This window comes from Acidobacteriota bacterium, from assembly GCA_022340665.1.
Lineage (GTDB): Bacteria > Acidobacteriota > Thermoanaerobaculia > Thermoanaerobaculales > Sulfomarinibacteraceae > Sulfomarinibacter.
Genome location: JAJDNM010000005.1, coordinates 1 through 40,698, shown reverse-complemented (window position 1 = coordinate 40,698; position 40,698 = coordinate 1). Strand labels below are relative to the sequence as shown.

Below are 40,698 nucleotides of genomic sequence, written 5' to 3'. Positions count from 1 at the left end.
GCGCCGGTGGAGACCCTTCACCAGTTGAGCGTCGTTGATACGCCGGGAACGAATGCGCTCGATCGTGCGCACGAGGCCTTGACGAAAGATTACGTGCCGCGAGCTGACCTCGTGGTCTTCGTGACCTCGGCCGATCGCCCGCTGTCGGAAAGCGAGCGGGTATTCCTCGAGACCATCCGCCAGTGGGGCAAAAAGGTGGCGATGGTAGTCAACAAGATTGACATCCTGCGGAGCGAGGACGAGGTGGTCGAGGTCGTTGACTATGTGACCGAGAACGCCACGCGATTGCTCGGCGTCAAGCCCGAGGTCTTTCCGGTCTCCTCCAAGCTCGCTGTCGAGGCGGAGGATGAGGCGGAGAGGGAGGCAAGCGGCCTGCCGAAGGTGGAGAGATACCTCCGCGACACCTTGGACAGTGGAGAGCTTCTGAGGCTCAAGCTCGGGAACCCCCTCGGCGTTGCCTCCCACCTTCTCGATGCTGCACTGCAGCGGGTGGAGGGTCAACTCGAGATGTTGGCAGCTGATCTGAAGACGATAGATGATATCGAGAGCCAGACCCGCGTGTGGACCGAGGATATCCGCAGAGAGTTCGATCTTCGACTGGCGGACATCGACAACGTTCTCCACGCGATGGAGCAGCGTGGTACCGAATTCTTCGATGACACGGTTCGACTCAATCGACTGCCGAAGCTGTTCGACAAATCCGAACTCAAGAGCCAGTTTGACAGCCTGGTTGTTGCGGACGCACCGGAAGTGGTGGACGCCAAGGTCGATTCACTGATCGACTGGCTGGTGGATTCGGAGCTTGGGCATTGGCAGAACGTTGTCAACCACGTCAACCGTCGAGTTGCAGCCCATGCAGATCGCATGGTCGGAGAGGTCAGTGGGCGATTCGAGGCGGATCGGGCACGTCTCCTCGAAACGGTCGGGCGAGCGGCGCGCGAAGGGCTCGCCTCGTACGACCGATCCGGTGAAGCACAGCGCATGGCTGAAGATCTTCAGAAAGCAGTGACGTCTGCCGCCGTTATCGAGGTCGGTGCTCTCGGACTCGGAGCGGCGGTGGCGCTGGCTGCGAGCTCTACCGCGGCCGACGTTACGGGGCTGACGGCAGCCGGCCTGCTGGCGGCGTTGGGTCTTTTCATCCTGCCCCACCGCCGCCGCCAGGCGAAGGTGGAGCTCAAGCAAAAGATCGAGGCCCTTCGACGTGACCTGATGTCCGCTCTCTCGGCGCATTTCGAGAGTGAGGCGGAACGAGGTCGTCGACGCCTCGAAGAGACGATTGCGCCGTACACACGTTTCGTGCGTTCAGAATCGGAACGCCTGGCCGGTAAACGGGATCAGCTCAGAGCCCTGTCTGAACGAGTCGCCGAAACGACGGCGCGAGTCGAGGGTCTGGAGTAGGCTCGCAGAGTTTCAACAAAGAACGGTGCTCAATCAATGGATTGTCGGTAGCGACCTCCCCGGGGTCCACGGCACACCGGCCGCCTCCATCCTTGCCTCGACAGCGGGAATATCCACCTCGAGGACCTGGCGCAGCTGAGGCTCGATGGTCGCATACTCGTCGCGCGCGATCTCGAAGGCCCGCTGGTGAGTCATGGTCGGACCATAGTCTGACTGGCCGTCGGTCATCGCTGCCACCCGCAGCCGCCCGGAAACCGTGGGTGGCCGAGGTTCTCCGATCGATCGCCGCGACCGGTTGCCGGACAGCATCTCGTCGAGTTCGAAGAGTCGCTGTCGAAGACTCGCGAGCTCGATATCGAGGGCACCCGGATCGACCTTTGATCTCGCCAGTGCCTGCTCGAGGAGATCAACTTTTTCGAAGGCCTGCCTCAGGGACGCGTTGGCAGCGGTCACACTGCGCTGCAGCTCGGCCACCCGTTGCATGAATTCGGCGGTCGCGGACGGCGTCATCCCATCGAGGACTCCCTCGAAATAGCGGACAACTTCAAAGCTCATAGGCTCCGAAAGGTTCGTGATCTGGCCGTCAGCTCTCTTCGACAGGGTTACCGTATAAATGCCTGGCGGCGCCATGAAGCCCGAGTCGCGGCCTTCCGACTCCTCTTCCTCGCTGATGTTCCGCCCTCGCTGGATGGCGGCGGTGGTCGGGTAGGTGAGGTCCCAGGCCACGCGGTGAAAACCCGCCTTGATGGGGCCGCTGAGAGTGCGGACAACGTTGCCGTTTGCATCGCGTATGGTCAGTAGAATGGCGGGTTTCGGTTGCCGCCGTTCCTTCTCGAGGGCTTCGAACCCGACGTACGGAGTGTCCTTCCAGTCTTTTTCCAGCTTCTTCTCACCGTCGCGGCGCTGATCCTCGAGAGATTTCAAACCGTCAGCGAGGTGGTAGGTGAAGACTGCGCCGAAGGGAGGATTGTCGGCGACGAAATAGGATGCTCCCTGCGATGCCCTGCCGCTGTCTCCGAGTGGCCGCCGTTGGATGTACCAGGGGGTCTTTCTGACCGGGAAGAGCGTTGCCTCCTTCCTCATCGATTCTTCGCTGACATCACGAAGCGCTGTGTAATCGTCCAGCACATAGAATCCGCGTCCGAAGGACGCGCCGACAAGGTCGTTTTCTCGCCTCTGGATTGCCAGATCACGGAAGGAAATGGTCGGTACCCCACCGGAAAGTCCAATCCAGTTCGAGCCACCGTTGACGGTGAAGAAGAGCCCGAATTCGGTGGCGGCGAACAGGAGGTCCGGTTTGACGTGATCCTGAACCAGCCGCCACACGAGGTGCCGATCGGGCAGGTCGCCGGCGATCGATGACCAGCTCCGGCCACGATTGGTGCTCTTCATCAGGTAGGGTTTGAAGTCTCCGTACTTGTGATTGTCCAGACAGACGTACACGGTGTCGGCATCGAAGAGATCGGCCTTGATGTCGTTGACGAATGCGGTGTCCGGGATTCCCGGGAGGTCTCCGACCGGGATCGCTTGCCAGCTTTCGCCGCCATTCGCGCTGAGCTGTAGCAGCCCGTCGTCTGTTCCGGCCCACAACAGGCCCTCCTCGACCGGTGATTCGGCGAGAGAGGTGATTGTGTTGTAGTTCGACATGGCGGAAAGGTCCCAGGGCGCGGTCGAACTCCATTGACGGCCCATCACGGGCAACAGGATGCGGTCCTGGTTCTTCGTCAGGTCGGGGCTCACCGGAACCCAGCTGTCTCCCCGGTTATCCGATCGCCACACCCGCTGCGAGGCGTAGTAGAGCCTGGTCGGGGAGTGCGGGCTGATCAGAATCGGCGCGTCCCAGTTGAAGCGCTCGGGCGGGTCGCCAGGTTCGGGCTGGGGCTGGATGTAGACGATGCCACCGGTGGTTCGATCTGTGCGCACCAGATTGCCCTGTTGCCATTCCGAGTAGACGATGTCGGGATTTCCCGGCTCGACCGCCGGTTGATGGCCGTCCGCGAAGAGGGTGATGAACCAGTCGGCATTGGTGATGCCGTTGACGCTGGCGGTCCGTGTCGGTCCCCCTTGGGAGTTGTTATCCTGCGTGCCGCCGTAGACGTTGTAAAAGGGTTCCGAGTCGTCGAGGGCCAGCTTGTAGAACTGGGTCACCGGCAGATTGGCGATGAATCGCCAGCTCTCGGCGAGATCGAAACTCTCGTAGAGCCCTCCATCCGTGCCGGCCAGCAGCCAGTCGGGATCGTCTGGCCGGAAGGCCAGAGCGTGGTTGTCCGAGTGCTTCGCCACCTCTTTGACTCGGCGGAATGTCCTGCCGCCGTCGTCTGACACCTGCATACGCACGTCGATGATGTAGATACGGTCAAATGCGTGTGGGCTTGCCTCGAGCTCCTGGTAGTAGTGCGGGCCTGTGCCGCCCGAAACGGCGTCGGAGCGCTTCTCCCAGCTCGCGCCGCGGTCGGACGACCGCCAGGTGCCCCCCTTGCGATTGTCGAGCTCGATGACGGCATAGATGACATCCGGCTTCTGCGGTGAGATGGCAAGGCCGATCTTGCCCATGTTGCCCTTGGGCAGACCCTTGGTGAGTTTCGTCCATGCGGTGCCGCCATCATCGGTGCGATAGATTCCCGACTCCGGGCCACCGTCGATCACGGCCGCCACCGTCCGGTGGTGTTGCCAAGTGGCCGCATACAGCACCTGCGGGTCGCGCGGGTCCATCACGACATCCGTGACTCCCGTCCACTCACCGTCCGACAGGACGTTTTCCCAGGTATTCCCGCCGTCGCTGGTCTTGAAGAGCCCGCGTTCCCCCCCGGCTGACCACAGGGGTCCCTGGGAGGCGACGTAGACCGTGTTCGAGTCCTCTGGATCGACGATGATCTCGGAGATGTGCTGGGAGTCGGCAAGTCCCATATTCTTCCAGCTCTTGCCGCCGTCCATGCTTCTGTAAACGCCGTCACCGAACCCGACGTGGCGGCCGCCGACGTTTTCGCCGGTTCCGACCCAAACGGTTTCCGGGTTCGTCGGATCGAGGGCCACGCAACCGATCGAGTACGATGCCTCACCGTCGAATATCGCCTCCCAGGTCGTACCGGCGTTGTTCGTCTTCCAGACTCCGCCCGAGCCGACAGCCACGTACCAGGTGCTGAAGTCGGTCGGGTGGACGGCGATGTCCGCGATCCGACCCGACATCAAAGCCGGACCGATACTGCGGAGCTCCAGGCCCTTGAAAGCCTTGGCGGTCATACCGGTGCCGGGCTCCTCGTCCTCAGCCGCGACGAACGGGACGATCAACGAACATACGACGAACAGGGCAAACAGCCGTTTCATGGGACCCCCCAGACGATCAGACATTCTTTCCCGGCAGTAAGGTAGCAGGACCTCGCGCCGAAATGCGAAGGATCTGGGACGCGTCTAGCGATTCTTCGAGATGTACTCGGATAGGCTCCTAGGTCACCAGGAACGAGACTGCGAAAATCAGAAGGAATGCGACCGGAAAAATCCAACGTGAAAACCGGTTGACCCTCGCACCTCGCCCCTCTTCCATGCTGCTGGTCAAAGCCACCTGTATCAGAGCGATGAAGACGAGAATCGTCGAAGCGAGAAGGAAGTAGTCGAGCCGCGTGAGATAGGAAACGGGTGGAAGCGATTGCCCGAGGAGAAAGCGGTAGGCGATCAGGGTGAGCATGGAGGTCACCGAGACGCTGAGGCGGGGCCCGACTTGGGTCGGCGACACCCAGAAGACGACCCACGACATGAAGACGATGATGGCCACTGACACGAGTGCCTTGCCGATGTAGAAGCCGAGATATCTGCGCGCTTCGAATGTGCCCCTGAGCGCTGCGAGCTCCCGACCCCCCGGCACCGCCGAATACGGCTCGGAGCGAACCTCGAACGAGCCGATCGACCAGTCTGGGATCGTCATATCGGGCGATCGACCGGTGCCGAGGTCGTGGGTGGTTGGCACGAAATGGATCTCGTCTGGGCCGTATCCGGGAATCACGACCTGTATCTCGAGTTGCTGACGGTCGATCGGGAAATCCCGGAGGTCGAGAGGCGCGGCGAACCTGCCGAAATAGCGTTGCCGGTGAATGACCGTGCCGTCCGCCGAAATGTCGGCGGTATCGGGAAAGGTCTTCCAGATCCGCCGCTGGTTGAGAACCTGGACCTGCGGGCTCCAGATGCTCGAGAGCGATTTCCGGCGTATCCCCTCGGCTTCCGAGGCCAGCCGCTCGTCCTTCCAGCTCAGCATCAGGAACACGTCAGCGGTGAAGCTGCTGTCGGCTCCGTCGATCTTCGAAACATCGAGCAGGAAGAGGGTGCCGTTGATGGTCAACGGCTGACCCGGGGGACCCGGACGCGTACCGGTGAGGTCCTCCGAAGCGGCGGAGGAGAGCGCCCCGAGGAGGAGAAGAACGAGCGCGACGACGAATCGAGTGGCAATTCTGTTTTTCATTCGCCACATTTTACAGTTTGCGCTGGATTGGGGGGAAGACCCGAAAATGTTTGAGATATCATTCCGCATCTCAATCGGGAGGCCTGAAATGGTTACAGCGAAGGACACGACAGGCGTCCGCAGTTGGTTCGAGTGGTTCGTTCGTTCAGAGGTGGCGGGCAGCCTCCTCTTGTTGGCATGCACCGTTGTCGCGTTGCTGTGGGCCAACTCTCCATGGGCGGATACCTACTTCGATCTCCTGCACACCTACATCGGTGTGACGTGGGGCGACGCGTCGTTCAAGCTCTCCCTGCACCACTGGATCAACGATGGCTTGATGGTGGTCTTCTTCTTTGTCGTTGGTCTCGAGATCAAGCGGGAGCTGGTGGTCGGCGAGCTCTCCTCGTTCGACAAGGCGGTGCTGCCGGTGGCAGCGGCGGTCGGTGGCATGGTCGTGCCGGCGGCCTTCTTCATGCTGCTCAACCTGGGAACGGAGAGTGCCCGTGGATGGGGCATTCCGATGGCCACGGATATCGCGTTCGCCCTCGGGGTCCTTGCCATATTCGGCACCCGTGCGCCGCTGGCTCTCAAGATCTTCCTCACGGCACTTGCCATTGCCGACGACCTCGGTGCGGTGGCGGTGATCGCGATCTTCTATACCGATGAGATCCAGGTCGGCGCCCTCGGAGCGGCCGCAGTTCTGCTGGCGCTGCTGTTTGTCGCCGTAAAAGCCCGGTGGCGCCGGGGAATTCTCTATCTTTTGATCATCGGGGTGTGGCTCGCCGTGTTCTCCTCGGGGGTTCATGCAACGGTGGCCGGAATACTCGTAGCTTTGGTCATTCCGGTGCGGCCGCGGGTCGATCCGCAAGTGTTCATCGACGAAACCGAAGAACGGCTCGAACGCATCAAGCACCTGAAGCCCTCCGTGCACTCGATGATCGATGATCGCGAGCAACTCGATATCGTCGAGTCCATCCGCTCCAGGGCCGAGGATGCGCTCCCCACCGGCCTGGTGCTCGAACACCACCTGCACCCCATCCAGATCTGGTTGATACTGCCCCTCTTCGCCCTGGCCAATGCGGGTGTTGCGGTCGGTGGGAATGTGACAGAGGTGCTCGCGAGGCCACTCTCCCTCGGCATCATCGTAGGACTGGTGGTGGGCAAGCCCGTTGGCATCGGCCTCATGAGCTGGCTGGCAGTCAAGAGCGGACACGGTGCGCTGCCCGCAGGCGTAACGTGGGCTCAGGTATTCGGCGCCGGGTGCCTGGCGGGCATCGGATTCACGATGTCTCTCTTCATCACCGATCTCGCTTTCGACAACGAGGCACTGATTGCAACCGCCAAGATCGGAATTCTCGCGGCATCGCTGAGCTCTGGAATCCTTGGATACGGAGTTTTGGCGCGAGCTTTGCCGAAGGGTTAGACTTTCCTCTTCGGGCCAGAGGGTGGTGTCGCTTAGAATCATCGCGTCACGATAGCTCTGAGTACAGTCGGGCGCTGGGTCTTGGATTGGATCATGAAATGAGACGGAAAGTGGGTACGGGCGTGTTGCGGCAGGTGTCGTGTGGTGCCCTGGTGACGTGTCTGTTGGTAGCAACGACGAGTTTCGCTCAAACAGGCCAGGAGCCGACGGAGACTCCGGCCATACTGCCGACGCCGGTGCCGACAGCGATTCCTGCGTCCGAGATTCCGAATGAAGCCGCAGAGATCAGCGTCACGCTTCGCGATGCGGTCGCCGCTACAGACGTCAGTGAAGACCTCGAGAAACTCGCGGAAGATTTCGATCGCGAGAGGCAACAGCTTGATCAACTGAGAGAGGAAACGCTGCGCCGGGTCGAAGCCGGAGGGCCGGGGTCGATTGTGAAGGAGGTCGAACCCGATTGGTTGAGCTCGGCAGGCCTGCTCGATGGTTGGATGGGCACATTGAAGAGCGCTTCCACCGAGATTGAAGAAGAGAGACGAAGACTCGAGAAGGAGCGTCGGCTCTGGGAGCTGACACTGGAATCGGCCGACGAAGTCAGCCTCCCAGGGGTCCTTCGCCAGCAGGTCGAAGACACGCTTGCAGCGATTGGCGAGGCAGAGACGGCCGTTCTCAGCAGTCGTGACGCGGTGCTCACGCTGCAGTCCGAGGTGGCGCGCGAAAAGGTTGCGACAGACGAAATGCTGGTGCACCTCTCGGAAGAAATGGATCGCCGCGGACGAGGCATTTTCGGCTCTGACAGCTTGCCCATATGGAAGGTGTTTGCGGCTCCCGGACTCACCGCCTCGCCAGTTGATTATTTCGAGGAAATCTGGACAAAAAACAGGGAATCCATCCAGGCGTATGCCACCGCGAGCAAGGACAGGTTGTCCAAGCAAGGCGGGTTCTTTGTTCTGCTCACCGTCTTTCTGTTGTTTTTGCGCAGGCACGCTTCGCTTTGGGTGCAACAGGACCGTTCCCTTCAGTCAGTAGTAGATCTCCTCGCTCGTCCGGTGGCAGCCGCTTTCATCATTACCTTTCTTCTCAGTGAGGTCTTCAATCCAAGCGCGCCGCGTGCCTGGGAAAGTCTTCTCGGTTTTCTCCTGCTGCTTGCCCTCTTGAGGATGTTCCCGATTTTGCTCCCCGAGTCGCTTCGACTCGGCGCCTACCTGCTGCCCCTGGTGTATTTCCTCCAGAAAATCGCCGATTTGGCACCTGACGGCAACATCATCAACCGATTCGCACTCCTTGCCCTGTCGCTCACCGCTGCCGGTTCGGGCTACTGGTTTCTCAAAAAGGTCCGCAACCGGGCTCTCGACGTCTCGCAAGGATGGACGCACACCATCGTCTTTTTCGCATGGTTGGTGTTCCTCGCGTTTGTAGCAGGGACCATCGCCAACCTTTTCGGCTCTGTTGGCTTGGCAACCCTGATCATCGACGGAACCCTCACCAGCGTCTACGCGGCGATCATGGCCCGGGTCGGCACCATCCTGATGAAGGCGGTCGTGCGGGTCGCGTTGCTGACGAAATTTGCGCGTCGATTCGGTCTTGTCCGTTTGCACGGAGACACTCTCCGCCAAAGTCTCTTCGCGCTGATCGACTTCCTCGCGCTGGTGGGATGGGCTGCGATGACCTTGCGCGGGTTCGGAGTCTTCGATGATGTGATGTCCGGCCTCAAGAGAATCCTGAATCGGCCGATTTCCATCGGGGATTTCTCGATTGTCCCTGCGCACGTCCTGATCTTCGTTTTCATTGTCTGGCTGACGTTCAAGATCTCGAGGATCATTCGATTCGGACTCGAGACGGACGTCATGCCGAAGATGGATCTTCCGCGCGGCGTACCAGCGACCATCTCCCGCCTGACCCACTACGTGATCATCGTCATTGGCGTCATCATCGCCGGCTCGGCTGCGGGTCTCGATTTTTCGAACATCAGTCTGATCATCGGTGCTCTCGGCGTCGGCATCGGCTTCGGTCTCCAGAATGTGGTCAACAACTTCGTATCGGGCCTGATCTTGCTGTTCGAGCGGCCAATCCGAGTTGGCGACAAGATCGAGGTCAACGACCTGTTCGGAACGGTCAAGAGTATTGGCATGCGGGCGAGCGTGGTCGGCACTATCGAGGGTGCCGAAGTCATCGTCCCCAACGCCAACCTCATATCTACCGAGGTCATCAACTGGACCCTGAGCGATAATTGGCGCCGTGCAAAGGTGCCGGTCGGAGTTGCATACGGCACCGATCCGCGCGTGGTCATCGAGATCCTCAACCGGGTTGCGGGTGACCACCCCGAGGTGTTGGCTGATCCCGAACCGGAGGCGCTCTTCCTCGGATTCGGTGACAGCGCCCTCGATTTCGAGCTACGTGCCTGGACCAGGGAGAACTTCGTAGCCGTCTCGAGTGATCTGCGAGTCAGCATCGATGACGCGTTCCGCGAGGCCGGCATAGAGATACCGTTTCCGCAACGTGACATCCACCTCCGGTCGGTTGACTCGGATGCAGCGATCTCGCTCTCGCAGCGAGACGAGAAGGACGCTGACAGCGGTTCGGAATAGAAGTTGCTGGCTTTTGGCCGTAATTGTGCGATAATGTCTCGACTTTTCCACGCTCGGCGCGGGTTCGCCCGCCGCGAGAGCCCGAAGGGACTGACATGGATATCACCAATCGCAAGGTGGGTGACGTCGCGATACTCGATCTCGACGGCAAGCTCACCATCGGCACCGGCGACGTGGCGCTTCGAGAAGCGCTCGTCAAAGAACTTGATGGCGGCGGCAAGAAACTGTTGATCAATCTGGAAACCGTGAGCACGATTGATTCCTCGGGTCTCGGCGAGCTCATCCGAAGCAAGGTGACGGCCACATCACACGACGCCGAGGTCAAGCTGTTGAACGCCAACATCAAGGCGCGCAAGCTGTTGACCATGGCCCAGCTGGTCGGCGTTTTCGAGATGTTCGATGACGAGGAGTTGGCGGTCGCGTCGTTCGGCGCCTGAACATCACCTGCGATCCCGCAACGTTTAGGACTCGCTTGAGGGGCAATCAAGGCGAAGCTGCAGGATCCTCGCCACGGCGACGGGGCTGGTGACGGCTCATGCGGAGCCGGGGAGGCTATGAATGATCAAGAGAGCCGTGCTCGTGGCGATGGTGGTGGCGATCGCGATCGCAGCGGTCCCTCGAACAGTCGTCGCCGAAAACGATGATACAACCAAGATGTGGCCGCAGGTCATGAGAGGCGATCTGTTCACCGTGACCATGTTCGAGCCGCAGATCGATTCCTGGACGAACAACACATTTGACGCGCGGGCGGCGGTGTCCATCGCCAAGGGCGAAGACGCGCCGATTTATGGTGCGGTCTGGCTGAGCGGCCGATTTGACGTCAATCGCGACACCCGCATGGTGAGCTTTTTCGATATCGAGGTCCCGTCCGTGGCCTTCCCCGAGACGTCAGAGGGAGATCGAGAGAGGCTGGCATCGTTTCTCGAGCAAAAGATCCCCACCTGGGACCTGGAGATCGAACTCGACCGCCTCGTGCCGCTGCTCGAAGACGCCGAAATCGTTCAGCGTTCCGAGGCTGACCTGAAACACGCGCCGCCGGAGATCATCGTCAAATACGAACCTGCGGTGCTGATTCTGATCGACGGCGAGCCGAAGCTGGAAGACGTCGATGGCTCGTCGCTCGAACGGGTGGTCAACACCCCGTACGTGATCCTGAAACACAAAAACTCCTATTACCTGGCGTCGGACACGCGCTGGTTCGAATCCCCCTCGATCAAGGGCCCCTGGAAGCTGGCCGGTGATCTGCCGAAGGATGTCCAGAGGGTCGACGACGAGCTCAAGAAACAGCAGCAGGAACAGGACGCGTCCAAGGCCGAAGCAACCGACAAGCGCATTCCGGAGATCGTGGTGTCGACGGTGCCAGCGGAGCTGATCTTTATCGATGGCCAACCGAAGCTCGAACCGTTCTCGGCGAGCGAGGTGATGATGGTGTCGAATACCGACTCCGACGTGCTCTTCGAGATCGCGAGCCAGGACTACTATGCGTTGCTCTCGGGTCGTTGGTACCGTACGAAAGACCTCGATCTGGGTCCGTGGATCTGGGTGGCGAACGACGAACTGTCGGTGGAGTTCTCGGAGATTCCGGCCGAGTCGGACGTCGGTTATCTCCGCGCATCGGTGGCCGGCACCGACGAGGCGCAGGAGGCGCTGCTCGAACAGGCCGTACCGCAGACCGCGGCAGTCAAAACGAACGCCGGAGCATCATTCAGCGTTGAGTACGACGGCACACCACAGTTTCAACCTGTCGAGGGTACCCGCATGACCTATGCGGTCAACACCTCGGCTGCGGTCATCAAGTCGGGTAGTAGATATTACTGCTGTGACCAGGGCATCTGGTATGAATCCACGTCGGCCACCGGACCCTGGATGGTCTGCAAGAACGTACCGGACGAGATCTACACCATCCCTCCGTCGAACCCTCATTACAACGTTACCTATGTGAAGGTCTATGAGTCGACGCCGGAAGTCGTCTATGTGGGCTACACACCGGGCTATACGTCGAGCTATATCGCGCACGGCTGTGTGGTTTATGGCACCGGCTGGTACTACCGACCCTACTGGGGACCACGCTACTACTATCCCCACCATTCGACCTGGGGCTTTCACGTGCGGTGGAACCCGTGGTACGGCTGGGGCTTCGGCCTCAGTTGGTCGACCGGTCCGTTCAACTTTTCGGTCGGATTCGGCGGATGGGGATGGGGTGGCCACTGGCATGGCGGCTGGTGGGGCCCGGGTTGGTACCGACCCTATCCGTGGTACGGCTACGGCGCCGGCTACCGGGCGGGCTACCGCCACGGTTACCTTCACGGGTCGGCTGCTGCGAGCCGTCCCCATCCCACTCCCTACGGACGGACCCGACCGAACAACAACATCTACGCGCGACCCGCGAACTCGGACCGGGTGGCCACCACCCGAGATCGCGTGACACCGGATCGCCGCCCTGCAGTGGCGCGCGATCGCGACAACAACATCTATACCGACCGCAGTGGAAACGTCTACCGGCGCAATGATGACGGCAGCTGGGACCGACGCGGCCAGGGAGGGTGGTCGACGGTTGACGTCCCCGGCAGAGAAACCCTGCCGGGGCCGAGCACACGACCTTCGACCCGTCCATCGGCCGACACGCGACCCTCAACTCGTCCCTCGGTCGACACGCGACCCTCGACCCGGCCGTCCACGGGATCGCGGCCAACCACCGGGCAACGCCCGGCGACCCGACCGGCGACGACGCCCGGTTCTCTCAACAGGGCTTATGGCGGACGGCAGCGTGGAGACATCCGGACGCAACAGCTCCAAAGAAGCGGTGGACCGACGAAGCGTCCAGTCCCCACACGTCGGCGATAGGTCGCGAACGGAAACCACCGAGCATCGCAAAGGGAAAGGGGGCGGTTCAAGCCGCCCCCTTGTGCTATTGCTCGATCAAGTCACCGCAGGTCGAGTGAAACTCCTTCGCCCTCGCGGACCTGAACCTGGCCCTGCCGTGGTCCGAGCTCGGTGGTGACCGTGACGATGTAGTCGTCGGGCTGCAGCGGTCCGATACGGACGCCACCGCTCATTTGTTGCGGCGGGCTCGCCATGAACAGAAGGCTCGAAAGATCGACGCCGTCGGCAGTCGTGACCCGAATCCTCGGCCCCCGCTTCGCGGCCGCCACTACGACGTTCTTCGAAGATGCGAAACCGGCCGCGTCATCATCCAGGTAGACATCGATGTATCCACCCTGGCCGAGATCGAGCTGAGCCTGAAGCTGCTCGCCATTGTCGACCATCAAATTCGGACCGCAACCGGTGGCTCCGCCATACGCGATGCCGCATGGACGATAGCTGCCGGCAGGGATGCCGGTAAAGGTCGCCAAGCCGCCCCCATCCGTGAAACCGGTCGAGGTTTCGGGCCCCACGAGATAGACTGGTGCGCCACCGGCCGAGCCGGCGAGGGTGTTGACTGCGAGCAACACGCTGGCGCCGTCGTGCGGTTGGAGCTCGAGCACAACCGGTCCCTCGACGGAACCGTCGCGGATCTCGAGCTCCGACGGGTCGGATGGCGCGAAGTCGGTGTGGCTGGCCGTCAGCACCAGGTGGCCTGGCTCGAGACCGCGCACGGAGAAGCGGCCTTCCCCGTCGGTATAGGCCGTGACGTCCTGAGCGTTCTCGCCGACGCTGGCGAGGACCATCGCCCCGGCTACCGGATTGTGGTCGTCGTCGACGACGTATCCCTCGACGGCTGCATCCGCATACTGGATCGCACACCGATAAGTCTCGACCTGCGGAACGACGAGAGACTTGGTGATCGGCGCGGCGCCCGAGCCTGGAGGGGTGTAGGACGCCCAGTACTGACCTGCCTGGAGGCCCGAGCCAAAGAACCGCCCGTCGGTGCCGACCGTGAACTGTACCGGCTGTTGGTCGATGCCGAAGATCTGTCGATCATCGGTGACCCGCTGCATCATCACGACGACACCGGGAGCCTGCGCTCCTTCGGTGGTCAGGACCAGAGTGCCTCCCGGCGCCCGATCGTCGCCAAGCCAGATCTCGCCTTCGATGCGGATGCCACCGAGCATGAGATCCGCCACCACCGTTTCCCGGGAGTCGCCCTCGACCGTTTCGGATGCGGTTTCCTGGCCGTGCGTGGCAGTCACCTTCCATCGGCCGACCGGCACGCGATCGGCGCGGAAATAGCCGTCGTGATCGGTGCGAACCTTGGTTTCGGCGAAGTATGCGTAGGCGGCAGCCTCGGTGATTTCCACCACCGCGCCGGTGACGGGACGATCCATCCGGTCGTAGACCTGACCGACGATCGTCATGCCGGCGTCGAGCTCCACGTCTCCGATGTCGTAACCAACGTCGTCAGGCTCGACGCCGTCGAGCCGCCACGTAGCGTAACCCGAGGCGCTGACGATTGCACGGCAGGTGCCCGGGTCGAGACCCTCCAGGAGAAACATGCCGTCGGCGTCGGTCAGAGTTCTCGGCACGTCGCCGAGCAATTCCGGTGCCCGGAAGACTGCCGGCGAGCCAGGTTCGCATTTGACCCGGGCTCCGGGGACGGGTTGCAGAGTCTCCGCATCGAGCACCCGCCCGGCCAGCGCGAGGCCGCGGTCCGGAACGATCGGGGCAAGCGCCAACTCCTCGCCGAGAGCCACCGTGACACGCTCGGAAGTGATCGTGGCCGAGCCGGGAAGCCTGACCGAAAGCGAGTACGTACCGGCCTCGAGGCCCGATGCGCGGGCGATACCGTGCTCGGCATCCCAGCTTCCCTTGCCGGACTTCCCCTCGCGACCGGTGGAGGTGTAGGCCTGCCAGCGAACGATGACCTCGTCGGCTGCGAATCGGCTCGGTGAAAGAACCTGACGTTCGATGATCGCTCCGCCCGGGACGGTGATGACGACACGCTCGCGGTCGGTCGCGAAGCTGCCCTCCCAGAACCCGAATCCGGTACCGAAGATCTTGATCGGTATGGTCGTGCCGCGCGACAAACCCGGCACACGCAGCTCGCCGTTGCTGTCGGTCTGATACACCCGGTCTTTGAAGTAGAGGATCGCGTCGGCGGCAGGTTCGCCAATCTCGTTCTCGACAACCAGCACGATGTCGCGACCGGGAATCAGCTGCAGGGTGACCGGCTCGCTCGCGGCGTCTTCGCTCAGCTCGACGATGGCCTCTGCGCAGGCAAGGCCGTCTGCACACGCGCGGACACGGACCGCGCCCGGAAGGAGCCCTGCCAATGCGAACTCGCCATTTGGCGAGCTCCGGCCACGTTGGTTGTAGCGAAAGCTGTCGAGTTCCGAAATCTGCCCGAGGACGTCGATCTTTGCCCCGGCAAATGGTTCACCCTCCTCGTCGAGTACCCTGCCGGTGACTTCGAGACCATCCGCCAGCTGCACCGTCAGCGGTTCGGAGACATCACGGAACATCGTGACCGCCGGTGCCTTGCCATGCGCGACGACAACGCCTAAATATCTTGCATCGAGATCGAGATCCGGCACGTCAATCCGGCCATCCTCGGGGACATCGTGCTTGGCGGCGACGTTCGCGAACAGGGTCAGGACGTCGATCTGATCTTCACGAGCAAGCCACATCTGAGCCGCAGTCGCCGGCTCGAGCTCGATCGTGACCGTGGATCGGGGCTGCAACAGAACCGTGTGACGTCGACCGTCGGTCACAACCCGGGTAGTCACCGGTGCATGACCCCGTGCGGCAACGACGACGCGATCACCGTTGCGACAATGAAGGTCGAGGTGCCCGCGGCTCGATTCCCACTCCGCGGTGGTGAGAGTCTCTGGAGCTTCGGGAACCAGCCAGGTCAACGAACCGATCGTGACTGGTTCGCCGCTGACCGCGTCCTGAACGAGGTAGGAGGCGACGGCAAGTTGCGGCAGGGCGAGTTGTCCCTCCGCCGTAGCAACCGTTGCTACCGGAACACCCGCGCCGACCCGGACCCACGTCGTGCTGTCATTCGCCTGCGCCGCCACGATATCCGTGACAACCGTTCCGTCCGGAGCAACAACCTCGGATCCGAAGGCTACGACGCCCAGTGCCATCGCCAACCCTGTGATGATGATGACCGTGGTGCGATTCATGAAATCCCCATAATCCTGCTACTGCGTGACCGAAAGATGCGGTACTTCGACCTGCCAGACCGTGGTGGCGGCCGACGGCTCCCAGGTTTCTTGTCCCACGAGAACCAGGCGACCTGCGCCCGCGTCCGCGATGATGAGCCGTCCGGATCGGACGCCGTCGATCGACAGGCCCACTGCGACCGGCTCGCCGCTCGTCTTGTAGATGTCCAGCTCGTGGCGTTGCCGCATCGGCCCGTCGGGCACCCCGACGACGAATGCCAGGAGATCTTCGCCGAGCGGGACCGGACGCTTCACCTGCGGTTGCGCGAGCTGCCATCGCGAGTACGCCTGACGTCCCGAATCATCGGAGACGGGAGGCGAGGCCCCCCAATTTGGCGCCCGAAAGAGGGGGTTGGTTCCTCGCCACGCCCTGGTGAGGCGATCGTTGGCATCGAAGACGAAGACCGAATAGCTGCGCGGATCGACGAAGACCCAGCCTCCGTCCGGCAGCTCCGCCAGACCTCCGGTCGTAACGCCCTGGAAGTGGATCCGCTTGACGATCTCCGGAATCGGCATCGAGGCCGGGTACTCCTGGAGTGGCAGAATCTCCCCGTCGTCGTACTGGACGAAGAGATACGCTGGAACCCCGCCGCCCGATACCTCCGGGCTGGCGACCCCGTAGACGATCATACGATCTGGGAAGACCAGCGGCTGGCCGCTGGCGGCGCTGTTCATACCCGGGTACTCGTGCAGGAATCGCCACCTGGAGTCATAGTAGACCCAGAAGTAACGGTCACCCCAGACCACGCAACGTTCCGAACCACAACCCAGGTGTTGCGGTCCGGTGACCTCGCCCCGTTGGGTGCCCATGGGGAGGACCGAACGGAGGTCCTTGCCCGTCTGAAGGTCGACTTCGCGGAGCCCTTTCGTGTAGTCGGGCAGGAGCAGACGCTCCCCGCGCACGACTGCATCGACGACCATGTAGGCAGGGTTTTCGAGGCTGAGGGACTGGACGCTGCAGGTGGGTCCGGCCTTGTCGGCCGGCGACGCCAGCACTCCGGCGCACAGGAGAACTACGCCGGCACAGGGCAACACGACTCTCAGGACGTGCCGCATAGGCTCACCTGATGGGATTCGTCAGATTGGAGCTGACGAACCTCGATCAGGGGTTGTCCGGGTAAACCCAGATGACGTAGCAGTCGTACGGCAGCGGTGCGCAGCCATTGGGGTGGTTTGGCGTGTAGACCATCCAACCCACCTTTTGAACCGCAGCCTCGGAGAGGCTGGGGGCGATCAAAGCCGGCACGATCGCACCGACAATCATGACCGCAATGATCAGGAAGCCCAATTTTCTCTTTGACATGATCCGCCCTCCATCATGTATTTGGAGCTAACGTATCGGCCGTTTTCTCGATTGTCAAGGGGTAATCTCAGCTTTTTATCATTCCCTGGCGAGGGTCCTCAGGAGGGTCGGAAAGCACGCGACAAGCCGGATGGTGTCCAAGATGATTTGGGGGGTCGGGATCATCTGCTCCTATCCGAGGGAATGCGGTTGCTTTCGACGCAGGTACAGAATGGGGATGCGGTGCCACGTGGAATATGACCGCGGTCACGAACACAGAAGCCGATCATTCGCACTGGATGCCGGTTTACGTGGTACGGTGCTGCCGGTTAACGGGAGGGATTGATGCCTCGTCGAAACATATTCCTCGCCCTGTTGGTTGTCCTCGCGGCCGTCGCCCCGGCGCGGGCATTCGACCTCAATCTGGCCGTTGGAGCCGATTTCGGCGGCGACTTCGATCTCGGCAATATCAGTTTCAGCTCGGACACGGGCTATAGCCTGGGTCTCGAAATCGCGGTCAAGATTCCCTTTGTCGAGGTTGGCGCAGGAGTCGAGTACGGGTTTTCGCGCGGCGCCACCTTCGAGAACTTTGACGCCAGCTACTACCAGATCTATGCGATCGGCCGGTTCTTCCTCGGACCCGCCTATTTCGCAGGGCGACTCGGGTACGCCGACATGTCGATCTCTACAATTCTCGACGGGGATTTCGGCGGCGGCGGTACCTGGGGATTCGGCGGTGGCATCGAGCTCTTCGGTAAGCTCAAGGCCGAGCTTCTCTTCAACAACATCGACGGCGACCTGACGTATCAAAGTTGGACGATCAGGCTGCTCTACACCTTCTGATGAGCTCGCAAAAGCCCGAGATCTGAGGCTCGAGGCTTGCCCGGATCTTGATACCCTCGACCTCGGTTCTCGAGCCCCGAGCCTCAGAACGGAAATCCGAAGTTCAGACGAATGCCCCGGACATTAGGGCCCCAGCGGTAGCCGAGACCGATGCGCGGGAGCTGGAAGAACCACAGCTTGACCTTCGGTGTCGTGCCGAAGGTGAAGCCTACCTCGTTGGCGTAGTTGATTTCCAGGGGGTCGGACTGTTCGCGACCGATGAAAGCATCGATGTACTGGCGACGGATGAAAAAACCACTGAGGTCGGCCTGACTGCGACCGATGGTGAAGGGCAGTGGATGGCGGGCGTCGAAGCCGAGTCGGATTTCGCCGAACCTGTCCGACAGTTCGAGGTCGTTGGTGAGTGTCGAGAGGTACTGAAATTTGGTGCCGAAACTGAGGTCGAACTTCTTGACCGGCCAGGTGGCGAGGGTCCGCATGCCCATTGACCACACGCCGAAACCGAGTTGGTTATCGAAGTCCCGGCCATAGCCGATTTCAGCGAACGGTTTGAGAACCCAGGATTCTCCGACTGGAACCAGGAACTCAACCCCGGGGGTGACCGCCAAAGATTGGAATCTGAGGTCGAGATCAATCGCCTCGTCGAGGGTGAAGTCATAGACTCCGGCGTAGGTGACGAGGCGCAAACGAAGTCCCCACCTCCGATCGTCGGGTCTGAGAAGGGTGAAACTCAAGGGAATGCGGAGGTCGTAGACCTTGGTCTCCAGTGCGGAAGACTCCCCCCACACCCCGAAGACTGATGGGTGGCTGCTGGACGCCGGTGAGGGTTGGCCGCCGTCCTGCGCGAAGCAGGTTGGAGCGAAAGACGGAAGTGTTGCCAACAAAAGCAGGAGGCTGAATCGGGCTACAGTTTGCGACCACTCGGCGGGGGCAGATTTCATGTCGCCTGAATATATACCTGAAAAAACGACCCGGCGATTGCCGGGTCGTTCGAGTTCACAGCCGTCGGATGTCAGCGTGTGCTGGGTTTGAAATCGACCCGTCGGTTCATGGCCCGGCCTTCGGCCGTATTGTTGGGTGCGATCGGTTCGTTGGGGCCGAGCCCCCTGGTGGTCAGCCGACCAGCGGCAACGCCGTTCCTGACCAGAAATGCCTTGACCGCTTCGGCTCGCATCTCGGAGAGCTTCATGTTCCAGGCGAGAGCCCCCGTGCTGTCCGTGTTGCCCTGGATTTCGACCACGTATCGCTCGTTCTTTTTGAGGAAGTCGGCGACCTGAAGCAGAATTTCGGCGGCCTCCGGCTTGATCGTGTCGCGGTTGAGATCGAAGAGCACCTTACCGCGCACGAACCACTCGCCACCCGACACCTCGATGCCCTCGATCGGGCATCCCGAGGTATCGACCGGGACCCCGCGCGGTGTGCCTGGGCATTTGTCCATGTAATCAGGCACGCCGTCGCCGTCAGAATCGACCGGACAGCCGGTGGCGTCGACCTTGGCGCCGCGCGGTGTGCCCGGGCATTTGTCCATGTAATCGGGCACGCCGTCGCCGTCGGTGTCTATCGGACAGCCCGTCCCGTCAACTGCAACCCCCGCCGGAGTACCCGGACACTTGTCCATATGATCGGGTACGCCGTCGCCATCGGAATCGAGCGGACAACCCACCGCATCGACTTCGGCGCCTGCCGGAGTGTCCGGACATTTGTCGAGGTGATCTGGCACTCCGTCGCCGTCGGCGTCCGGCCACAGGAAGGCGTCGGTGACGAATCCGGCCATCGCCTGAGGCGAGGTGAGCTCGCTGGCACTCTTCACGTAGCCGGAACCACCTGCCGCGACCACCTCTTCGAGCATCCGGTGGCCCTTGCGGCTGTCGCCGATCTGAATCGCGTAGATGTCGATGTCGTCACCGAAAGCAGTGCTCAGGTTCTCGGCAGAGGCAATCTCTTTCTTTCCCATGTCCTGGCCGTCGCTAATGATCACGATCGCCGTTCGTGCGTTCTTGTCTTCGAGGTCCGCTCCTGCGGCGTCAAGTGCGAGGTTGAGCGGACTCGTACCGTTCGCGCAGTTGAACCGGGCAACACCGTCGGTGAATGAGGAGCTCAAATAATCGCTGACCTCGATAATGGAGACCGTTTTGCCATCGCTGCCGCAGAGTCCACGCCCGAAGGTCCGCAATCCGCCGTCATAGCCGAGGTCGGGAATCGTGCTGTTGAGGCTGAGAAGGAGGTCCTCGGCGATGCCGAGCTTCATCTGACCATTCGAACGTTGGGCCATCGACAGCGAGCCGTCGGCGATGATGACGAACTGATCGACCTTACGAACATATTGGCTGGTGTCGATCGAGCCGGGCTCGAAGCTCAGGTTCGATTGCGATGACGCGCAGGCGATGGAGAGGATCGCCACAGCGAAGATCGGAACTGCGTACAAGACGTACTTTTTCATGTCTCCTCCTCATGTATCGTTTCAACCACTGGACTCTCGGTGAAGCCGTCGTCAGACTCTCGATCCGGCGGATTCATCCCATTCGATCGCCGTGGAATCGCGTGCGATGAGTGTGTCACAACCTTGGTGGCACCGCAATATATGTGGCTCGTTTATCGATGGTATGCGGTTTTCAGGTGGGACGCCTTTCAGGTTCTGGCAGCCCGAGGTCATCTGTATGCTTGGCTCCATGAGTCAGCCAAGTTACCGCTCAGTACCATTGGACTTTCAACGACTTCCGCCGGATGAAATGGCGGTGCGCGGTCAGGATCTCCTGACAGATTTGCGAGGTCGGCGCTCGGTGCGTGAGTTCGCTTCCGACCCGGTGCCTCGCGAGCTCGTCGAGACGGCCATCGCGACCGCCAACACCGCCCCATCGGGAGCCAATCGCCAGCCCTGGCATTTCGTCGCAGTATCCGATCCGGAAGTCAAGACGGAGATCCGCCGGGGCGCAGAGGCCGAGGAGAGGGAGTTTTATGAGGGTGGTCGAGCGACCGAGGAATGGCTCGAGGCGCTCGCACCACTCGGCACTGACTGGCGGAAACCGTTTCTCGAGCAAGCCCCGTGGCTCGTCGTGGTCTTCAAGCAGATACACCCGATCGCCACCGACGGATCTCGACTCAAGAATTACTACGTCAACGAAAGTGTCGGAATCGCCTGCGGGCTGTTCATCGCATCGATTCACCGCATGGGCCTTGCCACCCTCACCCATACGCCGCAGCCGATGAGGTTCCTGAGCCGCATCCTCGAGCGGCCTGCAAACGAGCGACCCTACATTCTCTTTCCCGTCGGTTTTCCGGCCGCGGAATGCCGGGTTCCGGCGATATCGAAGAAACACCCTTCGGACGTGACGACTTGGCTCGAAGGCAGGTAAGCTCGTCTGCCCGTTCTCGCCCATCGAATCTGGCTGCCTAGTCCTTCTTGACGAAACTGCCCACGAAGGCCGATACGAGACTGACAACCAGAGCTCCGAGCACGGCCCACCAGTAGCTCGAAACGGCAAAGCCCGGCACGACCTTTGTCGCCAGGAAGAAGGTGAATCCGTTGACCAGCAGGTAAAAGAGACCGAGGGTCAGGATGGTGATCGGGAACGTCAGGATCGTCAGGATCGGACGAACGAGTGCGTTGACCAGCCCCAAAACGATGGCGGCGATGGCCAGCGCCGTGGTCGACTCGATGGTGACTCCGGGCACGATGAAGGCGGTCACCCACAGCGCGAGGGCGATGACCAGCCAGTGGATCAGAAAACGCGTCATGAGATACCTCCGTCGATGCTCAGTTCCCAGATTGGGCTTGTATGATCAAGCGCATTCTACACCGACCGGCGTTGCGTCACGTCGTTCGACGGCCCACTGATGAAGTACATATCACTCGTGTGCCGCGAATCTCAGGGCGATCGGCCCGTCGCCGGTCTGACAGGTCAGCACGAGGTGACCGGCCAGGAAATCGTAAGTGGCGGCGGTGGCGAGAATCTTGAGATATTGCCGCTCGAATTCCATTGTCGGCTCGGCGCACGCCGCTCGAGTGGCACCCATGCCGTTGAAATGAAGCTCACCTGGGGTCGGGCCTGAAACCCCTGCGAAGTAGGTGTTGCAGCCGCTGTGTCCCGAAGCTCGTTCATCGCGAACGACGAAAGTGACGGTCACGCCGTCTGGTGGGGTCGTCTGGCGACCGAGCTCGAGCAGGACCCATTCCGTGCCTTCCAGATCGGTGAGTGAGAGAGTGCCGGTGACCCGATCCTCAACGGGATTCAGGCCATTCCCATCGAACTCCCAACTCACCAGGGCCGTCTCGGTCGGACAGCACGCGGCGTCCTCCGGGCCCGCGCGCACGACTGAAAGAACGATCAGTTTGCCGTCGATCGAACCCTTGCGAACCTGGACACGGTCTCCGATCAGAACGGTCCCGACGTTCTTGATGTCGCCTTCGCGTCGATCCATCGCCGCGAGATAGAGTCGTGTCCCGGAACCTCCGGAAGACTCCCACAGCAAAGCCGCCATTTCATCGGTTCCATCACCGTCGAGATCACCGGTCATGGTGCCGTTTTCGAGCAGGCCGACGGAAGGTCGGGAAACGCCGCCTTCGACATATGGCGCACCCTCCCAACGTCCATCGATCAGTGTCACCGGATCTTCAGCTATGCCGGCATAGGTCGCATCGGCCAACTCGGCCACGGACGGTGCACCGCTGTTTTCGGTCGACGTCGTCGTCGCATCCCCGCGGCTGCAGGCTGCAGTTGAAGTCAGCAGGACGAGGAGTGCAAGCGCGACTCCTGCACTCATCCTCTTGGGCTTGATTGAAACAGTTCTCATCATCGAACACCGGCGGTTGATCTTCGGCCTCGCCGAGCGGCCGCGAATAGATTGTAGCAACCGGTATCGCCCAGCTCATGGAAGGGCGCTCTGTGAGCTTGCTATATTCAAATCGATGCCCGAACCGAAACCCGCCGTTCAGGGAGAAGGCAAAAAAAGCTGGACTCTCGTGACTGAGGTCTGGCGCTCGGTCTTCCCGCGTCCGATCGTGCCGCGGACCGAACGCGAGCAGCGGCGCACGATCATCGAGTACTTCTTCCTCCACATGCGACCGGTGCGGGTGCGAAAGAGCACCCTCCGGTACACGCACACCTTCGGCCTCGGCGGGAGTTCGCTCACCCTGATCGGGTTGATGGTCTTCACAGGTGTGCTGTTGATGCTCGCCTACGAGCCGAGTCCCGAACGAGCGTACGACTCGGTCGCGGGTCTCCAGGATCAGTTCGCCTTCGGCGGGTTGGTGCGGAACATCCATCACTGGAGCGCCAACATCCTGGTGGCGGTGGTCCTCCTGCACATGCTGCGGGTCTTCTTCACGGGTGGCTTCCACGGCCCGCGCCGCTTCAACTGGGTCATCGGCCTGGGGTTACTCGCCGGCGTGCTGGCATCCAACTTCACGGGCTACCTCCTGCCGTGGGACCAGCTCGCATATTGGGCGGTCACGATCTGCACCGGGATGTTGGGATACGTTCCGTGGATCGGCGAATGGTTGCAGGGCGTGGCACGTGGTGGTGCAGAAATCGGGCCCACCACCCTGGTTATTTTCTTCGCCTTTCACACCACCCTCGTGCCGGTTGCCCTGGTGGTGATGATGGGCTTCCACTTCTGGCGGGTGCGCAAGGCCGGAGGCGTGGTGGATCCTCGACCGTCTTCAGAGGTCGCCGAACAGAAACCTGAGCTGGTTTCGACCCTGCCCGAGCTCCTGACACGCGAGCTCGCGGTTGCCCTGGTTCTGATTGCCTGCGTGGTTGCACTATCGGTGTTCGTCGATGCGCCGCTCGGCGCTCCGGCAAACCCTGGGATGAGCACCAATCCGGCCAAGGCGCCGTGGTACTTCGTCGGCTTCCAGGAACTGCAGCTCCACTTCCATCCTTTGATTGCCGTGGTTGTCATTCCCGGCCTGGTTGCGCTGGCATTGCTCGGAATCCCGTACCTGCGATATCCGGAAGAACTCTCCGGGCCGTGGTTCCTGACCGAAATCGGCAGAAAAAGCTCAGTCCTCGCGGCAGTGGTTGGATTCCTTTCCGCCGCAGTACTGGTTGTCCTCGACGAGTTCGTTCTCCAGCCCGGCGCGGGATTGCCGTCGCTGGTCAGCAGAGGGCTGGTGCCGTTGGCGTTGATGGCCTTTGGGTTGATTGGATTTCGATGGTTGCTGATCAGGCGGTTCGGCGCTGTCAAGGCGGAGGTCGTGCAGGCGGTTTTCGTCCTCATCCTGGCTGCGCTTGCAGCGTTGACTGTGACCGGCGTTTGGTTCCGAGGTCCCGGTATGGCATTGGTTTGGCCATGGGGATGAGGCAATGATTAGGCAACACCAAAACCTTGCGCAGAGGAGAAAAGGAGAAGAGGAGCAGTGGGACTCTGCACATTCTCTTCGTTCCCCTTTTCCCCTTTTCCCCTTTTCTCCTCCGCATGAGTTCACGGGGCACGTCACCGTCGGAAGGTCCCTATGACAGAGGGTCAAAGGGGATCGCGACGGAGCTTTCTCTGGAAGGCGTGGTTGCTGCTCGGGGGAGTGGCCTTTGCCGAGGCAGTGTGGATCGTCACCGATTTCTTCAAACCCCGCCGGAACCGAAAAACGGCTGACGAAGGCGGTTCGGTCGTGGTTGCGGGGCCGGTGGACCGCTTCGAACCGGGATCGGTGACTGCTTTTCCCGAGGGCAAGTTTTATCTCGCGCGGCTCGACGACGGTGGTTTCCTCGCACTCCATCGCGAGTGCACCCACCTCGGCTGCACCGTTCCATGGATCGACGCCGAACACCGCTTCGTTTGCCCCTGTCACGCGTCGTCATTCGACATCACGGGCAACGTCCTGAGCCCGCCGGCGCCGCGGCCGCTGGACACCTTTCCGGTGCGCATCGAGAACGACATCGTGAAGGTCGATGTCCGGCAGGCTGTGAGGCGCCGGGCCTTCTCGGAATCGCAGGTGGTGCGGTCGTGAATTACTCACCGCTCGAGCGCTGGCAGCTGATCGGCGTGGTCGCTTCCGCGGTGATCGTGCTCAGCGTTCCGGCATGGCTGATCCGCGTGGGGTCGGCGGCAAACCGTGAGGAGGTGGCGGACGCCGGGCCCGGATTTGTCGGGCGCGAAGCCTGCCGGCCGTGCCACGAAGCGGCGTTCGAGAGCTGGAAGGGCTCTGACCACGACCTGGCGATGGACGTGGCGACAGAGGAGACGGTATATGGCGATTTCGGTGACACGCTCTTCACATCGAAAGGGGTGACTTCGGCCTTCTTCAAGCGAGATGGTCGGTTCTTCGTCAACACCCAGGGACCGGACGGGGAGATGGCCGACTTCGAGATCACTCACACCTTCGGCCACGAACCGCTCCAGCAGTATCTGGTGCCGTTCCCCGGAGGGAGGCTCCAGTGCCTCACGATTGCCTGGGATTCGGACCTGAACGAGTGGTTCGACCTCTATCCGGATCAGGAGATCCCGCCCGACGATTGGCTCCACTGGACTCGCGCAGCTCAGACCTGGAATGCCATGTGCGCGGAATGCCACTCGACCGACCTGCGAAAGAACTTCGATGCGTCGACCAGCACCTATGACACCACCTGGTCCGAGATCGACGTCAGCTGCGAGGCGTGCCACGGTCCTGGCTCGGATCACGTCACCTGGGCCGAGATCCAACCGATGGCCCGCCCGGAGGTCGACTATTACGGTCTGGTTGTGCCCACCAGTGGGATCAGCTCCCATCAGCAGGTCGAGCTTTGCGCACCGTGCCACGCGCGACGCACCGAGCTTGGAGATTGGAACCACACGACCACAGCTTTATTCGACAGCCATCTGCCGTCACTGCTCGATGAGGGCCTCTATTACGCCGACGGACAGATCCTCGAAGAGGTCTACGTCTGGGGTTCCTTCACGCAGTCCAAGATGTACGCCAATGATGTCCGCTGCTCGGATTGCCATGACGCCCACAGCTTGAAGCTCAAGTTCGACGGCAACGACCTCTGTCTCCAGTGCCACCGAGCCGACGCCTACGACACCGCGGACCACCACTTCCACAAGAAAATTCACCAGGGCAAGCCCTCCGATGGCGCCCTGTGCGTCAAATGCCACATGCCCGAGCGGCCGTACATGGTGATCGATGAACGCGCGGACCACAGCCTTCGCGTGCCGCGGCCGGATCTCAGTCAGGAACTCGGCACCCCCAACGCGTGCTCCCAGGGAGGGTGTCACGACGACAAGCCTCTGAGCTGGTCGGTGGACGCATTCGAGAGGTGGTACGGCCTGGCCAAGAAACCTCACTATGGACCGACGATCGCCGCGGGCCGAGAGGGTCGTCCGGAAGCACGGGACGATCTCATTCGGCTTGCCGGTGATGAGCTGTATCCGGCGATCGTGCGTGCCACCGCGCTCTCGCTGCTCGGCCGGTACCCGGGCGAGGAGAGCACACGTGCCTTTGCGGTGGCGCTGGCTGACGCTGAACCCTTGATGCGCTATACGGCCGTCAGCAGCGTGGTTGCCGCCAGCCCCGGAGAACTCGTCGGTTTGGTGGCGCCTCTGCTTTTCGATCCGATGCGGGCGGTGCGGATGCAGGCTGCGGTGCAGCTCGCCGATGTGCCGAATGAGATACTGAAGCCGTACCAACGCGAGGCCCTTGCCGAGGCTCTGACTGAGTACCGGCAGGCAATGGAGTACTCCCTCGATTTCGCTTTTGCCGGCCACAATCTGGGGAATCTGGCTGCGCGGCTCGGTGACGCAGCCGAGGCCGAGCGGTACTATCGGATCGCGATCGCGATCGACGATCTCTTCTTTCCCGCCAAGGCGAACCTCGCCGTGCTGCTGAACGCGCAGGGCCGCAACGAGGAGGCGGAGGCGCTGTTGCGCTCGATCCTCGATGCCTATCCGGAGCAGTACGAGGTGGCCTACTCGCTGGGTCTTCTGCTGGCCGAGATGGGCCGGTACGCCGAAGCGGAGGTCTTCCTGGAGCGGGCGGCGTCCGGCATGCCGGAGCATCCTGGTGCGGCGCGCAATCTGCGGGCTATTCGTGAGTACCTGGCGCAGGTCGAGACCAATTCAAAGTCGTCGAACTGAGGGCCGCCGTCTCACCCAGCGAGTTCGAGCAACGACACGCTCGAGCGCTACCGTGCGGCTTCGTTGCGCGAGGTGGGGTATGGTGCTAAATTTCCCTTTCCGCGGAGTGGAATACGCTTTGATTCACTAGAGTTTGACCTCGTGAAAGGAGATCGGAAATGAAGAGAGCACTTGGATTGGTATTCGTGCTGGCCCTGATCGCGGCGCCGGCGGCAGCTCAAAAGGTCACCATCGACTTCGCCCACGATTACGACTTTGGCAGCGTCAAGACGTTTCAGTACGTTGACACCACGGACAGCAATATTCAGGGCAATCAGATGATGGCAGATCGCGTCGCCACCATGATCATCAAGGAGCTCCGCGAGGGCGGCCTCGTAGAGGTGCAGGAGAATCCTGATATCTTCGTGACCTACCATTACACGACCGAGAAGCGGTCGAGCTATACCACCACCAACTACGGCTACGGCGGATACCACGGCGGTTGGTACGGTTGGGGCGGCAGCATGGGAAGCTCGACGACTCAGCAGCAAACCTACACCGATGGAACCCTGATCATCGACGCATATGACGCGACAGACAAGAAGATGGTCTGGCGCGGCACCGGCACAGTGACGGTCAAGGCCAAGCCGGAGAAACAGATCAAGCAGGTCGAGAACATCCTCGATAAGCTCGGCAACAAGTGGGACAAGATCCTCGCCGGCAAGGGCAAGTAAGCCAGATCCCGAAAAATTCTGTCATCAGTCGCCCGGTCACATTCGTGGCCGGGCGTTTTTTCGGACCTCTAGCCGTGGACCGCCGGCCTCAGATCCCAAGCCTCAAGCCTTGGGACGCCTACCAGCGAAATCGAAGGTAAAGACTGAAATCGTCGAGATCGAGGTCGATGATCGCGGTCAATAGGTCCTCCTCCGGACCCTTGATGGACTCCCAGTCAACGTCGATGGCGGAGTAGTTGATGGCCGCGCCGAACCCCCAGCGCCTGGTGGAGAGGTACTCGGCCGCCAAGCGGCCGATGTACTGGCCGCCCTTGATATCGCTGATCTTCACCTCGAGCCAGCCGACCTGGGCCTTGAGGCGCCATCGTTCGCCGAGCATCCTCCGGTACTCGAAGTTGATGTAGGGAAGAGGGGCGGTGCCGTCAATTTCCGCTTCGAGCTCGCTGCCGTCCGCCCTCAGGATGGTCCTCAGGCCCATTGAGCGAATACCGAGCCCGATGCCACCCGCCCACCTTTCCTTGATCCATGGGTAGTAGGTGTAGTCGGCCGAGAGGCTGCGGATGTCGAAGTCGAGAGTGACCTCGGCATCGATAGGGATGATTTCGCCGCCCCACTCGATTTCCTCGAGCACCTGGGTCACCGACCCTCGGTTGATGTCCTGCCAGCGGACGCCGAGGCGGTGTTTTCGCGCGAACTGCCACTCGAAGGAGAGCGACGGTACGGTCTTCTTGTCCGGCAGGCCGAGATCGTCCTCGAAGCTGAGCGTCGTACCCTTCCCTTGGCCCTCAGAGTCGAGCCGGATCGTGGTCGCGGAGCGGACCCAACTTCCCTCGAGCTTGATGTTGAAAGTGTCGAAGAGTGAATCGGACATTCCCTGTGCCGCCGCAGGTGCGGTCCCCAAAGTCACGGTGACCAAAGCCAGACATGCGATTCGCCTCAAGATCAGCCCTCCCGGCCACTTGGTAGTCTCACTTACGGTAACAGAACTCCAGTCCGCACAACCCGCCATCCTGGAAGCCTTGGCTGAATCCACCGGTCGTGGTGACCCGCCCCCAGTTTATGCGACAACCATTGTGTTAGGGCCGTAGCATCCAAATCCAGAATAGAAAGAGAAACGCCCGACCGTGGCTGCGGCCTGCGGCCGGGCGTTTTTTGCTTGCACGGTGATAAAGGCTTCCGAGCCTTTACTCAACGAGCTCCACTGCAAGGACTGACACATCGTCGGCGAAGGACGGCCCCTCCTGCCAGGCTCGCACAGCGTCGAGGAGGGTCGGCAGCCCGTCGTCGAGGTCGTTCCCGAAGAGTTCGCGGAGCCGCTCGCTCAACCGCTGCCCGCCGAACTGCTCGCCGTCGGCGGCCGCTGCCTCGGGAATGCCGTCCGAGTAGAGATAGATGCGATCGCCGCGTGTGAGGCTGATGCTCCGCTCCTCGTAGACACTGGGTTTGATGATCTCGGGGATCAGCGCGACCGGCGGTCCGGTGCTCGACCCCATCTCCGGCTCCCGGTTCGGTCCGACCACGATCAACGGCTCGTGTCCGGCTGACGCGTAGCAGAGCTCGCGGCGATTCAGATCGAGCACTCCGTAGACCATGGTGAAGTATTGGTTGGTACGCGTGTCATAGGGAAAGCGCCGGGAAAGGACCCGTAGGACCTCCGCCGGTGTGGCAATCCGCCGCTCTTCGGACGCCGGATCGGTCCGCCACAGCACCGACGATGCAGGGTCCTTCGACAGCAGCCGGCTGACTGATACCGAGAGCAGTGACGACGGGACACCGTGGCCGCTGACGTCGACCACGTAGATCCCGACCCTGGATTCGTCGAAGGGCACGATGCCGAGGGTGTCGCCGGCGAGCTCGTCGCAGGGCACGTAGCGCCAGGCGAAACGCGCGCCCTCTATCTCCACCGCCTCATCGGGCAGGAGGGTGGCCTGGATCCTCGCCGCCGCCTCGAGATCTCCCTTCATCTTGCGATTGGCGGCCTCCGTCGCCTCCTTGGCCACTGCCAGCTCTTCGCGCTGGCGTTTGATCTCGTCGTAATTTCGCCTCAGCTCGTCCTTCTGCTGCCGAATGGCGGCGATCATTTCGTTGAAGGATGCCGTGAGCCGTCCGAGCTCGTCCTCGCTGCGAATCGTCAATCGGATGTCCTCGTCGCCTTCGGCAAATCGTCTCGACGCGTTGTCGAGCTCGATGATGGGCTCGACGAAGCGTTTGGCTGCGAACCACGAGATGCCGAGAATGAACAGGGCGAGAACGGCAGACGCTTCGGCCATCCGGCGGACGAACCGGCGAACAGGAACGAAGGCCTCTGCGGTGTCCATCTCGGCCACGACGACCCAGTCAAGGCCCTCGATGGTCAGCGGTTCGTACGATGCCAGGACCTCCTCGCCCCGGTAATTGGTCGCGACCGTGGTGCCGGTCTTTCCTTCGAATGCCGCCTCCACCTGTGGAGTGCTGACTTTCAGCAGGAGAATGGTGGTCCCGCAGGTGACAATTCGCCGCCGGAGCTCTTGCGAGAATTGGGCGGCTCCACCTCCATCGACGAATCCATCGGGGTTTTCGAGGAAGAATCGCGAGTCCGACCGGAGGAGATGATCGCTGCCGACGATGTACGCCTCTCCGGTTTCGCCGAGGCCGTGGTCGCGCCAGTGGCCCCGGCCCGTCATGATCCCGTCGAGTTGAGCGCCGGTCAGCTGGAGTACCAGGACGCCGATTCGCTGGTCGCCGTCGAAAACCGGTGCTCCGATGAACGCCATTGGAGTGTTCAGAGACGGGCGGTAGAAGGCAAAGTCCACCAGGCATACGCGGTGATTCAGAGGCGCCTCGACCGCCGCGCGGTAAGCGGTTGCCAGGTTCGAATTCCGGTAGGGCCCCTGCACGAGACTCGTCGCCAGAACCGGCTCCTTGTTCACCGTGTACACGACGTTGCCTTCGAGGTCGATCAGCAGCATGTCGTGGTACCTGAACTGGCTGGTGAACTCCCTCAGGTCGGGGTGGAGCTCGCGGTGGACCCTGCCATAAGCGCTGGGATCGTCGGCGTCGACCAGCAGGTCCCATTCATCGCGCGGGTACGGGTTGCCCGCGATGTAGAAGGACTGCAGGTGGATTGCTTCAACGCGGGAAGGCAGCAGTTCGTCAAGGGTCGTCGCCCCACTCGACCGACCGCCAAGGGCAGGAAGGTAGTGATCGTTGTAGAAGCGGACCACGTTATCGCGTTGCTCATCGGTCGGGGCCGATGCTCCGAGGGCGTTGTAGGCGGCGCCGAACCGGCGCATCGCTCTGACGATCATCCGACTGCGGGAGATGGCGTCTGTTTCGACACGGAGCTGCCGGAACGTGACCTCGAGTTGGTCGGCCCTCGAGGCCCGGACCGAAGTCAGATGGTCGAGCGTCGCATTTCTTGCCACTGTACGTCCTCGGACGAAGCTGACAACCCCGACAAATGTCACTGCGGGGATGGTCACCGCGAGGATGAGCAGAAAAAGCTTGCGACGAATTGGAGCTCGAGAGGGCATCAGTCCGTCCCGACGGCACGGTGCCCGGTCCCGAGGTCATCTGGGCGCCCAACCCTGAAGAGCGGTTCGCCAGGACCGAAAATCTCGTAACGTGGGTTCTCGATCATGCCGAAGGGAGTATAGCGGGCTCCGACAGTCCTATCCGGCACCTCGTCTTCGCTCGGGCAGGGAATGAAAATGTGTTGACCCCGAGTTGAACCCTCCGCGCATCGGCTGAAACAGAGTCCGGCGCGAGGGCGTATGTGTTCGGAAAGCATCGGATCTCGACTGACCATTCGCGGCATCTCGAAGTGTTGTCTTGCCCCACTTCCGTCAGTGGAGACTTTTTGGGAAATTCGGTGATCAGGAGGAAACAATGAATAGTGCGTACTTGCTCTGGACGAGAAAGATGTTAACCGTGGCTTCCCTTACGGCAGTGTTCTTGTTCGGCGCCGCCTCGGCCGAAGCCCAGGATCGCGAGGGAAGGTGGGAGTTTTCGCTGGGAACGATCTACCAGCTCGGCACCTCGATCGATAGCCAGGGTCTTTCGAGCCTCGAAACCGACGACGATTTTGGTCTTGCTATCGGCGGCGCCTTCAACTTCAGCGATCGCCTTGCAACGAGGTTCGGCTTACAGTGGGCCGGCATCGGCTACGACGCCACGGCGATGGATGAGGACGGCCTCCCGGTCGACATCTCTGGCAAGTACGACTCGTTCGCTCTGTCGGCCAACCTGGTGTACTACCTCTCTGATGCTCAGCTCTCCCCTTACGTCGGTGCCGGCATCGGCTGGACGTGGATCGACACCCGGGTTCCGAACGGTCCGCCCTACACCTGGTGCTGGTGGGATCCTTGGTGGGGTTATGTGTGCTCCACGAACTACCCGACTGAGACGATCGACGCGTTTTCCTACCAGGCGTTGGTGGGTTTCCGGTACACGTTCAACAGCGACCAGTCGTACCTGCAGCTCGGTTACACCAGCCAGTGGATGGATTTCGACGGCACCAGCGGCACGCCGCGGTTTGACGTGATCACCCTGGACTTCGGCTGGATGTTTTATTGAGTATGAGCTGGCGCAGACTCGGTTCCGCTCGATGCAAAACCGGGTGACCAGGGATCCCGAGGCCCCGCAGGCTGGACGTCTCGGATCCCTGCAGGAGCATCCTAGGCGTCAATCCCGCCGATGCACAGGTACTTGATCTCGAGGTAGTCGTCGAGGCCGTACTTGGAGCCCTCGCGGCCGTTGCCCGACTCCTTGATGCCGCCGAACGGCGCCATGGGGTTGGAGATGACGCCTTCGTTGATGCCGATGATGCCGTACTCGAGCCCTTCCGACACCCGCCAGATGCGTCCCACGTCGCGCGCGCAGAAGTAGGCCGCGAGCCCGAACTCGGTGTCGTTGGCGATGGCGATCGCCTCCTCCTCGCTGCTGAAGCTGACGAGAGGAGAGACCGGCCCGAAGATCTCCTCCTGGAAGACCCGCATATCGCTGGTGACGCCAGAGAGAATGGTGGGCTCGACGAAGCTACCGCCGAGCTCCGATCGGCCGCCGCCGAGGAGGACCTCCGCACCCTTTTCGACTGCGTCGTCGATCATCGCGCAGACGGCGTCCGCGGCGGCATCGTCGATCAAGGGGCCCATGGTCACGCCTTCCTCGGCGCCGTCGCCGAGCTTGAACTGACCCACCGCTTCGGCGAGCTTCTCGGAGTACGCCTCCATGACGCTCTCCTGGACCAGGATCCGGTTGGCGCAGACGCAGGTCTGGCCGGCGTTGCGGTACTTGGAGGCGAGGGTTCCCCGAATCGCGTTGTCGAGATCCGCGTCGTCGAAGACTATGAAGGGCGCGTTGCCGCCAAGCTCCATTGATGTGCGCTTCATCGTCCGGGAACAGTCGGCCACGAGCTTCTTGCCGACCTCGGTCGAGCCGGTGAACGTCAGCTTGCGCACGGTAGGGTTGGAGGTGAGCTCTTCACCGATCGGCCCTGTTCGACCTGCCAGCACATTGATCACTCCGGCCGGGATGCCGGCGCGATGGGCGAGCTCGGCCATCGCGAGGGCGGAGAGAGGTGTCGCGGTCGCCGGCTTGCAGACGGTGGTGCACCCCGCCGCCAGGGCAGCTGCGACCTTGCGCGCGAGCATCGCGTTGGGGAAGTTCCACGGCGTGATGCAGGCGACGACACCGACCGGCTGCTTGATGACCACGATGCGCCGGTCGGTGGCCGGCGGCGGGATGACGTCGCCGTAGACCCGCTTGGCCTCCTCGGCGAACCATTCGATGTAGCTCGCGCCGTAGGCAATCTCACCTCGCGCCTCGGCGAGCGGTTTTCCCTGCTCGGCGGTGAGGATCTGGGCGAGATCCTCCTGGTGCTCCATCATCAGATCGAACCAGCGCCGCATCAGGACCGATCTTTCACTAGCGGTTTTCTCGCGCCACTCGATCTGCGCTCTCTCGGCCGCCTCGACAGCCCGGTGGGTTTCTTCGCCGCCACACCTCGCAACCTCGGCAATGGTTTCGCCGGTCGCCGGGTTGGTGACGGTGAAGACCTCGCCGCTGTCGGCGCCGATCCATTGCCCGCCAATCCAGGCGAGCGACCTCAGCAAAGAACTTTCGGTGAGCTGCATTCCGGTGCCTCCTTACGGTGTTTTCCATCCCACCGTGGCTGCGGCTCGAAATCGGTCGAACCCTCGCTAGGATATATGACAACCGGGGGCTCGGGGAATGAAGTGCATCGATACAATTGCGTGGTCTCCGGGGTCTGGTTCGTACAGCCGATAACGCGAATCATGTTTGCAGCAAGTGCGTGGTGCGCGCGGTACGAAAAGGCTATGATGCGTGAAGGGCGATCACCAGGGAGGTATCTCATGTCCGAGATTCCGGGGCGGCGCGCGTTCACGATGGTGATCTTTGCTGGAGTGTTGGCCGTGATGTCGGCTGTGCCGGCCGAGGCCCAGCGCGACTTCGAGCCGCTCTTCGACAAGTTCAACTTCAAGCTCGAAGCAAGCTGGGTTGGGCTCACGACCGACATCCGGCTCGACTCGGAAGTCCTCGGCAGGGGCACGACCCTGAGCTTCGAGGACGACCTCGATCTCGACAAGAACCAGGTCATCCCGAGCCTGAGCCTCCAGTGGCAAATCGCCAAGAAGCACAAGCTCGGCGTGCGCTGGCAGAACATCAATCGAGACTCTTCGTCGCAGGCCCTGACCGAGATCCAGTGGGGCGACGAGATCATCCCCATCGATGCCGACATCACGCTCGGTTTCGACATCACTCAGGCCTTTATCGACTACGCCTACTACCCGTGGGTCAAGGACCGCTGGGGGGCCGGCTTCGGTCTCGGTTTCCGATGGATGGATATTCAGGCGACGTTGGCCTATCGCGGCGAGGGAGAAGACGACGTCGTCGAGGGAAGTGGTGATGTCAAGGGTTCCGCCCCCCTGCCGTACATCTACTTCGAGTATCGGCGGCTCTTCTCGGACAGCTGGCGCTTCACCACCGGCTTCGGCTGGCTCTACGTCAACATCGGGGACGTCGAGGGTGGCCAGTGGATCGGCCGGGCGCAGATCGAGTACCTGACGGACAAGCGGTGGGGCTTCGGCGCTTCCATCAACATCGCCCAGGCCGGTGTGGACTGGGCCGCCATCGCCACCGAGGAGATGGACATTCTCGACGCCCGGATCGATCTGGACATCAACGATTTTTCGGTCTTCCTACGGGTGAGGTTCTAGCTCCGCAGTTCAGAGTTGAGAATTGAGAGTTAAGAGGTGCGGACGCCCTTTGTGCGCCGTGATTTCTCTCCACCAAATCGTCGCCATACGTCTCCCGCCCGCCCTTGTTTCACCACCAAGACGGCAAAAACACCGAGGAATTCTTTTGTTATCGGAAGCTATCGGTTCTTTGGCTCAGACGACGTCTGGAAAAATCGGCCGCGCTTCCTGATAAGGCAGGGAAACACTCGTTCAAACCGCTGCGGGTTCTCTATGACGTCAGCGTCGTGGCCCAATCATTGGGCGGCACATGTGGAGCTATTCGCCGATCATCAATTCGTCGATCACGCCGACGACGACCGCGCGAACCGGAGCATCCGGGGCTTCGAGAACCTGTCGGGCGCCGTTGCCCTCGTCCAACACGAGCACGGTTTCGCCCGCGCCAGCCCCGACCACGTCCACCGCAATGAGATCAGTGCCGGTGGCCTTGCCGTCGGTGTCGAGGAGGTCGACCAGGAGCAGCTTTCGATTCTCGAACACCGGCACGCAGATGGTGGACACAATGGTGCCGGCAACGCGTCCGATCTTCACCGTGACCACTCCTCGACCGCGTCGACAATGCCGACGATGGCGTGGTCGACGGGTCCCGGTGGCGGCGGCAGGGCGAGCGAGGCCTCGCGGCTTGCGACCACTGCGACCAGGTCTCCGGGGGCAGCCATGGCCACGCCGTCTGCGGCCACCACCGGACGCCCGCGAGGTTTCAGCGTGCGGTCGAGCGGTTGCACGATCAGTAGACGTGCGCCTTCGAGCCCTTCGTAGATCGTGGTCGCGACGACGGTGCCGGTGACACGGCCGAGTTCCATCCGGCTAGCCCCTGCCGCCGGTGATGCGGATCGAAAACTCGGTTGCCGCTTCGAGATTGGCCAGCATCTCGTCGTGGAAATCAGGGATCACGACCTCGGCGACGAGGGTGGAGGGGTTGTTGATGCTGGCAACAGCGGCCTCCACCGCCGCCTGTGCGTTGGCGACCGTTCCGGAGAATACGCAGTAGGCCTTGCCGCCGAGGCGGTCGGCGAGCTTGAGTTCGACCAGATCGACATCGGCCTCCTTGAGACCGCGGTCCGCGGCGCCGAGAGTGGCGGCGACGGTGGTGGTTTCGACGATGCCGAGGGCCTCGCCGGTCACCCGCCCCCGCATCCCTCGCAGGTAGCGCACGACCTCGGGATGGGCGGAGGGCAGAATGATTTTGTCGATCAGTACCTCCTTGCCGATCGTCAGTCCGGCTGCGTAGGACTCTTCGACCGAGGCGGTGTCGCCGCCGACCAGCACCAGGTACTTGCCGGGGTGGACGGTACCGGCATAGGTGACCTCGACCGGGGCGCGCTTGACCATGGCATCACCCGCGAGCACGCCGATGGCGATGGAGTCGAACTCGAGGAGGGCAATGGCCGGCTGCATCAGACGATCCTCAGCCCACCGGCCACGGTGATGCGTCGATCGCGTGAAAAGCTCCGTGGCCGGGTCAGGCCCTCTCCGGTCGGGCTGGCGATGGAGAAGGAGGTGTAGCCTTCGCCGCCGTCGCCGAGGCCGGCGAGGTTGGCAGCGTTGGCGACGAAGATCGAGACGTCGATTTCGCGTGCCATGCGGGTGATGGCGTTGACGTCGCGCGAGTAGATGGAGGCGGTGTGGCCGCAGCCGCGCTCCGCGCGAATCGCGAGGTCGATTGCATCGTCGACGTTCGGCGACCGAACCACAGGCATCACGGGCATCATCTGTTCGGTCCATACCAGGCTGTGCTCGGGTGGCACGTCAGCCAGGACGAGGCGCAGCTCGTCGCCGCCCTGGATGCCGATTTCGCCGAGGATGGCGCCGGCGTTCTTGCCGATCCAGCGGGGATTGATTCGACCCGGCTCTCCGGGCTCGCCCATTTCGGTGAAGATTACGCGTTCAATCTTTTTGAGCTCGTACTCCTTGAGCAGGTAGCTTCGATTGGAAACGAGCTGGCGGAGTAGCTCGTCGGCAACCGAGTCAACGACCATGACGACCTTTTCATCGGTACAGATGACGTTGTTGTCGAAAGAGGCGCCGCGGACGATCTCGCGCCCAGCGAGCTCGAGGTCTGCGTTGGCGTCGACCACCACCGGGGGATTGCCGGGCCCGGCGCAGATCGATCGCTTGCGGGTCTTCTGTGCCTCCTTCACGACCCCGGGGCCGCCGGTGATCATCAGGATCCGGACCAATTGGTGGTTCATGAGCCGCTGCGCGCTTTCGATCGTCGGTTCCGGCGTCGCGGTGACGAGATCGGCTGGGCCACCCGCCGAGACGACGGCCTGGTTGATCCAGCGCACGTTCTGAACCGAAACCTGTTTGGCATTGGGGTGGGCGTTGAAGACGACGGCATTGCCGGCCGACAAGATCGCGATGGTGTTGTTGATGATCGTCGCCGTGGGATTGGTGGTCGGCGTGATGGCGCCGACGACGCCGAAGGGCGCGTACTCGGTGACGGTGAGCCCGAGGTCGCCGGACCACACGCGAGGTTCGAGATCCTCGGGACCGGGGGTCTTCTCGATCACTAGGCGGTTCTTGAGGGCCTTGTCATCGGTTCGCCCGATGCCGGTTTCCTCGTGTGCCATTCGCGCCAGCTCCCCGGCCCGATCGCGCATAGCGGCGCGCACCGCGTCGATGATGCGTTGGCGCTTCTTGATCCCCATCGTGTGATAGGCCTCGAATGCCTTGCGGGCGGCGGCAACGGCTTGGTCGACGTCCGGGTAGATGCCGTCGCCCACGACAGCCTCAGTATCGGCCGGCACCGGAGGCGGTGCTTCGGCGTGGCCGCGAAGCCTCAGCCGGACCCGTTCGACAACTGCCGCGATCTCCTGCTGATCAAATGCTGCTTCCAACTGCTGCGCCTCCACTCACCGGCCGAGGTGGTCGAACCTCGGCCCAATTCGTGCTCGAAGCCCCATCAACTCGCCCACTCGCCGCCAGCCGGAGTCTTGCGGTAGACCTCTTTCCCACCGACCTCCCAGCTGTCGACAATCGCCATGATGACCGCGTCGCACGGTCGGTCGCGGGTGTACTCGGTCTGGCGCGCCGAGGAGCCGGATGCCCACAACACCACCTCCCCGAAACCTGCTCCCACCGAGTCCGCGGCCACTACGTGGCCACCGGTCTCCTTGCCATCCACCCCGAGCTCGCGAACCACCAGGAACTTCTGGCCCTGCAGGCCTTCGTCCTTGCGGCTCGCGACCAGGGTGCCGGCCACTCGCCCGAGCAGCATCAGCGCTTGCCTTTGGCCTTGGTCTCGCCGGCGGCCTCGTCGGCGCGGCCGAGGGGCAGGACGATGTCGATGTTGGTGTGGGGGCGTGCGATGACGTGGGTGGAGACCACTTCGCCGACGGTCTCGGCACCGCGGATTCCGGCCTCGACCGCCGCCTTCACCGCGGCGACGTCGCCGCGTACGATAGCGGTGACGTAGCCACCCCCAGTCTTTTCGTACGAAACCAGCTCCACCTTGGCCGCCTTGACCATGGCGTCTGCAGCCTCGACCACTGCCGCGAACCCGCGGCACTCGATCATTCCCAACGCTTCAGCCATCTCTGACTCCTTTCCAATTCGGATGCTGGATCCTGGATGCTGGATTCTGGATCGGCCCGTCCGTTCCGGATTCGCTTTGGCGGCGGCCATCTATCCAGCATCTAGCATCCAGCATCTGGTTGTGTCGTTTCGTCTCGATCAACTAATCGCCTTCTCTTCCCTCAACGCCTTCGATTGCTGCCACCGCGGCGCGCCAACCGACGTCGATGTCCCGTTCCTCTCCACCGAGATAGACGCGACCCATCGAGCCGAACGCCCGCACCTCGAGGATGTTGATTTCAGCCGCCTTTTCGGCCTCGTTTGCTGCCAACGCTGCGTAGGCGGCCGGCTCGACCTCGAGCACGTAGAGTGTCTGCTTGGGGATGATCATGTGGCCATGGCGCATGCGATTGATGAGCTGGACCTGGTGGTCGTCGAGGTGGCGAATGACCTGGCTGGAGAGGATCTGCGGTTTGCGGCGGTGCGTCTCTTCGATGCCGATTTCCTCGAGGATCGCGGCACCGGCGGCCCGGGTGTCGGCCTGTGATTCGGAGTGCACCTCGAGCAGGCCGTAATACCGCTCGACAATCTGCATCCCGGGGCGAACGTGGGTGGCCTTCAAGGCCACATCGGTGAGGCGGTTGATCTCGATCCCCGGGGAGATCTCCACCCACAACGACGCATCGCCGGCCAACGGGAGGAAACCCTGGGCGACGGTGCCGAGAAATGCTGCGTATTGAGGCTGCAGCGAATCCAGAAAAACGTAGGAGCGAAGGTCAATATGATCCACCGGACTCTCCTTCCTCGCCGGTCACGATACGGACGCCCGCTGAGGCACCGATACGGGTCGCGCCGGCGGTGATCATCTCGCGAACCTCGTCGGCGGTATGGATGCCGCCGGCCGCCTTCACGCCGACCTTGGCGCCAACCACCTCGCGCATCAGTGCGACGTCGAAGACGGTGGCACCTCCGGGACCGAAGCCGGTCGAGGTCTTGACATAGTGGGCGCGGCCGGCAACAGCGAGCCGGCAGGCGATCACCTTCTCCTCGTCGGTCAAATACGCGGCCTCGATGATCACCTTGTTGAGAGCGCCGACCTCCCGACAGGCGTCTGACACGCCAGCGATGTCGCGTTTCACCAGATCGTGCTTGTCGCCCTTCAGAGCTCCGATATTGATCACCATATCGATTTCCCGTGCGCCGTCGCGCAATGCGCGGCGCGCCTCCATCGCCTTGATCTCGGGGGTGTTGGCTCCGAGAGGGAAGCCGACAACCGACGCGACAGTGACGCCAGCATTTCGTAAACGCCTCTTCGCTCGTGCCACCCAGGAGGGGTTGATGCACACCGCGGCGAAGCCGTACTCTGCTGCCTCGTCGCACAGCCGATCAATGTCGGCTGGAGTTGCGTCCGGACGCAACAGGGTATGGTCGATGAACTGCGCCAGATCTCTCGGCACATCGACGCCGGCGCCGCAGTAGCCGAGGCGTGCGGCGCCGTTGGCAACCACCTGTGCAGCATGTTCCAGCCCCTGATCTCCTGGCTGGCCGGCAAGCGTCGCCAGAACCTGGCGGGTGACGACCTCAATGAGCTCGTTTCGATCGATCATGCTTCTGCTCCCGGCCGCAGATATCTTTTTTCGATGTCGGTGATTTTCGCTACCCGGCGGGCATGGCGGTCGGGTCCCCACGGCGTAGCCAGCCATTCGTCGACAATCTGGTGTGCCAGGCCGTTGCCGATCAGGCCTGCACCGAGGGTGAGGACGTTGGCGTGGTTGTGTTCACGGCTGTTGCGGGCGGAGGAGAGGTCGTAACAGAGAGCGGCCCGCACGCCGGGCACCTTGTTGGCGGCCATGCACGAGCCGATGCCGGCACCGTCGACGACGATGCCCCAGCGACACACGCCCGTACCGACCAGATTGGCTACCGCGTGTGCGAAGTCCGGATAGTCCACCGCATCTTTGCTTGTGCAGCCGCAATCGTGGACTGGAAGGCCCTGGTCGCGCAAATGCTCGATGATCGATGATTTGAGTTCGAAGCCGCCGTGGTCCGCACCGACTGCTATGGTTGCGGCATCCGACGGCGTACCCGAAGGCTGCTG

The 40,698-nt window shown here is 62.1% G+C and carries 33 protein-coding genes and 1 pseudogene; 13 read left to right on the top strand and 21 right to left on the bottom strand.

Translation table 11 applies throughout. From position 1 onward, the window contains the following. Nucleotides 1-1,398: dynamin family protein (locus tag LJE93_00700; protein ID MCG6947423.1), on the top strand; the 1,398-nt coding region annotated here is incomplete at its 5' end. A gap of 33 nt (nucleotides 1,399-1,431) precedes the next feature. Here LJE93_00700 and LJE93_00695 read toward each other — a convergent pair. Continuing rightward, a complete protein-coding gene (locus tag LJE93_00695) occupies nucleotides 1,432-4,722 on the bottom strand; it encodes a glycosyl hydrolase (protein MCG6947422.1) in 3,291 nt (1,096 codons plus the stop codon). A gap of 118 nt (nucleotides 4,723-4,840) precedes the next feature. Then, a complete protein-coding gene (locus LJE93_00690; protein MCG6947421.1) occupies nucleotides 4,841-5,848 on the bottom strand; it encodes a hypothetical protein in 1,008 nt (335 codons plus the stop codon). An 88-nt stretch (nucleotides 5,849-5,936) separates the two neighbouring features. Between LJE93_00690 and nhaA the strand changes: the two genes are divergently transcribed. The 4 genes from nhaA (at nucleotide 5,937) to LJE93_00670 (ending at nucleotide 12,682) form a co-directional block, all read left to right on the top strand. Next, complete coding sequence (gene nhaA, locus LJE93_00685; GenBank protein MCG6947420.1) at nucleotides 5,937-7,250, top strand: Na+/H+ antiporter NhaA; 1,314 nt, start codon at nucleotides 5,937-5,939, stop codon at nucleotides 7,248-7,250. A gap of 98 nt (nucleotides 7,251-7,348) precedes the next feature. Next, entirely contained in the window at nucleotides 7,349-9,838 is a 2,490-nt protein-coding gene (locus tag LJE93_00680) for a mechanosensitive ion channel (GenBank protein MCG6947419.1), read from the top strand. Between the two features lie 95 nt (nucleotides 9,839-9,933). Then, nucleotides 9,934-10,275 carry an STAS domain-containing protein gene (locus LJE93_00675; GenBank protein ID MCG6947418.1) on the top strand — a complete coding sequence of 114 codons (342 nt, stop codon included), beginning with the start codon at nucleotides 9,934-9,936 and terminating at the stop codon, nucleotides 10,273-10,275. 121 nt (nucleotides 10,276-10,396) lie between these two features. Further along, on the top strand, nucleotides 10,397-12,682 hold the full coding sequence (locus tag LJE93_00670; GenBank protein ID MCG6947417.1) for a hypothetical protein: 2,286 nt from the start codon (nucleotides 10,397-10,399) through the stop codon (nucleotides 12,680-12,682). Nucleotides 12,683-12,762: 80 nt separating this feature from the next. On the opposite strand, the gene LJE93_00665 is transcribed toward LJE93_00670, so the two are convergent. From LJE93_00665 to LJE93_00655, 3 genes are read right to left on the bottom strand one after another with little or no spacing between them, the layout of a single operon-like run. Then, complete coding sequence (locus LJE93_00665; GenBank protein ID MCG6947416.1) at nucleotides 12,763-15,903, bottom strand: carboxypeptidase-like regulatory domain-containing protein; 3,141 nt, start codon at nucleotides 15,901-15,903, stop codon at nucleotides 12,763-12,765. A gap of 18 nt (nucleotides 15,904-15,921) precedes the next feature. Then, nucleotides 15,922-16,998, bottom strand: coding sequence for a hypothetical protein (locus LJE93_00660; protein ID MCG6947415.1), 1,077 nt, complete (start codon nucleotides 16,996-16,998; stop codon nucleotides 15,922-15,924). A 46-nt stretch (nucleotides 16,999-17,044) separates the two neighbouring features. Next, complete coding sequence (locus LJE93_00655) at nucleotides 17,045-17,245, bottom strand: hypothetical protein (protein ID MCG6947414.1); 201 nt, start codon at nucleotides 17,243-17,245, stop codon at nucleotides 17,045-17,047. 324 nt (nucleotides 17,246-17,569) lie between these two features. On the opposite strand from LJE93_00655, the gene LJE93_00650 reads away from it, so the two are divergent. Beyond that, nucleotides 17,570-18,067 carry a hypothetical protein gene (locus tag LJE93_00650; GenBank protein ID MCG6947413.1) on the top strand — a complete coding sequence of 166 codons (498 nt, stop codon included), beginning with the start codon at nucleotides 17,570-17,572 and terminating at the stop codon, nucleotides 18,065-18,067. Nucleotides 18,068-18,150: 83 nt separating this feature from the next. Here LJE93_00650 and LJE93_00645 read toward each other — a convergent pair whose 3' ends face one another. Then, nucleotides 18,151-19,008 (bottom strand): hypothetical protein, encoded by an 858-nt coding sequence (locus LJE93_00645; protein ID MCG6947412.1) that lies wholly within the window; start codon nucleotides 19,006-19,008, stop codon nucleotides 18,151-18,153. A gap of 71 nt (nucleotides 19,009-19,079) precedes the next feature. Further along, nucleotides 19,080-19,805, bottom strand: a pseudogene (locus LJE93_00640) (OmpA family protein). Nucleotides 19,806-20,736: 931 nt separating this feature from the next. On the opposite strand from LJE93_00640, the gene LJE93_00635 reads away from it, so the two are divergent. Then, nucleotides 20,737-21,420 carry a nitroreductase family protein gene (locus tag LJE93_00635; GenBank protein ID MCG6947411.1) on the top strand — a complete coding sequence of 228 codons (684 nt, stop codon included), beginning with the start codon at nucleotides 20,737-20,739 and terminating at the stop codon, nucleotides 21,418-21,420. A 37-nt stretch (nucleotides 21,421-21,457) separates the two neighbouring features. Here LJE93_00635 and LJE93_00630 read toward each other — a convergent pair whose 3' ends face one another. Both LJE93_00630 and LJE93_00625 read right to left on the bottom strand, forming a co-directional pair. Further along, a complete protein-coding gene (locus tag LJE93_00630) occupies nucleotides 21,458-21,802 on the bottom strand; it encodes a phage holin family protein (protein ID MCG6947410.1) in 345 nt (114 codons plus the stop codon). 111 nt (nucleotides 21,803-21,913) lie between these two features. Beyond that, nucleotides 21,914-22,828, bottom strand: a complete 915-nt coding sequence (locus tag LJE93_00625; protein MCG6947409.1) for an META domain-containing protein — start codon at nucleotides 22,826-22,828, stop codon at nucleotides 21,914-21,916. A gap of 145 nt (nucleotides 22,829-22,973) precedes the next feature. Between LJE93_00625 and LJE93_00620 the strand changes: the two genes are divergently transcribed. From LJE93_00620 to LJE93_00605, 4 genes are all read left to right on the top strand, one after another. Next, entirely contained in the window at nucleotides 22,974-24,368 is a 1,395-nt protein-coding gene (locus tag LJE93_00620) for a cytochrome b N-terminal domain-containing protein (GenBank protein ID MCG6947408.1), read from the top strand. 153 nt (nucleotides 24,369-24,521) lie between these two features. Next, a complete protein-coding gene (locus LJE93_00615) occupies nucleotides 24,522-25,013 on the top strand; it encodes a Rieske (2Fe-2S) protein (protein MCG6947407.1) in 492 nt (163 codons plus the stop codon). Beyond that, nucleotides 25,010-27,115: a tetratricopeptide repeat protein gene (locus tag LJE93_00610; GenBank protein ID MCG6947406.1), complete on the top strand. Its 2,106-nt coding sequence runs from the start codon at nucleotides 25,010-25,012 to the stop codon at nucleotides 27,113-27,115. Before LJE93_00615 ends, LJE93_00610 begins: the two co-directional genes overlap by 4 nt. A gap of 158 nt (nucleotides 27,116-27,273) precedes the next feature. Then, nucleotides 27,274-27,828 carry a DUF4136 domain-containing protein gene (locus LJE93_00605; protein ID MCG6947405.1) on the top strand — a complete coding sequence of 185 codons (555 nt, stop codon included), beginning with the start codon at nucleotides 27,274-27,276 and terminating at the stop codon, nucleotides 27,826-27,828. 118 nt (nucleotides 27,829-27,946) lie between these two features. On the opposite strand, the gene LJE93_00600 is transcribed toward LJE93_00605, so the two are convergent. Both LJE93_00600 and LJE93_00595 read right to left on the bottom strand, forming a co-directional pair. Then, nucleotides 27,947-28,768, bottom strand: a complete 822-nt coding sequence (locus LJE93_00600; protein ID MCG6947404.1) for a hypothetical protein — start codon at nucleotides 28,766-28,768, stop codon at nucleotides 27,947-27,949. 244 nt (nucleotides 28,769-29,012) lie between these two features. After that, nucleotides 29,013-31,340, bottom strand: a complete 2,328-nt coding sequence (locus LJE93_00595) for a SpoIIE family protein phosphatase (protein MCG6947403.1) — start codon at nucleotides 31,338-31,340, stop codon at nucleotides 29,013-29,015. A gap of 355 nt (nucleotides 31,341-31,695) precedes the next feature. On the opposite strand from LJE93_00595, the gene LJE93_00590 reads away from it, so the two are divergent. Further along, entirely contained in the window at nucleotides 31,696-32,382 is a 687-nt protein-coding gene (locus LJE93_00590) for an outer membrane beta-barrel protein (GenBank protein ID MCG6947402.1), read from the top strand. Nucleotides 32,383-32,483: 101 nt separating this feature from the next. Here LJE93_00590 and LJE93_00585 read toward each other — a convergent pair whose 3' ends face one another. Then, complete coding sequence (locus tag LJE93_00585) at nucleotides 32,484-33,941, bottom strand: NAD-dependent succinate-semialdehyde dehydrogenase (protein MCG6947401.1); 1,458 nt, start codon at nucleotides 33,939-33,941, stop codon at nucleotides 32,484-32,486. 240 nt (nucleotides 33,942-34,181) lie between these two features. Between LJE93_00585 and LJE93_00580 the strand changes: the two genes are divergently transcribed. Then, nucleotides 34,182-35,045 (top strand): hypothetical protein, encoded by an 864-nt coding sequence (locus LJE93_00580; GenBank protein ID MCG6947400.1) that lies wholly within the window; start codon nucleotides 34,182-34,184, stop codon nucleotides 35,043-35,045. A gap of 297 nt (nucleotides 35,046-35,342) precedes the next feature. Here the strand turns inward: LJE93_00580 and LJE93_00575 are convergent, their stop codons facing one another. The 9 genes from LJE93_00575 to rpiB form a co-directional block, all read right to left on the bottom strand. Next, entirely contained in the window at nucleotides 35,343-35,615 is a 273-nt protein-coding gene (locus LJE93_00575) for a EutN/CcmL family microcompartment protein (GenBank protein MCG6947399.1), read from the bottom strand. Continuing rightward, a complete protein-coding gene (locus LJE93_00570; protein MCG6947398.1) occupies nucleotides 35,612-35,887 on the bottom strand; it encodes a EutN/CcmL family microcompartment protein in 276 nt (91 codons plus the stop codon). The genes LJE93_00575 and LJE93_00570 overlap by 4 nt, the downstream gene beginning before the upstream one ends. Nucleotides 35,888-35,891: 4 nt before the next feature. Further along, on the bottom strand, nucleotides 35,892-36,482 hold the full coding sequence (locus tag LJE93_00565; GenBank protein ID MCG6947397.1) for a BMC domain-containing protein: 591 nt from the start codon (nucleotides 36,480-36,482) through the stop codon (nucleotides 35,892-35,894). Continuing rightward, nucleotides 36,482-37,924, bottom strand: coding sequence for an aldehyde dehydrogenase EutE (locus LJE93_00560; GenBank protein MCG6947396.1), 1,443 nt, complete (start codon nucleotides 37,922-37,924; stop codon nucleotides 36,482-36,484). The genes LJE93_00565 and LJE93_00560 overlap by 1 nt, the downstream gene beginning before the upstream one ends. Nucleotides 37,925-37,989: 65 nt before the next feature. Beyond that, nucleotides 37,990-38,304, bottom strand: a complete 315-nt coding sequence (locus tag LJE93_00555; GenBank protein MCG6947395.1) for a EutN/CcmL family microcompartment protein — start codon at nucleotides 38,302-38,304, stop codon at nucleotides 37,990-37,992. Further along, nucleotides 38,304-38,621 carry a BMC domain-containing protein gene (locus tag LJE93_00550; GenBank protein MCG6947394.1) on the bottom strand — a complete coding sequence of 106 codons (318 nt, stop codon included), beginning with the start codon at nucleotides 38,619-38,621 and terminating at the stop codon, nucleotides 38,304-38,306. Before LJE93_00550 ends, LJE93_00555 begins: the two co-directional genes overlap by 1 nt. Nucleotides 38,622-38,763: 142 nt before the next feature. Beyond that, on the bottom strand, nucleotides 38,764-39,390 hold the full coding sequence (locus tag LJE93_00545) for a hypothetical protein (GenBank protein ID MCG6947393.1): 627 nt from the start codon (nucleotides 39,388-39,390) through the stop codon (nucleotides 38,764-38,766). Further along, nucleotides 39,377-40,057, bottom strand: a complete 681-nt coding sequence (gene deoC / locus LJE93_00540) for a deoxyribose-phosphate aldolase (GenBank protein MCG6947392.1) — start codon at nucleotides 40,055-40,057, stop codon at nucleotides 39,377-39,379. The genes LJE93_00545 and deoC overlap by 14 nt, the downstream gene beginning before the upstream one ends. A 146-nt stretch (nucleotides 40,058-40,203) precedes the next feature. After that, nucleotides 40,204-40,662: a ribose 5-phosphate isomerase B gene (rpiB, locus tag LJE93_00535; GenBank protein MCG6947391.1), complete on the bottom strand. Its 459-nt coding sequence runs from the start codon at nucleotides 40,660-40,662 to the stop codon at nucleotides 40,204-40,206. Between the last annotated feature and the right edge of the window lie 36 nt (nucleotides 40,663-40,698).

Bases quoted from the DNA above. Each gene is read 5' to 3' on its own strand.
- LJE93_00695 (MCG6947422.1), bottom strand. From the start codon at position 4,722: ATGAAACGGCTGTTTGCCCTGTTCGTCGTATGTTCGTTGATCGTCCCG.
- LJE93_00690 (MCG6947421.1), bottom strand. From the start codon at position 5,848: ATGAAAAACAGAATTGCCACTCGATTCGTCGTCGCGCTCGTTCTTCTC.
- nhaA (MCG6947420.1), top strand. From the start codon at position 5,937: ATGGTTACAGCGAAGGACACGACAGGCGTCCGCAGTTGGTTCGAGTGG.
- LJE93_00680 (MCG6947419.1), top strand. From the start codon at position 7,349: ATGAGACGGAAAGTGGGTACGGGCGTGTTGCGGCAGGTGTCGTGTGGT.
- LJE93_00675 (MCG6947418.1), top strand. From the start codon at position 9,934: ATGGATATCACCAATCGCAAGGTGGGTGACGTCGCGATACTCGATCTC.
- LJE93_00670 (MCG6947417.1), top strand. From the start codon at position 10,397: ATGATCAAGAGAGCCGTGCTCGTGGCGATGGTGGTGGCGATCGCGATC.
- LJE93_00665 (MCG6947416.1), bottom strand. From the start codon at position 15,903: ATGAATCGCACCACGGTCATCATCATCACAGGGTTGGCGATGGCACTG.
- LJE93_00660 (MCG6947415.1), bottom strand. From the start codon at position 16,998: ATGCGGCACGTCCTGAGAGTCGTGTTGCCCTGTGCCGGCGTAGTTCTC.
- LJE93_00655 (MCG6947414.1), bottom strand. From the start codon at position 17,245: ATGTCAAAGAGAAAATTGGGCTTCCTGATCATTGCGGTCATGATTGTC.
- LJE93_00650 (MCG6947413.1), top strand. From the start codon at position 17,570: ATGCCTCGTCGAAACATATTCCTCGCCCTGTTGGTTGTCCTCGCGGCC.
- LJE93_00645 (MCG6947412.1), bottom strand. From the start codon at position 19,008: ATGAAATCTGCCCCCGCCGAGTGGTCGCAAACTGTAGCCCGATTCAGC.
- LJE93_00635 (MCG6947411.1), top strand. From the start codon at position 20,737: ATGAGTCAGCCAAGTTACCGCTCAGTACCATTGGACTTTCAACGACTT.
- LJE93_00630 (MCG6947410.1), bottom strand. From the start codon at position 21,802: ATGACGCGTTTTCTGATCCACTGGCTGGTCATCGCCCTCGCGCTGTGG.
- LJE93_00625 (MCG6947409.1), bottom strand. From the start codon at position 22,828: ATGAGTGCAGGAGTCGCGCTTGCACTCCTCGTCCTGCTGACTTCAACT.
- LJE93_00620 (MCG6947408.1), top strand. From the start codon at position 22,974: ATGCCCGAACCGAAACCCGCCGTTCAGGGAGAAGGCAAAAAAAGCTGG.
- LJE93_00615 (MCG6947407.1), top strand. From the start codon at position 24,522: ATGACAGAGGGTCAAAGGGGATCGCGACGGAGCTTTCTCTGGAAGGCG.
- LJE93_00605 (MCG6947405.1), top strand. From the start codon at position 27,274: ATGAAGAGAGCACTTGGATTGGTATTCGTGCTGGCCCTGATCGCGGCG.
- LJE93_00595 (MCG6947403.1), bottom strand. From the start codon at position 31,340: ATGCCCTCTCGAGCTCCAATTCGTCGCAAGCTTTTTCTGCTCATCCTC.
- LJE93_00590 (MCG6947402.1), top strand. From the start codon at position 31,696: ATGAATAGTGCGTACTTGCTCTGGACGAGAAAGATGTTAACCGTGGCT.
- LJE93_00585 (MCG6947401.1), bottom strand. From the start codon at position 33,941: ATGCAGCTCACCGAAAGTTCTTTGCTGAGGTCGCTCGCCTGGATTGGC.
- LJE93_00580 (MCG6947400.1), top strand. From the start codon at position 34,182: ATGTCCGAGATTCCGGGGCGGCGCGCGTTCACGATGGTGATCTTTGCT.
- LJE93_00570 (MCG6947398.1), bottom strand. From the start codon at position 35,887: ATGGAACTCGGCCGTGTCACCGGCACCGTCGTCGCGACCACGATCTAC.
- LJE93_00565 (MCG6947397.1), bottom strand. From the start codon at position 36,482: ATGCAGCCGGCCATTGCCCTCCTCGAGTTCGACTCCATCGCCATCGGC.
- LJE93_00555 (MCG6947395.1), bottom strand. From the start codon at position 38,304: ATGCTGCTCGGGCGAGTGGCCGGCACCCTGGTCGCGAGCCGCAAGGAC.
- LJE93_00550 (MCG6947394.1), bottom strand. From the start codon at position 38,621: ATGGCTGAAGCGTTGGGAATGATCGAGTGCCGCGGGTTCGCGGCAGTG.